57 protein-coding genes, 1 other RNA gene and 1 pseudogene (2 of these 59 running past the window's edge) are annotated in these 57671 nt (G+C 67.1%); 37 read left to right on the top strand and 22 right to left on the bottom strand.

Going from position 1 to position 57671, the window contains the following annotated elements; translation table 11 throughout:
• Both G6N64_RS14705 and G6N64_RS14700 read right to left on the bottom strand, forming a co-directional pair.
• Positions 1 to 476, bottom strand: the 5' portion of a protein-coding gene (locus tag G6N64_RS14705; protein ID WP_163797725.1) for a recombinase family protein. 103 nt of this gene lie to the left of the window's left edge; 476 of the gene's 579 nt are visible here — the first part of the coding sequence; its start codon is at positions 474 to 476; the stop codon falls past the left edge of the window.
• A 153-nt stretch (positions 477 to 629) separates the two neighbouring features.
• The gene (locus G6N64_RS14700; RefSeq protein WP_163797724.1) at positions 630 to 3029 is read right to left on the bottom strand and encodes a hypothetical protein; all 2400 of its coding nucleotides are present in this window, start codon (positions 3027 to 3029) and stop codon (positions 630 to 632) included.
• A gap of 191 nt (positions 3030 to 3220) precedes the next feature.
• Between G6N64_RS14700 and G6N64_RS14695 the strand changes: the two genes are divergently transcribed.
• On the top strand, positions 3221 to 4975 hold the full coding sequence (locus G6N64_RS14695) for a hypothetical protein (protein ID WP_163797723.1): 1755 nt from the start codon (positions 3221 to 3223) through the stop codon (positions 4973 to 4975).
• An 80-nt stretch (positions 4976 to 5055) separates the two neighbouring features.
• Here the strand turns inward: G6N64_RS14695 and G6N64_RS14690 are convergent, their stop codons facing one another.
• Entirely contained in the window at positions 5056 to 5226 is a 171-nt protein-coding gene (locus G6N64_RS14690; RefSeq protein ID WP_163797722.1) for a hypothetical protein, read from the bottom strand.
• Between the two features lie 248 nt (positions 5227 to 5474).
• Here G6N64_RS14690 and istA point away from each other — a divergent pair.
• Positions 5475 to 6993 (top strand): annotated as a pseudogene (gene istA, locus G6N64_RS14685) (IS21 family transposase).
• Positions 6990 to 7802 carry an IS21-like element helper ATPase IstB gene (gene istB / locus G6N64_RS14680; RefSeq protein WP_163797721.1) on the top strand — a complete coding sequence of 271 codons (813 nt, stop codon included), beginning with the start codon at positions 6990 to 6992 and terminating at the stop codon, positions 7800 to 7802. The pseudogene istA and the gene istB overlap by 4 nt, the downstream one beginning before the upstream one ends.
• A 684-nt stretch (positions 7803 to 8486) precedes the next feature.
• Here the strand turns inward: istB and G6N64_RS14675 are convergent.
• The 13 genes from G6N64_RS14675 to prfB form a co-directional block, all read right to left on the bottom strand.
• Positions 8487 to 10685: a DUF3631 domain-containing protein gene (locus G6N64_RS14675; protein WP_163797720.1), complete on the bottom strand. Its 2199-nt coding sequence runs from the start codon at positions 10683 to 10685 to the stop codon at positions 8487 to 8489.
• Positions 10682 to 10834, bottom strand: a complete 153-nt coding sequence (locus tag G6N64_RS14670; protein ID WP_163797719.1) for a hypothetical protein — start codon at positions 10832 to 10834, stop codon at positions 10682 to 10684. Before G6N64_RS14670 ends, G6N64_RS14675 begins: the two co-directional genes overlap by 4 nt.
• Positions 10831 to 11091: a helix-turn-helix domain-containing protein gene (locus G6N64_RS14665; RefSeq protein WP_197748356.1), complete on the bottom strand. Its 261-nt coding sequence runs from the start codon at positions 11089 to 11091 to the stop codon at positions 10831 to 10833. Before G6N64_RS14665 ends, G6N64_RS14670 begins: the two co-directional genes overlap by 4 nt.
• A gap of 177 nt (positions 11092 to 11268) precedes the next feature.
• Positions 11269 to 12390: a tyrosine-type recombinase/integrase gene (locus G6N64_RS14660; RefSeq protein ID WP_163797718.1), complete on the bottom strand. Its 1122-nt coding sequence runs from the start codon at positions 12388 to 12390 to the stop codon at positions 11269 to 11271.
• 86 nt (positions 12391 to 12476) lie between these two features.
• Positions 12477 to 12845: a transfer-messenger RNA gene (gene ssrA, locus G6N64_RS14655) on the bottom strand.
• A gap of 77 nt (positions 12846 to 12922) precedes the next feature.
• Positions 12923 to 13759, bottom strand: a complete 837-nt coding sequence (locus tag G6N64_RS14650; protein ID WP_246231164.1) for a maleylpyruvate isomerase family mycothiol-dependent enzyme — start codon at positions 13757 to 13759, stop codon at positions 12923 to 12925.
• Between the two features lie 33 nt (positions 13760 to 13792).
• Positions 13793 to 14638, bottom strand: a complete 846-nt coding sequence (locus tag G6N64_RS14645; protein ID WP_163801795.1) for a DMT family transporter — start codon at positions 14636 to 14638, stop codon at positions 13793 to 13795.
• A complete protein-coding gene (gene smpB, locus G6N64_RS14640; protein ID WP_163797717.1) occupies positions 14635 to 15135 on the bottom strand; it encodes an SsrA-binding protein SmpB in 501 nt (166 codons plus the stop codon). Before smpB ends, G6N64_RS14645 begins: the two co-directional genes overlap by 4 nt.
• A 1-nt stretch (position 15136) precedes the next feature.
• Positions 15137 to 16030, bottom strand: a complete 894-nt coding sequence (gene ftsX, locus G6N64_RS14635) for a permease-like cell division protein FtsX (RefSeq protein ID WP_163797716.1) — start codon at positions 16028 to 16030, stop codon at positions 15137 to 15139.
• A complete protein-coding gene (ftsE, locus tag G6N64_RS14630; RefSeq protein ID WP_163801793.1) occupies positions 16031 to 16720 on the bottom strand; it encodes a cell division ATP-binding protein FtsE in 690 nt (229 codons plus the stop codon).
• A gap of 41 nt (positions 16721 to 16761) precedes the next feature.
• Positions 16762 to 17289 carry an Rv3103c family proline-rich protein gene (locus G6N64_RS14625; protein ID WP_174266957.1) on the bottom strand — a complete coding sequence of 176 codons (528 nt, stop codon included), beginning with the start codon at positions 17287 to 17289 and terminating at the stop codon, positions 16762 to 16764.
• Between the two features lie 5 nt (positions 17290 to 17294).
• Positions 17295 to 18269: a mechanosensitive ion channel family protein gene (locus G6N64_RS14620; protein ID WP_163797715.1), complete on the bottom strand. Its 975-nt coding sequence runs from the start codon at positions 18267 to 18269 to the stop codon at positions 17295 to 17297.
• Positions 18259 to 19374 carry a peptide chain release factor 2 gene (gene prfB / locus G6N64_RS14615; protein ID WP_163797714.1) on the bottom strand — a complete coding sequence of 372 codons (1116 nt, stop codon included), beginning with the start codon at positions 19372 to 19374 and terminating at the stop codon, positions 18259 to 18261. Before prfB ends, G6N64_RS14620 begins: the two co-directional genes overlap by 11 nt.
• A gap of 154 nt (positions 19375 to 19528) precedes the next feature.
• On the opposite strand from prfB, the gene G6N64_RS14610 reads away from it, so the two are divergent.
• Positions 19529 to 20911: an FAD-dependent oxidoreductase gene (locus G6N64_RS14610; protein WP_163797713.1), complete on the top strand. Its 1383-nt coding sequence runs from the start codon at positions 19529 to 19531 to the stop codon at positions 20909 to 20911.
• A gap of 12 nt (positions 20912 to 20923) precedes the next feature.
• Here G6N64_RS14610 and G6N64_RS14605 read toward each other — a convergent pair whose 3' ends face one another.
• Complete coding sequence (locus G6N64_RS14605) at positions 20924 to 21331, bottom strand: PPOX class F420-dependent oxidoreductase (protein ID WP_163797712.1); 408 nt, start codon at positions 21329 to 21331, stop codon at positions 20924 to 20926.
• Between the two features lie 48 nt (positions 21332 to 21379).
• Between G6N64_RS14605 and G6N64_RS14600 the strand changes: the two genes are divergently transcribed.
• A complete protein-coding gene (locus G6N64_RS14600) occupies positions 21380 to 22651 on the top strand; it encodes an HNH endonuclease (protein WP_163797711.1) in 1272 nt (423 codons plus the stop codon).
• Here the strand turns inward: G6N64_RS14600 and G6N64_RS14595 are convergent.
• Positions 22648 to 23058, bottom strand: coding sequence for a hypothetical protein (locus G6N64_RS14595; protein ID WP_163797710.1), 411 nt, complete (start codon positions 23056 to 23058; stop codon positions 22648 to 22650). The genes G6N64_RS14600 and G6N64_RS14595 overlap by 4 nt on opposite strands.
• Before the next feature lie 24 nt (positions 23059 to 23082).
• On the opposite strand from G6N64_RS14595, the gene hisN reads away from it, so the two are divergent.
• From hisN to G6N64_RS14575, 4 genes are all read left to right on the top strand, one after another.
• Positions 23083 to 23886, top strand: a complete 804-nt coding sequence (hisN, locus tag G6N64_RS14590) for a histidinol-phosphatase (protein ID WP_163797709.1) — start codon at positions 23083 to 23085, stop codon at positions 23884 to 23886.
• Positions 23887 to 23978: 92 nt separating this feature from the next.
• Positions 23979 to 25391, top strand: coding sequence for an acyl-CoA dehydrogenase family protein (locus G6N64_RS14585; protein ID WP_163797708.1), 1413 nt, complete (start codon positions 23979 to 23981; stop codon positions 25389 to 25391).
• 47 nt (positions 25392 to 25438) lie between these two features.
• A complete protein-coding gene (locus G6N64_RS14580) occupies positions 25439 to 26647 on the top strand; it encodes an acyl-CoA dehydrogenase family protein (protein ID WP_163797707.1) in 1209 nt (402 codons plus the stop codon).
• Between the two features lie 35 nt (positions 26648 to 26682).
• On the top strand, positions 26683 to 27681 hold the full coding sequence (locus G6N64_RS14575) for an oxidoreductase (protein ID WP_163797706.1): 999 nt from the start codon (positions 26683 to 26685) through the stop codon (positions 27679 to 27681).
• Positions 27682 to 27712: 31 nt separating this feature from the next.
• Here the strand turns inward: G6N64_RS14575 and G6N64_RS14570 are convergent, their stop codons facing one another.
• Positions 27713 to 28690: an esterase family protein gene (locus G6N64_RS14570; protein WP_276017454.1), complete on the bottom strand. Its 978-nt coding sequence runs from the start codon at positions 28688 to 28690 to the stop codon at positions 27713 to 27715.
• A 257-nt stretch (positions 28691 to 28947) separates the two neighbouring features.
• Here G6N64_RS14570 and G6N64_RS14565 point away from each other — a divergent pair, with 257 nt between their 5' ends.
• The 11 genes from G6N64_RS14565 (at position 28948) to G6N64_RS14515 (ending at position 38843) form a co-directional block, all read left to right on the top strand.
• On the top strand, positions 28948 to 29526 hold the full coding sequence (locus tag G6N64_RS14565) for a TetR/AcrR family transcriptional regulator (protein WP_163797704.1): 579 nt from the start codon (positions 28948 to 28950) through the stop codon (positions 29524 to 29526).
• A gap of 43 nt (positions 29527 to 29569) precedes the next feature.
• On the top strand, positions 29570 to 30718 hold the full coding sequence (locus tag G6N64_RS14560; protein ID WP_163797703.1) for an acyl-CoA dehydrogenase family protein: 1149 nt from the start codon (positions 29570 to 29572) through the stop codon (positions 30716 to 30718).
• A gap of 83 nt (positions 30719 to 30801) precedes the next feature.
• On the top strand, positions 30802 to 31911 hold the full coding sequence (locus tag G6N64_RS14555; RefSeq protein ID WP_163797702.1) for a homogentisate 1,2-dioxygenase: 1110 nt from the start codon (positions 30802 to 30804) through the stop codon (positions 31909 to 31911).
• Positions 31908 to 33086 carry an alpha/beta fold hydrolase gene (locus tag G6N64_RS14550; RefSeq protein ID WP_163797701.1) on the top strand — a complete coding sequence of 393 codons (1179 nt, stop codon included), beginning with the start codon at positions 31908 to 31910 and terminating at the stop codon, positions 33084 to 33086. The genes G6N64_RS14555 and G6N64_RS14550 overlap by 4 nt, the downstream gene beginning before the upstream one ends.
• A gap of 77 nt (positions 33087 to 33163) precedes the next feature.
• Positions 33164 to 34342, top strand: coding sequence for a CaiB/BaiF CoA transferase family protein (locus G6N64_RS14545; RefSeq protein ID WP_163801788.1), 1179 nt, complete (start codon positions 33164 to 33166; stop codon positions 34340 to 34342).
• Complete coding sequence (locus G6N64_RS14540) at positions 34339 to 35244, top strand: hydroxymethylglutaryl-CoA lyase (protein ID WP_163797700.1); 906 nt, start codon at positions 34339 to 34341, stop codon at positions 35242 to 35244. The genes G6N64_RS14545 and G6N64_RS14540 overlap by 4 nt, the downstream gene beginning before the upstream one ends.
• Positions 35245 to 35287: 43 nt before the next feature.
• A complete protein-coding gene (locus G6N64_RS14535) occupies positions 35288 to 35902 on the top strand; it encodes a TetR/AcrR family transcriptional regulator (RefSeq protein ID WP_163797699.1) in 615 nt (204 codons plus the stop codon).
• A 13-nt stretch (positions 35903 to 35915) separates the two neighbouring features.
• Positions 35916 to 37160, top strand: a complete 1245-nt coding sequence (locus tag G6N64_RS14530; RefSeq protein ID WP_163797698.1) for an acyl-CoA dehydrogenase family protein — start codon at positions 35916 to 35918, stop codon at positions 37158 to 37160.
• Positions 37157 to 38134, top strand: coding sequence for a phosphotransferase family protein (locus G6N64_RS14525; RefSeq protein WP_163797697.1), 978 nt, complete (start codon positions 37157 to 37159; stop codon positions 38132 to 38134). Before G6N64_RS14530 ends, G6N64_RS14525 begins: the two co-directional genes overlap by 4 nt.
• Entirely contained in the window at positions 38131 to 38466 is a 336-nt protein-coding gene (locus tag G6N64_RS14520; protein WP_163797696.1) for a DUF6285 domain-containing protein, read from the top strand. The genes G6N64_RS14525 and G6N64_RS14520 overlap by 4 nt, the downstream gene beginning before the upstream one ends.
• On the top strand, positions 38463 to 38843 hold the full coding sequence (locus tag G6N64_RS14515) for a nuclear transport factor 2 family protein (RefSeq protein ID WP_163797695.1): 381 nt from the start codon (positions 38463 to 38465) through the stop codon (positions 38841 to 38843). The genes G6N64_RS14520 and G6N64_RS14515 overlap by 4 nt, the downstream gene beginning before the upstream one ends.
• Positions 38844 to 38847: 4 nt before the next feature.
• Here G6N64_RS14515 and G6N64_RS14510 read toward each other — a convergent pair whose 3' ends face one another.
• Genes G6N64_RS14510 through G6N64_RS14500 form a run of 3 tightly spaced genes read right to left on the bottom strand, consistent with a single transcriptional unit; the run spans position 38848 to position 40522 of the window.
• Positions 38848 to 39129 (bottom strand): DUF202 domain-containing protein, encoded by a 282-nt coding sequence (locus G6N64_RS14510; protein ID WP_409370708.1) that lies wholly within the window; start codon positions 39127 to 39129, stop codon positions 38848 to 38850.
• A gap of 11 nt (positions 39130 to 39140) precedes the next feature.
• Positions 39141 to 39497 (bottom strand): YidH family protein, encoded by a 357-nt coding sequence (locus G6N64_RS14505; protein ID WP_163797693.1) that lies wholly within the window; start codon positions 39495 to 39497, stop codon positions 39141 to 39143.
• Positions 39494 to 40522, bottom strand: coding sequence for a molybdopterin-dependent oxidoreductase (locus G6N64_RS14500; RefSeq protein ID WP_163797692.1), 1029 nt, complete (start codon positions 40520 to 40522; stop codon positions 39494 to 39496). Before G6N64_RS14500 ends, G6N64_RS14505 begins: the two co-directional genes overlap by 4 nt.
• Positions 40523 to 40702: 180 nt before the next feature.
• On the opposite strand from G6N64_RS14500, the gene G6N64_RS14495 reads away from it, so the two are divergent.
• The 17 genes from G6N64_RS14495 to nuoN all read left to right on the top strand — a co-directional run.
• Positions 40703 to 41650 carry a LysR family transcriptional regulator gene (locus G6N64_RS14495; RefSeq protein ID WP_163801786.1) on the top strand — a complete coding sequence of 316 codons (948 nt, stop codon included), beginning with the start codon at positions 40703 to 40705 and terminating at the stop codon, positions 41648 to 41650.
• A 5-nt stretch (positions 41651 to 41655) separates the two neighbouring features.
• Entirely contained in the window at positions 41656 to 42336 is a 681-nt protein-coding gene (locus G6N64_RS14490) for a uracil-DNA glycosylase family protein (protein ID WP_163797691.1), read from the top strand.
• Positions 42337 to 42346: 10 nt separating this feature from the next.
• A complete protein-coding gene (locus G6N64_RS14485; RefSeq protein ID WP_409370707.1) occupies positions 42347 to 42739 on the top strand; it encodes an Rv3143 family two-component system response regulator in 393 nt (130 codons plus the stop codon).
• 169 nt (positions 42740 to 42908) lie between these two features.
• A complete protein-coding gene (locus tag G6N64_RS14480; RefSeq protein ID WP_163797690.1) occupies positions 42909 to 43283 on the top strand; it encodes an NADH-quinone oxidoreductase subunit A in 375 nt (124 codons plus the stop codon).
• On the top strand, positions 43274 to 43831 hold the full coding sequence (locus G6N64_RS14475; RefSeq protein ID WP_163797689.1) for a NuoB/complex I 20 kDa subunit family protein: 558 nt from the start codon (positions 43274 to 43276) through the stop codon (positions 43829 to 43831). The genes G6N64_RS14480 and G6N64_RS14475 overlap by 10 nt, the downstream gene beginning before the upstream one ends.
• Positions 43828 to 44511: an NADH-quinone oxidoreductase subunit C gene (locus G6N64_RS14470; protein ID WP_163797688.1), complete on the top strand. Its 684-nt coding sequence runs from the start codon at positions 43828 to 43830 to the stop codon at positions 44509 to 44511. The genes G6N64_RS14475 and G6N64_RS14470 overlap by 4 nt, the downstream gene beginning before the upstream one ends.
• Entirely contained in the window at positions 44511 to 45824 is a 1314-nt protein-coding gene (gene nuoD, locus G6N64_RS14465; RefSeq protein WP_163797687.1) for an NADH dehydrogenase (quinone) subunit D, read from the top strand. Before G6N64_RS14470 ends, nuoD begins: the two co-directional genes overlap by 1 nt.
• On the top strand, positions 45821 to 46666 hold the full coding sequence (nuoE, locus tag G6N64_RS14460; RefSeq protein WP_163797686.1) for an NADH-quinone oxidoreductase subunit NuoE: 846 nt from the start codon (positions 45821 to 45823) through the stop codon (positions 46664 to 46666). The genes nuoD and nuoE overlap by 4 nt, the downstream gene beginning before the upstream one ends.
• On the top strand, positions 46663 to 47976 hold the full coding sequence (gene nuoF, locus G6N64_RS14455; RefSeq protein WP_163797685.1) for an NADH-quinone oxidoreductase subunit NuoF: 1314 nt from the start codon (positions 46663 to 46665) through the stop codon (positions 47974 to 47976). Before nuoE ends, nuoF begins: the two co-directional genes overlap by 4 nt.
• Before the next feature lie 112 nt (positions 47977 to 48088).
• Positions 48089 to 50470, top strand: a complete 2382-nt coding sequence (locus G6N64_RS14450; RefSeq protein WP_163797684.1) for an NADH-quinone oxidoreductase subunit G — start codon at positions 48089 to 48091, stop codon at positions 50468 to 50470.
• Positions 50467 to 51693: an NADH-quinone oxidoreductase subunit NuoH gene (gene nuoH, locus G6N64_RS14445; RefSeq protein ID WP_163797683.1), complete on the top strand. Its 1227-nt coding sequence runs from the start codon at positions 50467 to 50469 to the stop codon at positions 51691 to 51693. Before G6N64_RS14450 ends, nuoH begins: the two co-directional genes overlap by 4 nt.
• Entirely contained in the window at positions 51686 to 52228 is a 543-nt protein-coding gene (nuoI, locus tag G6N64_RS14440) for an NADH-quinone oxidoreductase subunit NuoI (RefSeq protein ID WP_163797682.1), read from the top strand. The genes nuoH and nuoI overlap by 8 nt, the downstream gene beginning before the upstream one ends.
• Positions 52225 to 52968 carry an NADH-quinone oxidoreductase subunit J gene (locus tag G6N64_RS14435; RefSeq protein WP_163797681.1) on the top strand — a complete coding sequence of 248 codons (744 nt, stop codon included), beginning with the start codon at positions 52225 to 52227 and terminating at the stop codon, positions 52966 to 52968. The genes nuoI and G6N64_RS14435 overlap by 4 nt, the downstream gene beginning before the upstream one ends.
• Positions 52965 to 53264 carry an NADH-quinone oxidoreductase subunit NuoK gene (gene nuoK, locus G6N64_RS14430; protein WP_163797680.1) on the top strand — a complete coding sequence of 100 codons (300 nt, stop codon included), beginning with the start codon at positions 52965 to 52967 and terminating at the stop codon, positions 53262 to 53264. The genes G6N64_RS14435 and nuoK overlap by 4 nt, the downstream gene beginning before the upstream one ends.
• A gap of 6 nt (positions 53265 to 53270) precedes the next feature.
• Complete coding sequence (gene nuoL / locus G6N64_RS14425; protein WP_163797679.1) at positions 53271 to 55154, top strand: NADH-quinone oxidoreductase subunit L; 1884 nt, start codon at positions 53271 to 53273, stop codon at positions 55152 to 55154.
• Complete coding sequence (locus G6N64_RS14420; RefSeq protein ID WP_163797678.1) at positions 55148 to 56710, top strand: NADH-quinone oxidoreductase subunit M; 1563 nt, start codon at positions 55148 to 55150, stop codon at positions 56708 to 56710. Before nuoL ends, G6N64_RS14420 begins: the two co-directional genes overlap by 7 nt.
• Positions 56707 to 57671, top strand: the 5' portion of a protein-coding gene (gene nuoN / locus G6N64_RS14415; protein WP_163797677.1) for an NADH-quinone oxidoreductase subunit NuoN. 613 nt of this gene lie beyond the right edge of the window; only the first 965 of its 1578 coding nucleotides appear in the window; it begins with the start codon at positions 56707 to 56709; the stop codon falls past the right edge of the window. The genes G6N64_RS14420 and nuoN overlap by 4 nt, the downstream gene beginning before the upstream one ends.

Here is a 57671-nt window from a genome sequence, read left to right as displayed (position 1 = left end):
GCGGTGGCGATGCGCTCGACGTCGTCGACCTTGCGGGGCCGTCCGAACTTGGTGCCGTTAGTCCGCGAGGCCGCCCGCTTGAGCGCGGTGCGCTCCTTGATCAGCTCGCGCTCGTACTCTGCGAGGGAGCCGAGGACCCCGATCATCATCCGGCCCGCCGGGGTAGCGGAGTCGATGCCGTCGGTGACGGACACCAGGGTGACTCCCCGCTCGGTCAGTGCCTTCACAGTCTGCAGGATGTGCAGCATGTTCCGGCCAAGTCGGTCCAGCTTCCACACCACCACCGTGTCACCCTCACGGACGTAACCCATGAGATCCGTAAGGCCGGGCCGGTCATCGCGGGCACCGGACATCACATCAGAGAACACCTTCGTCGCACCGGCGGCGGCCAGTGCCTCGTTCTGCTGATCGAGGGTCTGAGCGACGGTGGAGACGCGGGTGTATCCGATTCGGGTTCCGGTGGCAGTTTGCGGCACCCATTTAGTGTCTCATAAATATGAGTTTACACACTATTGAGACACAGACATCTGAGACGAACTTCCGAGACACCGCGAACTGGTAGGACGCTAAGACTGGCTGCCGCCCAGGCGGTGTCTCGAATGTGATCGTTTTTGAGACAGCGCACGGCACTAGTCAGCGACGTCCCAGTGCGCACGCGTCCGATGATCGGAGTCAACAGTCCTGGCGAGCAGGTAGTTTTCAAAGCCTTTAGCCATGAATTCTTCCTCGGTCAACTCAGCGTCCGGGAGGAGTGGAAATCTTGTGACACGGTCGCGCCATGAGAAGAAATCGTCATTCCCTAGCGGAGGGAATTGCGCCAAGTCGTACAGGTGGCTGGCGGTTAACCCGAAATGGGGTCGTCCATTATCGTCCATTGTCCTACGCCAAGGTTCCTCGCAAATATGGCCGGCGTCTAGGGTGGCAGCGAATGTCGTTGGAACTCCAACGCGATCTGCAGCGACCCAGAGTTTCCTTAGCTCGCTGTCGGTCAGGCCGCGTTGTCGTGTCTTGCATTCCCCAACCACCCATTTACCAGACGCGAGAATCACGACGGTGTCAAACTCTGCACAAACTAACTTCCCGTTTGGTTCTAGCAGCTCAACCCCTGGATAAGCTCCGAAGATTGCGCCACTTCGCGAACTGTCCAGCATGCCTACGATGTGCCTAATCGCCAATATCGAAGGCAGCGTGTCATGCTCCATCGCCCGTAGGAGCACTTCGCTAGCCCTGTACTGATAGTCGATTTTCTGCGAACCAAATGGGGTATCGATTACAAGTCCGCACCCATGGCAGATCAAGTCGGGTATGGCGTCCTGTAGCGGCCGCCACTGCGCATGTTTGCAATTCTTACATCTCGCCTCAATGCCACGTAGGACTATTCGATGAATGACTGCCCAGTCGAGCCAGGCGGCGGTAGGCTTTACACCTATACCAAGTTCTCTAGCGACGGCGTTAAAATTCAGATAAGCAACCTCGTCGATTTCCGGCGTGCCCAGTGCCTCATCTAGTCGAGACGCTAAAACATCATATTTATCGGAGTCGGCGACAATGTTGCTTCCTTCGAGGAACTGATTTAAGCGACGCTTCACTAGGCTCGAATGTCCGCGACGTGTCAGCTTGTTGAATAGTGTCGTCACACCTGGGTACGCAAACATGGTTAATTCACCGCCAGCCGCTCGCATCAAGTTTTCAGCTGCTTTGCCGGGGGTGCTTACCCGTGCCACCATTGAATGATCAAGGGAGAGGGCTCGAAGCACTTCCATACCCGACGGGTGACGCACAGTGCGGAATTCATCGAGTTTACCTACATGAACGATATCGCCGTGAAGGTATCCAGGATCACCCCACCTGCTACGCCTCATAGTCTTACTAGGCGGCAGGCGTCTCCTAGCGATCGTAGCCGTCAAAGTAAGCCAAGTGGCGTGACTTGTTCCCAAATAGCTCTGTCCGAGCGATTCAATGTCCGTCGGCGAGAAGCAAGCTATCGTGGCCCTGCCGTTCTCGAAATGCACCATTTCGGTGGAGGCAACGCAGCCTCCATATACCTCAGCGAACAATTCCCACGGATCCACAATGTCAACATTGAACCCTTCACATATGCTACGCAGTTCGTCCGCAGGAATAGAAAACGAAGTTACGGCGAAGTTGTCCTCGAATCCGAAGAAGTGTCTCGCCTCAAGAGAGTCACGCAAGAACTTAATATCGTTGCGAGTCGTATCATTCAGTGGAATGCAAAGGGGTAGCTTATTTGGATGAGCAAATCGAGCCCGCAGATTCCACGTCAGTGAGAGGTCGTCAACGCGTTCGGGACGATAGACCACCACTATATTTGGTCCATATTTCGATGCTGCCGACGATTGCCCCCAGTCGAAACGAGATGTCGACTGGAGACCCTTATTATATCCAGCGCCGATAGCGGTCGGTAAGCGGATCTTTGTAAGATTAACAGCGGAGATTCGGTTGTGTATACGCAACCGAGATAGAAGGTCTTGCACCGAAGGTGCGGCGTTCACCGCGTTTATGGTCCCGAAATCTGTAAATGAGAGGTCATCGCGAAGACCGTAAATCCGATTTTTATCGACATCTGGGTTAACTGGGACATCCCCGAATAGAACAAGATAAGCGCCAAACCAGGCGTTAGTTGTAGGGATGTTCCGACACGTCTGAATGATGGGTCTATCTGCTTGAAAACTGAGCTGGTGAATCAGATACTGACTGACATCACCCCACCGATCGCACAAGCTGTCGTTGACTGGTTCGGGTATCAAGCCACGTGGCTCTACGCCATCAATACTGCTGCCGAGCAGTACCTCTGCAAAGCGGCTATCCAGCTCGGCTTCGTCCGGATCGATTGGTATAAGTGGAAAATACGCACCGGCCCACCGCGTACAGAGATTCGTGACGACATCGTGCACATCACCGATTGACCGTGAGTTCACGGCGACCGCCGTCGTATGTGGACGCAACTGACGCTCCACAGAGTGTGTACCCGACAGCAGGTCCTCCGTGAGGAGTGGCCAGAGGTCCATGCGGAGGACTCTCGCACCAGCGTCACCGTAACCTGTGATTCGACACGCGCAGCACCCCCCATCTCCAACATGGCGTCAGCGACTGGGAACGAGACCGAGCCGTCTACGTCGCCCGGATAGCGATTCCGGCTCGGCGCGTCTCAGCTGTGACCGTGTTCATCTTTGGACCGTTTCGCGTAACGTCGCTGGTCATGTTCGACTGGGGAACATTGGGACAGCCCAAGTTCGACCGTGTCGTGGAAGCCATCGTCCGACACCGCCTCGGCGATTCTGTACGAGCCGTGAATGGCGTTGGCGGAGATGAGGGAATCGACATCGAGATAAACCTCGACGGGGGGCGACTGTGGATTTTGCAGCTCAAATACTTCCCGGAGGGATTTTCATCCGTATGGGGTGCGCGCCGGACACAGATCACCCGATCGTTCAAACGGGCAATGAAGCACGAACCAGTTAAGTGGTCGCTAGTTGTGCCCCGAGTCTGTTCGAACTCAGAAGACAACTTTGTTAAAAATCTCAACGGCGGCAAGAGGCCGCCGGTGATCACCGTCATTGACCGCGACGAGTTGGACGTTTGGCTAGCGGAAGCGCCTCACATAGAACGCTGGGCTCTGCGCAACGCTACAAGCGAGCTACGGGAGATGGCGCGAGATTTCGGGCAGGAAACCGCGGCTCTCACCGGTGGACTGCCGGATCTCTCGGCCAGGGTGAAGAGCCTAGGCCAACTCGCCAACTCCGCCGACTTGGACTGGAAGATCGGCTTCGCCAACACCGACGACGCTACCTCCATAACAATCAGCCCACGTCATCCCGACGCGGCGACCCGGAGCCCCATCGAGTTTTCCGTCGAACTCAATCAGCTCGGCGAAGACCACGCCGATTTGCAACAGGAGCTTCTGCGCACGTTCGGTTATGCACCTTCCGGCACCTTGCGCATCCCCGGAGACGTCGTTCGGTCGGTACGGTTCGGTGGCCCGGATTTCATCGCAGGTGACTACCCGCCGGGAGCGGTCCAGTTAGTTTCTCCGCCTACGGGCCCGGCGATTGGCAAACGCCTGGAGGTGCGGGCCTTTCAAGACGAAGAGGTAGTCGCCACCTTTGAGGGGCGGATCACCCATGCAGCGCCCGGCGCCATCGGCGGGTCCATCGAAGCGGCCTTCTGCGGTGGCCATCTAGATGTGCGACTCCGAGTACCTCACGACATCGAAATGACCCCGGACGCAGGGGGCGATTTTCCTGCACCAGGACTCGATCTCAAACTCAACTACGAAAACGTTCGACCATCGGTTGTGGAGGATGTGCTCTCGACCCGGCGCGTTCTCTGCTTTGCCACCCGGTTGGAGTTCGCGATCGGCGGGGACTTGCTCGCTAGAGTTCAAACCGAAGCCCGGAACGCCAGCGACTACGACGGCGATTTGCTCGCCATCGAGCAATTCGCGTACGACCTCGACGTTGTCCAGCGACATACCAACCACTTCTTCGACATCCCCGAAGAAATACGCCCCGGCGACCGAGTAAAGCTGCGCGTAGCGAGACTCCTCATCGAAGGCCACATCGTTGCGTCGCCGCGTGCCCGTGTCTTCACGCTCGGAATGACGGGAGTGGATACACCCGAAGTCCGGGCACCGCTGCTTGGGCCACAATCGATCGTTTGGCCCGCTGGACCATACGCGGTGGAGATAGCGGGACGCGAACTCACCATCGGTGATGTTTACGCACTCCATACACAAGCAACGGCCATCAACGGCGACGAAGCGATCGCGAATCTGGATGCTGGTAACGCCGAAGGATTCGAAGTTCACTTCCGCCCAGGCGATGACCCGTACTTCTTCATCACTCTCGCCAACGATTCGCCCGACAACGTGCTCCGCCGCCATCTTGCGCAATGGACTCTGTGGGGAGTCGACCAGCCGGGCGTATCCGACGACGATTCATACGAACTCGGATGACGACGTAACCGAGGCCTTCTCAAAAGGTCGAACGACGATCCGACACACCCAATTCAGAACAACACTCGCGGACTTACTGGCTAGTCGTCACCGTCGTCCGGGCACACCCGCTCTATCGTGCCCACAAGGAGCGCGTCGATCAGGTACTCATGAGCGTCCCAGCCGCCCACCCACTGTTCCGAGTCCAGCGTCGCGGCCTCCGCGTCAAGTGCCGCGATCAGTTCGTCGTAGGTGTACTCGATCCCGGACATCCGATAGATCGTCCCTTCGTTTGTCACTCGCTCACTATCTCATCTGGCACTGACACTCAGTTCGTCGTCTGCGCTCATATTTCGTGTCCGTGGCCATGAAAAAGTACCCACTGGTGGCCACGTAGAGGTATCCGTTTTTGGCCAGGTAAAAGTATCCACCCCGTGTTCGTCGTGTCGATCAGGAACTGCGGGCCCCGATGGTGACGGTGAAGGCGCCAACCAATCGCCATCACCACCGGGGAGTTCCATTGAAGTCTGCGAAGGACCGCATGGACGTCATTTCTGCCTACCACCAGCTCGGGTCCTACCGAGCCGCCGCCGACGAGTGCGGCACCACCCACCGGACGGTCAAGAAGATCGTCGACAAGTTCGAGGCCGACCAGGCCGGTGTGCCGCCGCCACCGCGAGCCGAACGGGCGCACAACTACGATTCGGTCGCCGACCTGGTGGCCGAACGGGTGGATAAGTCGCATGGCCGGATCTCGGCCAAGCGGCTGCTCCCGAAGGCCCGAGCCGCCGGGTACACGGGTTCTGACCGCAACTTCCGCCGCCTCGTTGCCGAAGCGAAAGCATTGTGGCGCAGCACCAATCATCGCGGACGTCGTCCCGCGGTGTGGGAACCGGGTGAGTACCTCGTGATCGACTGGGCACAAGCCGCACCGGGGTTGTTCCTGTTCTGTGCGGTGCTGGCGTTCTCCCGGTGGCGCTTCGTGCGCTTCGCCACCAATGAGCGGGCTTCGACCACGTTGGCGTTGATCGCCGAGACCATGGCCGCCGCTGGCGGGGTGCCGGCGAGGGTGCTGGCCGATCGGATGGCCTGCCTCAAGGGCGGCGTGGTGGCCAACGTCGTCGTTCCCACCCGGACTACGTCCGGTTGGCCGGCCATTACGGGTTCGCACCGGATTTCTGCCATGCCAGCGATCCGCAGTCAAGGGCGTCGTGGAACGTCTGTGTGGTTACGCCCAGGACGATCTGGCCGTGCCCTTGTTGACCGAGGCCGCGGTCACCGGGAAGCCGATCACTCTGCGCGATGCCAACGCTGCGGCCGAGGCGTGGTGCACCGAAGTGAACGCCGCGAACCATTCGGAGATCTGTGCGATTCCCGATGAGCGGCTGGTAGTCGAACGTGATCTGCTGCAACCACTTCCATCGTTGCGTCTGCAGATCGGGGCGCCGTCGGTGAGACGCAAGGTCGACCGCTTGTCCTGCATCCGGTACGGGTCGGCCCGCTACTCGGTGCCGATGAGGCTGATCGGCACCACGGTGACCGTGGTCGTCGACCACGACGCACTGTGCCTGCTCGAGCCCGCCACCGGAGTCATCGTGGCCGAACACGAACTCGTCGCACCTGGTGGTGTGTCGATACTCGACGAGCATTACGACGGCCCGAGGCCGGCACCCAGCCGCGGGCCGCGCCCGAAGACCACCGTCGAGAAACAGTTCTGCGGCCTCGGTGAGGATGCGCGCGCGTTCCTGATTGGCGCCGCGGCGATCGGCAATACCCGTCTGGGCTCGGAGTTGGAGATCCTGCTGGCTCTCGGCGCTGCCCACGGCACCGACGCCCTCCTCGCCGCACTGCACCGGGCGGTAGCGTTTCGCCGGTTTCGGGCGGCCGACGTGCGTTCGATCCTGGCCGCCGGGACCGGCGCACCGCAGCCACGCCCGGCCGGTGAGGCGTTGATTCTGGATCTTCCGGTCGCCCCGACCCGTTCCCTGGACGCCTACAAGATCACACCAGCCGTAGTCGACGGGGAGGTGATCTCATGACCAAGCCGCCACCGGTGACTGCCACCGAACCCGTTGCACCACCGTCGGTTCCACCACTGGCCGCCGACCTCGATGCCGGGTTACGGCGGTTGAAGCTGGCCGCGGTGCGGCGCACCGCACCGGAGGTGTTGATCACCGCCAGGACTCAACGCTGGACCCCCGAGGAAGTCCTGCGCACCCTCATCGAAACCGAGTTGGCGGCCCGCGACGCCTCCAACGTCGTCAACCGCCTCAAGGCCGCCGCGTTCCCCGTGCCCAAGACGTTGGAGAGCTTCGACGTGGCCGCATCCTCGATCCAGCCAAAGGTATTCGACTACCTGTCGAGCCTGGAATGGATTCGGACACGACAGAACCTGGCGATCATCGGCCCAGCCGGCACCGGCAAGTCCCACACCCTGATCGGCCTAGGAACCGCAGCGATCCACGCCGGGCACAAGGTCCGCTACTTCACCGCCGCCGACCTCATCGAAACCCTCTACCGCGGCACGGCCGACAACACCGTCGGCAAGATCATCGAATCCCTACTACGAGTCGACCTGATCATCCTCGACGAACTCGGCTTCGCCCCGCTCGACGACACCGGCACCCAGCTGCTGTTCCGCCTCGTCGCCGGCGCCTACGAACGCCGATCCCTGGCCATCGGCTCGCACTGGCCCTTCGAACAATGGGGCCGCTTCCTGCCCGAGCAGACCACCGCCGTCAGCATCCTCGACCGACTCCTGCACCACGCCACCGTCGTCATCACCGACGGCGACTCCTACCGCATGAAAGACGCCAAACACCGGAAGGAGCAACCCACACCAACCTAAGAATCACCGCACGGGGTGGATACTTTCATCTGGCCACCAGCGGATACTTCAACTTGGCCATTGACATTTCGTACACGCCGTGACAGGCGATAGTCGGGATGGCGTTGGATTAATGCTGCGCCGAATTGAACGTTTCGACACCAGTTCTCGGCATGCTTCCGACAAGGTGCCAGTTCAGCGGCATACGTTGGTTCAGCGGACCTCGCTGTGTACCACCCGGAAAATTGGCAATTGTTGGGGAGTACTTACGTTCTCTTTCTTCCCGCTAAATGGTTTGCAGACCGTCTGCAGCGCAACGCCTTTCGGAGCCGCGTGCGCGCTACGCGGCTCCAAAGCGTCGGGCCTGCCTCGCAACGTCCGAGCGCCTGCCGTTGACCATGTAGAAGATTCGTTGCCGCTGAACTTCCGTGACCTAATACCGGTGCTTGAGACCCGCTACCGGCGCATCAGACCACCCGCGTGTAGATCCGCTGGCGTGGAGTGAACGGACCCCAGCGTACCGGCATTCAGCCTGGTGCCCATGTCGCAGGAGAGGCAAGCTGAATCCGCCTGCGGCTCATAATCAAGAAGCTTTACGTTCCGGTGGTACTAAGTCCCCGCGGGGGCGTCCGAAGGCGTCCAGGCCGTCCGAAACTGTTCTGAACAGGAGACACGACCGGACGGTTCAGGCATGCCCGGACATCTCTAGGTGTCCGGGTGTTTCGGGCCGTCCGCTCGTCTGTCCTGTTCTTGATGCGTTTCGGACGGGCTGGACGGGTCCGGACGCAGGTAGCGACAGAAGGCGTCATGGAAGTGCTCTTGCCGATACCCACGCTTGGTCTTCTCGGTGTTGTGACCTGACCTCACCCCGTACGCCGCGAGGCGGTGAGCCAGTTTGTTGGTTGTGTAATCAAATTCCCTCCATGGTGAATCGGGAAACTTTCGCAACGCATCCACTAGGTCGACAGAGGGCAGAAACGACGCCGCCTTGTCGAGGAAGATCTGCCGAATGTCGCTGAGCAGCCTGACGTCCAACGAACGAGCCTGGTCGGCGTCGTCGGCACCCTCGACCATGGCCAGGCAGGCCGCACGCGCCTTGGTGGGCCAGTTGCCTCCGGCGATGTCGGCAACGGCCACCAGTGGCTCCCAGGTGTCGGCGGCGCGATCCTCAACTGGCATGTCGGGCACGGCGTCGGTGAGTTCGTCGATGTGGGCATGTGTCCAGACAGCCAGTCGGTCCCGCAACCGATGCAGTACCGGTTCATCCCGGCGACACCGGAACTGCGCTACGCGCTCGTCACTGGTGCGGCGACGCATCGTGATGTTGATGGCACGGTCGGTGATGGTGTCAGGCATGGCACCGATGCCTGCCAACGCCACCATGGCGAACGTGGGGAACTCCGTAGGAACCAACTGCGGCCCGACACAGCGCAGTGCTGGCCGGTTGCGCTGATGGCCGGCGTTGAGCAGGCCACGCAGATCCTCGTTGTTCTCCGCGCTCCTCCTGTTGCCGAAGATCGTGTCCGCCTCGTCGATGATGAGCGTGGGCGGGCGGTCGCTGTTGAGTGAGCGGAAGACCGCCGATACCGAGGCGTTGACGGTGATGAGCGGGGCGTGGCACATGCCGCTGACGACATCGAGCGCACGGGACTTTCCGCACCGCTTCTGCGGACTATTCAGCACTAGTCGGGGTGCGGCGTTCCACGCCTCGATGGCATGGGTCGCGGCTACCCACAAAGCCACGGCCACTGCGCAGTTGTCGTCGGGGAACCGCACATAGCGCCGCAATGTGTCGAGCAACTCGGTCAGCAGAACGTCACCGTCGACCAGCGGCGTGCCGATCGGCGGCGTTGTGGACTCCGAGACGGCACGTTCGCGGTTGGTACCGAACGGCTCTCGCGGGTCTGTGCCGTCACGCTCGGGCACCGCACGCGGGTTGTCTAGGCCTGCGGTCATGCCGCTGGTGACAGTGGTCTCCGCTTCGTCGCGGGGCAGGCCGCACCGCTCGGCCGCCTCCAGTAGCGCGGTTTCGGCGCGTCCGCAGTCCAGGCCCGCACCCGTCACGTACTGACCGAGCGTGAACGCGGCCCGATTCAGGGTGTCGTTCCGGCAACCCTCGGCGGCTTCGGCCACCTCCTTGGTGGAGTTGGTCAGCACGGCTTTGAGGTAGGCGCGCTGGCGGGCGTCGGGAGGTGTCCCGTCCCACGGCTGGCCATCTAGGGCGGGCACGGCCTTCGGCAGGTGTTCGTCGAGCCAAGCGGCCAGTGCGGCTGCGCCTGCCTCGTCTCCCTCGATGCGCATGCTCGCCAAATCGTTGAACACGACCTCGTAGCCCTTGCCGTCGTACTTAGGGCGTCGAGTACCGGGAAGAAACACGTTGGCACCCTTGGCTTGCAGGTCCACCCCCGGCAAGCCGGGAAGCTTGCCGTGCACGGTGTGGATGTCCTCGCGCCAAGCCCCGTCGATGTAGAAGTGTCGGCCACCCGACGGCGTGATGACGTCCGCGAAGATCCTCGCGTTGAGACCGCCGAGCCACTGGCGCACCGCGTCGATGTCGCCACCGTTGCGCGGGTCCACGTCCACCACGATCACGCGCCCGCCGGTATTAGCGCACAGGCAGTCACCCATGCTGAATGACCCGTACCTGGCGGAGTTCCAGAGATCGTCGGCGGCTTGCCATCCGCGGGGCCGGTAGAACTCGGCCTTGTCGTCATTGTGGGGTCCGCTGGTCCAGACCGCGCACCGAAGCGGGCCGAGGTCTGTAACAAACTGGCGTTCGTCGTCGTCGAGCAGAGTCAGGCCATACCGAAGGGGGGTATCCTGGCTTTCAGCTCCGTTGGTCGCGTGAGTGTCTCGGGCCGGTCCGATGTCTTTCGCATCGGACCGGTTCTCCGTTTCGGTCATTGCGCCAGCACCTCGATCTCGCTGAGGGCGTGAGGCCCGCCGCCTATGCGGTGGTCGTACTCGCCCAGGTTGTCCTCAAGCAGATCCCGGTCCACCTGCTCACGGCAGGGCATGCAGCACGACACGGCCCGACGCGTATCGACGGTCACAGGCCCATCACCCGCTTGCGTGACGTTTGTGTCAGGCCCGACGGCGAAGGCATCGCCTCCGCCGGAATGCGACGTACTTCGTTGGAGCAGGCTGTGAGGGCATCAGCGATATCCTCTGCCGTCATCCGCCAGTGCCGCCCAACCTTGCGGCCTGGGAAAACACCGGAACGCAGCTTCTCGATCAGCCACCGTTCGGATGGTGCGCCCATCTTGTCGGCAGCGTCGGCGCTGGAGTAGGTGAGATTGGTCGTGGACACGAAGGACCCCTCTGATCGGACTGATCAGACCCTTGGGGTCTCCTTCGGCACATCCTGCAGAACAGGCTTCGAAACAACGATAACAGACACGAAAAAGCTTGAGAGAACACATAAGCGGCGCTCCGCAGGGCCAAATGTACTGCGGGACTTCGATATTGTATAGCCAGCTAGAATTGATTATGCGCCAAGAGCAGCACCGATGGCATCGGCGGCTGCCGACATGGACCGGCGGTCGATGTGGGCGTACAGACCGATGGTGGTGTTGATCGACTCGTGACCGAGGTGCTGCTGGACCACCGGCAGCGGGACCCCGGCCAGCACCAGCCAGGAGGCACAGGTGTGCCGGAGGTCGTGAATCCGGGGCCGGAGGATCGGGATCGACTTGTCGGTGATCGGCTTGCCGTCCGCGTCGGTCGACGGCCAGGTCTTGGCCACCGCCGGGGACCAGATCCGGTCGTGGAACCCGTTTGACTTCACGAAGGTTCCGGCCTTGTTCAGGAAGACCCACTCACCTCGGAGGTCGAGCTTGGCCAGGGTGGCTGCCGGGACGTTGATGGTGCGCACCGACTTCTTGGTCTTCGGTGGTCCCAGCTCGTAACCGCCTCGGTCGTAGGTCCGCTTCCAGGCCCTGACGATTCTCACCGTGTTGGTGGCCAGGTCGATGTCCGAGGGCTTGAGGGCGGCTGCCTCGCCCCACCGGGCACCGGAGGCGACGAGGAATTCCACCATCGGCTGCCAGTATCCGCTGACGTTCTCCAGCAACCGGGCGAAGTCTTCGTGGCTGAGGCAGATCATTTCTGCTCGCTCGGTCGTCGGCAGGCGCTGGCCCAGCGCCGGGTTGCTCGGGATGCGACCGTCTTTGACGGCGGCGTTGAGAGCCGAGGACAAGAAGCCGTGCTTGTTGCTGATGGTCTTGCCGGAGGCTCCGGCGGCGGCGAGATCCTGGGTCCACTTGGCCACGTGCTCACGGGTCAGCGCGGTCAGCGGAAGGTCACCCAGTGCCGGTCCGATGTCCTTATTCAAATACGACCGGTAGTCCCAGAGCGTCGACTTCCGCAGACCGGTCAGGTGGTCGATGTGGTGTTCGATCCACTCCGCCACCGTCGTGGTCGAGCCTTCCGAGTCGGCGACGAGAGCCGCCAGCGCCTGCTCGGGTCCGAACTTCTCGACGAGGCCCTTGAACTTCGTGGCGGTCACGAGGTCCTCGAAGGAGGTCGAGGTCTGCTTGCCGTCGAGTCGATAGAGGACCTGGATGTAGGTGGTCCCGCTCTTGCGGGTGCCTGGTCTCAGTGATGCCATGGCGGCGACTATAGACCGCGATGTTGATGAGATGTTGATGGAAAAAAAACTGGCCAGAGCTTTAGTGCTCTGACCAGCTTCTTCTCTTGTGGAGCTGCCGGGAATCGAACCCGGGTCCTACGGCATTCCCTCGAGGCTTCTCCGTGCGCAGTTCGCTATGTCTCTACTTGGATCTCTCGTTCACGCGAACAAGACGAGATGACGATCCCAGTCGCTGTTTGGTGTCCCCATGGATTCCGCGACCGAACCCGTGGGTTTGTCCCTCTAGCTGATGCCAGGGTCCGGGCCGAGGGCGCTCCCGGTCTGACAGACACACCGTCGCTTAGGCAGCGAGGGCGTAGTCGCGCTGATTTGAATCGGCGCTTAATTGGTTGCAACGACGCTTACGGTGGTCGATTGCCTGCACCGGCACGCTTCCCTCGAATCGATGCGCGAAGTCGAAACCGTTCAGCCCCTCGCACCCCGCCGACGTTCGGCGAGAAGTTCATTGTAGCGATCAGTACGACAACAACCAGCGATTAAGTATTCCCAGCTAGATCACGTAGTTGAGATTGGCCACGACGCGCCGACCCAGCTCGACGTCGCCGCCGTACTCGACGTCCACCGGCCCGCGTGGCCGCCCGCCACAGAGCCTGGTGAACTGCAGCCCGTCCAGGGTGATCGTCGCGGTCGGCTCCGCACCACCGAAGTCGTCGACCACCGCGGCGCGGCCGTCGACGGCCACCCGGATGGTGCGCTCGAGCGGACCGGTCAACTCCAGAGCGACCCGCGATCCGTCCGGCGCCCCGGCGCGCTTGCCCACCACGAAGCCCATGCTGCCGGCCACCTCGTCGAGCGCGAACCGGCTCGTGGTCCCCGCGAGTTCCGCGGCGGACGCGGGCATGGACAGCGCGTCGCGGACGTCGTGCTCGTGCATCCAACAGTCGAAGATCCGAATCCGCATGAACCGGCCATAGGTGTCCGGGCCGGCGGGCGTGGCCGTCGGCGCGTCCCAGTCGTCGCGGCTCATCGCCTCGAGCGCCTCACGACGGCGGGCCGTCACGTCGCGGAACCGGGTCAGCACGTCCGCGCCCGTGTCCGCGGCAAGGTGCCGGACCCAGCACTCGTTCAGTTCGCCGATCGGGTTTCGGACGTGGTCCAACCCGGACACGTCGACGTCTGGCGTGGGGAGGCCGAGCAGCATGCACTCGGTCCCGACGACGTGAGCCACGACGTCCCGGACGCACCACCCCGGCAGCGCCGTCGCGGTCAGCCAACCCGCCTCCGGGACGTCGGCCATGAAGGCGTCGATGCCACCCCAGACGTCGCCGAGGCTCATGGTGACCTCGTCCTTGTCGAGCAGGGTCAGCGGGCGCGATGGGCTGTTCACGTCAAGCACCGTAACGCCGCCGTCCGCCGGAGATCAGCCGACCGCGATCATCGCGACGGCAGCGAGCGCGAGCACCATCCCGCCCGCCTGCCAGCGAGTGACCCGCTCCTTGAGCACGACCATGGCCAACGCGACCGTCGCCGCCGGATACAGGGAGATGAGCACGCCGGTCAGCGACAGCAGCGACGCCTGCAGCGCGAGGAGCATCGCGACGTTGGCGATGGTGTCGAGCACGCCGGCGGCCAGCGCCAGCTTCAGGGGGATGCCGCGGGGCACGACGAGGTTGGCGCTCGCCAGCGCGATCCCGATGACCAGCAGACTCGCCGCCACCCGCGCGAAGACCAGCGGCCACAGCCTCGCCTCGACCGGCGCCTGGTCGATCAGCACGAAGTTCAGGCCGAATGCCAGGCCCGCGCCGACCGTCAGCCACGCGACCTTCTTCGTGAAGCGGTGTGGGCGATCCTCGTCTCCCTTGGCCTCGCGGCTGACCAGCGCCACGGCGATCAGCGCGACGCCGATCCCCGCGTACGCCACGCCGCTGGGCCGCTCCCCCAGTGCCAGGCCGACGCCGACGGGCACCCCGGCGACGAGGATCGCGGTCAGCGGGGAGACCACCGAGATCGGGCCGGATCCGAGGGCGGCATAGAACCACCAGACGCCGAACGCCTGGCTGACCCCGCACAGAGCGCCCCACACCACCGCGGGCGTCGTCACCGTGCCGCCGAAACCGAGCGCGAGGAAGATCAGCAGCACCATCGCCACCGGGTAGGACACGATGACGACGCGCAGGGCTGCCACGCGGCGGGAGGCGATCCCGCCCACGAAGTCGCTCACCCCGTAGCCGGCGGCCGACAGCAGGGCGAACAGGATTCCGGTCAGCGCATGCCCTTGACGCGTCGGCCCAACTCGCGGGTGACCTCGCGTTCGGCGTCGCGCCTGGCCATGTCCTGCCGCTTGTCGTGGGCCTGCTTGCCGCGCGCCAGGGCCAGTTCGACCTTGACCTTGCCGTCGGTGAAGTACAGCGACAGCGGCACCAGCGTGAGGTTGCCGTCGCGGATCTTGCCGATCAGGTTGTCGATCTCACCGCGGTGCAGCAGCAACTTCCGGTTCCGCCGCGGCGCGTGGTTGGTCCAGCTGCCGTGGTGATACTCCGGGATGTGCAGGTTGCGCAGCCAGATCTCGCCGTCGTCGACGGTGGCGAACGCGTCCGCAAGGGACGCGGTGCCGTCACGCAGGGCCTTCACCTCGGTGCCGACGAGCGCGACACCCGCCTCGAAGGTCTCGAGGATCGCGTAGTTGTGCCGCGCCTTTCGGTTGGTCGCCACGACCTGGTTGTTGCGCCGGGTCTGCTCGTCGACCTTCTTCTTGTTGACCACGTCAACGCCGTACGTACAGGCGCAGGGTGGCGTAGCCGGTCACGCCGGCCATGGCGACGCCGACGAACAGCAGGATCGGCGAGATGTAGAGGATGTCGGCGTAGTCGATCCTGGCGATGAGGTTCGCTTGGTAGAACTGGTCGAGCGCCTTCTCCAGGAACAGTGCCCGGACGACGATCAACCCCGCGATCGCGATGACGACGCCCAGGAACGCTGCGAGCATCGCCTCGACGAGGAACGGCAGCTGCGTGTACCAGCGACTGGCACCGACGAGTCGCATGATGCCCACCTCGGTTCTTCGGGTGTACGCGGCGACTTGCACCATGTTCGCGATCAACAGGACCGCGCCGACCGCCTGCACCAGTGCCACCGCGAACGCCGCGCTGCTCAGACCGTCCAGCACCGCGAACAGCCTGTCGATGAGTTCCTTCTGGTTGAGCACGTTCAGGACGCCGGGCTGCCCGACGAGCGCCTCGTCGAAACCCTGATGCTGTTCCGGATCGTCGAGCTTCACGATGAACGACGCGGGAAAGGCGTCCTTGCCCGCGACGTCCTTGTACTGCGGGAACTTCTTGATCGCGTCGTCGTAGGCCTCGTCGCGGTTCAGGAAGCGCACGGACTTGACGTCGTCGCGCTCCTCGATCTGCTTGCGCAGCGCGAGGCAGGGGTCGGAGTCACAGGTCGGGTCGTTCGCCGACACGTCGTTGGTGAGGAAGACCTGGCTCTCGACCCGGTCGAGGTAGATGGTGCGGGAACTGTCCGCGAGGCGGACGACGAGCAATCCACCTCCGAACAGTCCGATCGAGATGGCGGTCGTCAAGATCATGGCGACCGTCATCGTGACGTTGCGACGAAGTCCGGTGAAGACCTCGTTCAGGAGAAAGCCGAAGCGCACTTAGCGATCCATTCCGTAGACACCGCGTTGTTCGTCGCGGATCAGGCGTCCCAGTTCGAGTTCGATGACTCGCTGGCGCATCGAGTCGACGATGTGATGGTCGTGTGTCGCCATCAGCACCGTCGTTCCCGTGCGGTTGATCCGTTCGAGCAGATCCATGATGTCCTTGCTGGTCTCGGGGTCCAGGTTTCCCGTCGGCTCGTCGGCCAGCAGCACGAGCGGACGGTTGACGAACGCGCGGGCGATCGCCACGCGCTGCTGCTCACCGCCGGAGAGTTCGGTGGGAAGGCGGTTCGCCTTCCCCGACAGGCCCACCATCTCGAGTACGTCGGGCACGACGCGATTGATCACGTCGGACCGCTTGCCGATCACCTCCAGCGCGAAGGCGACGTTCTCGAACACCGTCTTCTGCTGCAAGAGCCGGAAGTCCTGGAACACGCATCCCAGGACCTGACGCAGGCTCGGGATGTGCCGGTTCGCCAGCTTGTTCACGTGGAACTTCGAGACGCGGATGTCGCCCTGGCTCGGATGGTCCTCCGCGAGCAGCAGACGCATGAACGTCGACTTGCCAGACCCGGACGGACCGATCAGGAACACGAACTCACCCTTGTCGATCTTGAGCGAGACGTTGTCGAGAGCCGGACGGGCCGAGGACTTGTACTGCTTGCTCACGTGGTCGAGGGTGATCATCACGGCACGCCAGTGTAGCCGGACGCCACGAGAGCCCCCGCCTACCGAGGGGGTTGTGGGGTCGGCAGCGTGATGCCGGGCAACGGGAACGGCAGGCCCGGCGCGTTGGGTGCCACGGTGGTCGACGGCCCGATGGTGGTCGGCGGCAAAGGTCCAGCACCATCGGGATCGACGACCGTCGTCGGCGCGCCGTTCGACGGCGACGTCGGAGTGGTGGGCGACGTCGGGGTCCCCGACGTCGTGTCGTCGGGACTGGTCTCGGTCGTCGTCGGCGGCGTCGTGGTCGGTGTCTCGGTCGTGGTGGTCGGCGTTCGCGTGGTGGTACGCGGCCGCTCCTCCACATTCGTTCGGGGCACCCAGGTGTACTCGGGGTCCGGGACGAAGCCGGGCGGCACGACCGCCGTCTCCGGTACCGCAGGCGGCTGCGCGGCCGGTTGATAGGTGCTGTGCAGCCAGGAGATGCCGAAGAACGCGAAGATCAACACGGCCGTCGACGTGCGGATCCGGCCGTTGATGATGTAGCCCGGCCAGCCGCGGTCGGGACGCTTGCGCGTCAGCCAGTTCCACAGCCGCTTCACGACCGGCCCTCCGATCCCTGCGACTCCCGGGACGTACCGACGTTGGCCGGACTGGGGATCGTGTTGACCACCGGAGCCGCCTCCGCCGAGGTGACGATGCCGGCGCGGATCAGCGCCGCGATCACGAGCAGGCGCAGACGGCGACCGACCTCGAACTGCTTGCCGGGCAGCGTGCGCGCGACCATGCGCAGGTTGACCGTGTCGACCTCGATGCTCTCCACGCCCATCACCTGGGGAGCGTCGAGCAGCAGCTTGCTCATGCTCTCGTCCTTCATGGCCTTCTCGCTGACGCCGTGCAGCAACTCGTCGACCTTGGTGAGGTCCGCGCTGGTGGGCACGGGGATGTCGATGACCGCGCGGGCCCAGTCCTTCGAGAGGTTCATCGTCTTCACGATCTGACCGTTGGGGATGGTGAAGACCTCGCCCTCCGTCGACCGGAGCTTGGTGACGCGCAGGGTGACGTCCTCGACCGTGCCCTCCGCCGGGGCGGCGATGCCGGCGACGGTCAACGCGACGAGGTCACCGAAGCCGTACTGCTTCTCGGTGATGATGAAGAACCCCGACAGCAGGTCCTGCACGACGCGCTGGGCGCCGAAGCCGAGTGCCGCGCCGAGCACGGCCGCGGGGGCGACCAGAGATCCGACCGGGACGGCCAGGACGTCGGTGACCTCGACCGCGACGACCACGAAGAGCACCGCGATCGACACCCACGAGATGACCGACGCGACGGCTTGGCGGTGTTTGGCGCTCTCGGTGCGGACCAGCTGATCGGTCTCCTGGAAGTCCGCGTCGATGCGACGCGTGATCTTCTGCGCCGCCCAGCTGATGAACCGGGCGGCCAGCACCGCGAATATGACCAGCATCGCGATCTTGAGCCCACGCGTGATGATCCACTCGCCGATGCCGCTGCGCCAGAAGTCGTGCCAGCGCTGCGCGAACGAGAACGCGAGGTACGTCGTGTTATTCGTCATCTTTCCTATTACGCCAACGGATTCCAGCTTCGATGAAACCGTCGATGTCGCCGTCGAGCACCGCGGACGGGTTGCCGACTTCGTAGTCGGTACGGAGGTCCTTCACCATCTGATAGGGCTGCAGGACGTAGGAGCGCATCTGGTTGCCCCAGGAACTGCCGCCGTCGCCCTTGAGCGCGTCCATCTCGGCGCGTTCTTCGAGACGCTTGCGCTCCAACAGCTTCGCCTGCAGAACTCGCATCGCCGAGACCTTGTTCTGCAACTGCGACTTCTCGTTCTGACAGGTCACGACGATACCCGTGGGCACGTGGGTCAAACGGACCGCGGAGTCGGTCGTGTTGACCGACTGCCCGCCCGGCCCGCTGGACCGGTAGACGTCCACCCGCAGGTCGCCCTCGGGGATTTCGATGTGATCGGTCGTCTCGACGACGGGCAGCACCTCGACGTCGGCGAACGACGTCTGCCGTCGACTCTGGTTGTCGAACGGGCTGATGCGCACCAGCCGGTGGGTGCCCTGCTCGACCGACAGCGTGCCGTAGGCGAAGGGCGCGTGCACCGCGAACGTCGCGCTCTTGATGCCCGCTTCCTCGGCGTAGGACGTGTCGAAGACCTCGACGCCGTAGTCGTGCTTCTCCGCCCACCGGATGTACATCCGCATGAGCATCTCGGCCCAGTCGGCTGCGTCGACGCCACCGGCTCCCGAGCGGATGGTGACGACGGCCTCGCGCTCGTCGTACTCCCCCGACAGCAGCGTGCGCACCTCGAGCGCTTCGATCTCCTCGCGCAGCTGCCGCAGTTCCTCGTCGGCCTCGGCGAACGCCTCGGGGCCGCCCGCACCCTCCTCCTCCGATGCCATCTCGTAGAGCACCGGGAGGTCCTCGAGGCGCTGCCGCAGAGCCTCCACGCGCCGCAGTTCACTCTGCGCGTGGGACAGCTCGCTGGTCACCTTCTGCGCGCGGGATTGGTCGTCCCAGAGCTTCGGATCGGACGCTTCCTGCTCGAGCTTGTCGATGCGGCCGCGGAGAGCGTCGACGTCGAGCACCCGCTCCACCGTGGTGAGCGTGGTGTCGAGAGCGGCGATGTCTGTCTGGCGGTCGGGATCCACGGTGGTTCAGCGTACCGACCGTGGTGTCGAAACCCCCCGCTCCTGTCCCCCGGACCGAGGATCCGGGGATAGAGTCGGCGATGCAACCTGCCTGGCGACGACGCGACAGCCCCCTTGCGCGCCGCCTGGCGTCGGGGCTACAGAAAGCTGATCAATGCGTCCGTTTCACGTGGCAATCGTCGGCTCGGGACCTTCGGGTTACTTCGCGGCGGCCTCGTTGCTGAAGTACGCGGACTCTCCGTCGGACTCCGAGGGACCGGCGCGACGCGACGTCCGCGTCGACATGCTGGAGATGCTGCCCACGCCGTGGGGCCTGGTCCGCTCCGGAGTTGCGCCGGACCATCCGAAGATCAAGACGATCAGCAAGCAGTTCGAGAAGATCTCGGCCGATCCGCGATTCCGGTTCTTCGGCAACGTCCAGATCGGCAGGCACGTGACGGCCGACGAACTTGCCGACCGCTACGACGCGGTGGTCTACGCGATCGGCGCGCAGGCCGACCGCGCGCTCGGGATCCCGGGCGAGGAGCTGACCGGCAGTGTTGCGGCCGTCGACTTCGTGGGCTGGTACAACGCGCATCCGCACTTCGGGGAGATGCTGCCCGACGTGTCGTCGGGCCGCGCGGTGGTGATCGGCAACGGCAACGTCGCGCTCGACGTCGCTCGCATCCTGGTCAGCGATCCCGACCTGCTGGCCGCGACCGACATCGCCGATCACGCGCTGGACTCGCTGCACTCGAAGGGCATCGAGGAGGTCGTGGTCGTCGGTCGGCGCGGGCCGCTGGAGGCGCCGTTCACGACGCTGGAGCTACGCGAGCTCGGCGACCTCGAGGCGATGGCCGACGTGGACGTCGTCGTCGACCCGGCGGACTTCGCCGACATCACCGACGAGCAGGTCGAGGCCGCGGGCAAGACCGTCCGGCAGAACGTGAAGGTGCTGCGCGGCTATGCCGAGCGTGGACCACGAGGCGCTGCGCGACGGATCGTGTTCCGCTTCCGGACGTCGCCGATCGAGATCAAGGGCGACGGGCGGGTCGAAGCGATCGTGCTCGGCCGCAACGAACTCGTCGACGACGGCGGGCGCGTCGTGGCCAAGGACAGTGGGGAACGCGAGGAACTACCGGCCCAGCTGGTGGTCCGCGCAGTGGGTTATCGCGGTGTCGCGACGCCCGGGATGCCGTTCGACGAGCGGTCGGGAACCATCCCGCACACCGATGGCCGCGTCGAGGGCACCCGCAACGCCTACGTGGTGGGCTGGATCAAGCGCGGCCCGTCGGGAGTCATCGGTAGCAACAAGCGCGACTCGCAGGACACCGTCGACACGCTGATCGGCGACCTCGAGTCGCGGGAACTGGCCGACCTCGGACCGGACCATGACCAGAAGATCGCCGAGTGGCTGGTCGAGCGCCAGCCACATGTCGTCACCGGCGATCACTGGAAGCTGATCGACGACCACGAGCGGATTGCGGGCGAGAAGCTCGGCCGGCCGCGGGTCAAGCTGACCAAGTTGGCCGACCTGCTGCGGATCGGGCACGGCTGACGCTCGTCGGCGCTAGCCACGCATCGGTGGCGTCACCTTATCGGCCTCGATCGTGACGATGATGCGGGTCTCGTCGGGATTGCCGCTGAAGTTCGGGTAGGGCGTGCCGAGGTACTTCAGTGAGATCTCGTCGATGTTCTCCCTGCCGCCCTCGGAGGTCATCGAAACGACCCGTCCGCGCACGGCATAGAAGCGGTACACGTTCTCGGGGTCGACGACGTTGACGGCGACGCGCGGATCGCGTTCGAAGTTCTTCTGCTTCTGCATGCCGCCGACGATGTTGAGGACGACGTTCTCGCCGTCCGTGGTCACCCACGTCTCTGTGAGCTGGGGCGAGCCGTCGGGCATCAGGGTGGCGACGAAGCACGGGCTGGGCTTGCGAAGGAGGTCGATCAGGTCGGCGGGGAGGGGCTGTGGCATGTCACCGTCATACCCGTTTTGTCTGACGTCCGATGTAGAATCGAACACATGTTCGACATGCTGGACTTCGACCCCGCCACAGTGGACGAGGCCGGCCTGATCGAGCGCATCGAAGCCCTGGAAAAGTTCAAGTGCACCGCCGCCGCCGCGCAGGCCCGCATGACCGCCGCCCTCGACGGGATGCGGCGTTCCGCCGAAGCCGACCGCGGGGTCCCCGCCCACAAACGCGGCAAGGGGTTGGCCTCGGAGATCGCGTTGGCCCGGCACGACTCCCCCACCACGGGCGGCCGCCACCTCGGGTTCGCCCGCGCCCTGATCCACGAAATGCCCTGCACCCTCGCCGCCCTGGAGCAGGGCGTGCTCTCCGAGTGGCGGTGCACCCTGATCGTCCGCGAATCCGCGTGCCTCGACGTCGAAGACCGTCGTGTGCTGGACGCCGAGATGTGCGGCGACCTCACGACGTTGGCGGGCAAGGGCGACACGCGGATCGCCGCCGAGGCCAAGAAGATCGCCTACCGCCTCGACCCGCACGCCGTCGTCGACCGCGCGAAGAAGGCACCCGGCGAGCGCGGATTCTGGATCCGGCCCGCCGCCGACGGCATGGTCTGGGCCACCGCCCTGCTCCCCCTCACCCAGGGCGTGTCGGTCTACGCCGCGCTAAAGCGGGAGGCCGATCTCTGCGGTGACGGCCGGGGACGCGGCCAGGTCATGGCCGACACCCTCGTCGAACGCATCACCGGGCGCCCCGCCGACGTTCCCGTCCCGGTCACCGTCGACCTCGTCATCACCGACGAGACCCTGCTCGGCGGCGACACCGAACCCGCGTGGATTCCCGGTCACGGACCCGTCCCCGCCGCCGTCGCCCGACACCTCATCAAAGATGCCATCGACGACCGCCGCTCCACCGCCGCGCTACGGCGGCTCTACCGCCACCCCAGCACCGGCGCGCTGGTTGCGATGGAGTCCCGCGCCAGGACGTTTCCCACCGCACTCGGGAAGTTCATCGACCTGCGCGACGACACCTGCCGCACCCCCTACTGCAACGCCCCCATCCGCCACCACGACCACATCACCCCCGCCGCCCGCGGCGGACCCACCACCGCCACCAACGGCCAAGGCCTCTGCGAGGCCTGCAACTACGCCAAGGAAGCACCCGGCTGGCGAACCACCACGACGACTGACGACGAGAACGGCCAGCACACAACCGAACTCACCACACCCACCGGCGCCACCCACCACTCACACGCACCACCACTACCGGGACGCATCACCACCAACCTCCTGCACCTGGACGTCGTGAGGTTCCGCGTCGCCGCCTAGTACGAACTGGGCGGCGGCGGCTCGATCGGCCCGGGCTGTTGAGGCTGCTCGGGCTGCTCGGGGGGCGCGAAGTTCCACTTGTCCGGATTCTTCGGCGAGTAGACGACCGGGATGAGCTGACCCATCGTCGGCCAGTTGTTCACGTCGACGGCCATGCGTTGATAGACGACGTGCTCGTTGACCGTCGGTCCGTTGATGACCCCGGTGATGGTGACGAAGTGCTCGCCGACGTCCTCGTTGGGGCGTGGGCTCAGTCCGGTGACCAGCAGGGTGCCGTGCACGCCACCGCCTCCTCGGCCTCCACCACCGCCGCCTGCGGCGCCGCCGGGCCCGCGATTGCGCAGTCGAGGCACGATGATCATGGCGAGCACGCCGAGGATCACCACTATCGCGAGGAATTCCAGCACACAGCCATGGTAGGACTGCTTGCCATGAGCACGGTTGCGGGCGACGCCCCGGATGACGCCTCCGATGATCTGGCCTTCGCGCTACGCCTCGCCGATGCGGCCGACGCGCTGACGCTGGACCGCTTCGGCGCGCTGGACCTGCGGATCGAGACCAAGCCGGACCTGACGCCGGTCACCGACGCCGATCGTGGGGCGGAAGAGGCGCTGCGCGAGCTGATCGCCGAACACCGTCCCGGCGATGCGCTGCTGGGCGAAGAATACGGCGGCACACCGGTTTTCGAGGGCCGGCAATGGGTGCTCGACCCGATCGACGGAACCAAGAACTTCGTCCGCGGTGTGCCCGTGTGGTCGACGCTCATCGCTTTGCTCCAGGACGGCGTCCCGGTGGTCGGCGTCGTCAGCGCACCCGCACTCGCCCGGCGCTGGTGGGCGGCCGACGGCTCGGGGGCGTTCTCCTCGTTCCGGGGCGAGACGCGGCCCATCTCGGTGTCGGCGGTCGGCGACGTCGAGTCCGCCAGCCTGTCCTACTCGGACCTCATCGGGTGGGAGGAGCGGCGGTCGCGATTCCTCGACCTGGCCGACGAGGTGTGGCGGGTCCGCGGCTACGGCGACTTCTGGTCCTACTGCCTGCTCGCCGAGGGTGCGGTGGACGTCGTCGCCGAACCGGAGGTCAAGCTCTGGGACCTGGCGGCGATCGACGTCCTGGTGCGGGAGGCCGGCGGGCGGTTCACCAACCTCGAGGGCGCACCGGGACCGCACGGCGGAAGTGCCGTCGCCACCAACGGACTGCTGCACGACGCGGTCCTGACGAGGTTGCGCGAACACTGACGTCCTCGTGACGGGGTTCACACGTCCGATCTATCTTACTCGGGAGTAAGATACGGTCAGATTGCACTGCCCCAACGACGCGAGGCTGCGACATGACCAAATCTTCTCCGTCCACACCGTCTTCTCCAGCGGCTGGAACCAAGCAACGTCCCAAGCGCTCCGGCCACGAGAGCGCCATCGGCCTGCAGAGGCCGAAGCGCACCGCGACGTCGGTCGGGCTCGCGCTCGTCACGCCGCTGGTGGGCCAGGAATTCCTGGACCGTCACGGCCTACGGGGCCCGCTCAACAACGGCCTGCGCTATGGCGTCAAGACGGCGTTCTCGGCGCTGGGTGCGTCGACCCGTCAGTTCAAGCGAATCCAGTCCGGCGGCAAGGCGCCCACGCGTCTCAAGCCGAGCGGTGCCGACTACTTCGACCTCACCCCCGACGACGACCAGAAGATGATCGTCCAGACCGTCGAGGAGTTCGCCGAGGAGATCCTGCGGCCTGCGGCGCACGACGCCGACGCGGCCGTCGCCTACCCGCCCGACCTGGTCGCCAAGGCCACGGAACTCGGAATCACCGCGATCCACGTCCCCGAGGACTTCGACGGCATCGCCGAGAACCGCAGCACGATCACCAACGCGCTGGTGGCCGAGGCGCTGGCGTACGGCGACATGGGTCTCGCGCTGCCGATCCTCGCCCCCGCAGGCGTGGCCTCGGCGCTGACGCACTGGGGCAGCGCCGACCAGCAGGCCACCTACCTCCCCTCGTTCGCGGGCGAGAACGTGCCCCAGGCCTGCGTCGTCATCACCGAACCTCACGCTCTGTTCGACCCCACCGCACTCAGGACGACCGCGGTACGGACCCCGGGCGGCTACCGTCTCACCGGCGTCAAGTCGCTGGTGCCGGCCGCCGCCGACGCGGAACTCTTCGTCGTCGCGGCGCAACTCAACGGCAAGCCCGCGCTGTTCATCGTCGAGTCCGGCTCCGAGGGCCTGACCGTCACCCCCGACCCGAGCATGGGCATCCGCGCCGCGGCGCTGGGCCGCGTCGAACTCAAGGACGTCGCGGTGCCGCTGCACAACCGGCTCGGCGAGGACGAGGCGACGGAGTCCGACTACTCCGAGGCCATCGCGCTGTCCCGATTGGGTTGGGCCGCATTGGCAGTCGGCACGTCACACGCCGTCCTCGACTACGTGGTGCCGTACGTGAAGGAGCGCGAGGCCTTCGGCGAGCCCATCGCACGCAGGCAGGCCGTCGCGTTCATGTGCGCCAACATCGCCATCGAACTCGACGGCCTCCGCCTGGTCACCTGGCGTGGCGCCTCGCGCGCCGAGCAGGGTCTGTCGTTCGCCCGGGAAGCGGCGCTCGCCAAGCGAATCGCCACCGACAAGGGCATGCAGATCGGCCTGGACGGGGTTCAGCTCCTCGGCGGGCACGGCTTCACCAAGGAGCACCCGGTGGAGCGCTGGTACCGCGACCTCCGTGCCCTCGGCGTCGCCGAAGGCGTCGTCGTCCTCTAAGTCCTCCCCCCGGCCGCATCACAGACCCCACGAACGGAAACCCAGTCATGGCAATCAATCTCGAAATGCCGAAGAAGCTCCAGGCCGTCATCGACATGGCCCACGAGGGAGCGGCGGAGATGCTCCGGCCGATCTCACGCAAGTACGACCAGTCCGAGCATGCCTATCCCATCGAGCTGGACACGCTCGCCGAACTCTTCCAGGGCATGACCGATGCCAACACCATCTCGTTCGCCGGCGCCGACGCGTTCCGCGGCGTGGACGGCCCGAAGGAGAACGTCAACGGCGCCAACATGTCTGCGCTGGTGAACGCACTGGAGATCAGCTGGGGTGATGTCGCCCTGCTGCTGTCCGTGCCGTTCCAGGGCCTGGGCAACGCCGCGATCTCGGGCGTGGCCACCGACGAGCAGCTCGCCCGGCTCGGCAAGGTGTGGGCCGCCATGGCGATCACCGAGCCGGACTTCGGCTCGGACTCCGCAGCCGTGTCGACGACCGCCAAGCTCGATGGCGACGAGTACGTCATCAACGGCGAGAAGATCTATGTCACGGCCGGCTCGCGCGCCACGCACATCGTGGTCTGGGCGACGCTCGACAAGACGGTCGGCCGCGCCGCGATCAAGTCGTTCATCGTTCCCCGCGACCACCCGGGAGTGACGGTCGAGCGGCTCGAGCACAAGCTCGGCATCAAGGCGTCCGACACCGCCGCCATTCGCTTCGACAACGCGCGCATCCCCAGGGAGAACCTGCTGGGAAGCCCGGAAGTCAACGTGGACAAGGGTTTCGGCGGCGTCATGGAGACGTTCGACAACACCCGTCCGATCGTTGCGGCGATGGCCGTCGGCGTCGCCCGCGCCGCGCTGGAGGAGCTCCGCAAGATCCTCACCGACGCCGGTGTCGAGATCTCCTACGACAAGCCGACGCACGCCCAGAGCGCTGCCGCCGCGGAGTTCATCCGCATGGAGTCCGAGTGGGAGTCCGGCTACCTGCTGACCCTGCGCTCCGCGTGGCAGGCCGACAACAAGATCCCCAACTCCAAGGAAGCGTCGATGGGCAAGGCCAAGGCCGCCCGCGTCGCCAGCGACGTCACGCTGAAGACCGTCGAACTCGCGGGCACCGCCGGGTACTCCGAGGAGGCGCTGCTGGAGAAGTGGGCCCGTGACTCGAAGATCCTCGACATCTTCGAGGGCACCCAGCAGATCCAGCAGCTCGTCGTCGCACGCCGCCTGCTGGGGATGTCGTCGGCTGAACTGAAGTAACGCAGGCCCATCCACCGGCGCGCTAGCGTCGGTACATGGACTCCTTCAACGCTCTCGTCGCCCGACAGGACGGCGATCGGATCATAAGCTCCGTCGAGACCCTCTCCCCGTCGGACCTCCCACCCGGTGACGTCACGATCAGGGTGGCGTTCTCGAGCGTCAACTACAAGGACGCCCTGGCCGTGACGCCGAATTGCGGAGTCGTCCGCGACTACCCGATCGTGCCGGGCATCGACCTGGCCGGCGAGGTGGTGGAGTCTCGGTCGGCCGACTTCGCCGTCGGCGACCAGGTGCTGGCCCATGGCTACGACATCGGCACCGGAAAGCACGGCGGTTACGCCGAATTCGCGCGCCTGCTGGCAGACCAGCTGGTTCCGCTGGGCGATCTGAGCGCCGAGCACGCCATGGCGATCGGCACGGCGGGCTTCACGGCGGCGCTGAGCGTCCAGGCACTCATCGACAGGGGCATCACCCCGGACGACGGCCAGATCGTCGTCACGGGCGCCACGGGCGGCGTCGGATCGGTGTCGGTGGACCTGCTCGCCGCCGCCGGCTACTCCGTCGTCGCATCGACGGGCAAGGCCGAGGCCGCCGATCATCTGCGCGCGCTCGGCGCCTCCGACGTGATCGGCCGCCTCCCCGAGGACCCGGACGCCAAGCCGCGTCCGCTGGGCAAGACCAGGTGGGCCGGAGCGGTGGACTGCGTCGGCGGCGCGACGCTGGCCGACGTCCTGAGCACGATCGCGTACGGCGGTGCCGTGGCGGCCAGCGGACTCACCGGTGGCGTCGCCCTCAACACGACGGTGATGCCGTTCATCCTGCGCCACGTCGCCCTGCTGGGGATCGACTCGGTGCTGCTGCCGATCGCCGCGCGTCGGGAGATGTGGCGGCGTCTCGGAGACGAATTACGGCCCCGACACCTGAAAAACGTCACGCACCTCGTCGATGTCAAGGACGTGGTGTCCGTGATCGACGAGGTGCGTGACGGTAGGTATTCAGGTCGAGCAGTGGTGAAGGTGGCGGGCGGCTTCTGAGCCGCCCGGTCACCTCACCGCTGAGACTCGATCAGGCAAGCAGGACGCGCTGCAGGTCGGGCTTCATCTGCTGCAGCTGCTGGCCCCAGTAGGACCATGCGTGCGTGCCGGCGTCCGGGAAGTTGAACACGCCGTTCTTGCCGCCTGCGGCGATGTACTGCTCCTGGAACGTCCGGTTGGTGCGGATGGTCAGGCCCTCGAGGAACTTCGCGGGGACGTCGCCGCCACCGAGCTCGTTGGGCTGGCCGTTGCCGCAGTAGATCCAGATGCGGGTTCCGTTGGCGACGATCTGGTTGATGTTCACCATCGGGTCGTTGCGCTTCCACGCGGGATCGCTGGACGGTCCCCACATGTCCTCGGCCTTGAAGCCACCCGCGTCACCCATCGAGACACCGATGAGGAAGGGCCACCAGCCCTCGGAGGGGTTCAGGAAGCCCGACATCGAGCTGGCGTAGATGAACTGCTGCGGGTGGTAGATCGACAGCGTCAGCGATGCCGAACCGGCCATCGACAGACCGATCGCGGCGCCACCGGTGGACTTCACGCCGTTGTTGGCGGCCAGGTAGGCGGGCAGCTCCTGGGTCAGGAACGTCTCCCACTTGTAGGTGACCGGCGGGCCGGCCTTGTTGCGCGCGGGTGCGTACCAGTCGGCGTAGAAGCTCGACTGTCCGCCGACGGGCATGACCATCGACAGGCCCGAGTCGTAGTACCACTCGAAGGCCTGGGTCTCGATGTCCCAGCCGTTGAAGTCATCGCGGGCACGGAGGCCGTCCAGCATGTAGACGGCGGGCGAGTTGGGTCCACCGCTCTGGAACTGGACCTTGATGTCGCGGCCCATTCCGGCCGACGGCACCATCAGATACTCGACAGGCAGACCGGGACGTGAGAACGCCCCCGCGGTCGCGCTGCTACCCGTCAGGCCGACCATCGCAGGCAGCACCATCGCCGCCATGGCCGACACAAACAAGCGGCGAGCCCAACGGCCGCCGATTCTGTCAACGAACATCAAATAATTTCCATTCAGTTCCTGGTTACGACGTAACCGTTTACTCTGCGATCCGTTGACCGCACCAGCACCACGGCGGCACCTGACCCCGCGATATGCCCACCCGACGAACCCCCGGGGCGTCGAGCAGACCTCTTGCATGCAGTTGTGTCTCAGTGAGTAAAACATGTGTCGCGCACTACTAGAAAGTCCAACGCGGGTTACGGAGACGTCAGAATGGCATCGTTTCGGCGACTTCCGACGACCGTAGGCTGCCGTTCATGGCCACTTCGCGCAGCGGTACCGACGACGGCCACGCGACCCGCCTCGGCGTGGACGACTGGGTTCGCGCCGGCTTCGCCGTCCTCGCTGAGCAGGGCATCAAGGCCCTCAAGGTCGACGTTCTCTGCTCGCACCTCGGGGTTACCAAGGGCAGCTTCTACTGGCACTTCGACGGCATGCCCGCCTACCGCGCGGCGCTCATCGACGCCTGGGGCACGCTGCGCGACGGGGACAGGCGTGACTTCGACGACATGACCGGCGTGGCGCCCCGTGAGCAACTGTCCCGCATGATGACGTCGCTCGTCAGTCCCCGGCACTGGATGCTGGAACGTGCGATGCGGGAGTGGGCCCGATCCGACGACGCGGTGGCGGCCAGCGTGCGCGACGCGGACCGCCGGGTGCTCCGCGCGGTGCGGCGCGCCTTCGTCGCGTACGGCTTCGACGCCGACGAGGCCGGTCTGCGCGCCGACGCGACGTTCGCCGCGGGAATCGGGTTCCTCCACCTGTCCGGTCCGGTGCCCCCCGCTCAGGACGCCGCGCGCATCGACCGCTTCCTCGAGCTGATGCTGGCGCGCTGACCCGTGCCGGGTCCATACCAAAAGGTATGGTAGCTTCCTGGGCATGGACAGCGTCATCACCGATGAGTTCATCACCCGCCTCGCCGAACGCGGCCGCGACGCCGAGGACCTCCGGCACCTGCCCGACGCCACCGTCGACGAGCTGACCGCGACCGGGTTCACCGAGCTGCTGGTGCCCAAGCGCTTCGGCGGCGAGGAGGCGGCGTTTCCCGAACTGCTCGATCCCGTCCGCCGGATGGCGCACGGCTGCACCTCGAGCGCGTGGGCCATCGGCTTCTACGCCCTGCACAACTGGATGCTGGCGCTGTTTGGCGAGCAGGCCCAGGAGGAGGCCTTCGCCACCCGGCCGTTCCTCGCCCCGGCACCGCTGGCGCCCACGGGCCGTGGCCTGCCCGCGGACGGCGGCGTCCGCCTCACGGGCCGGTGGTCGTGGGCGACCGGCGTGACGCACGGCAACTGGCTCATCGTCGGCGCGCTGTGCGGACCCGACGACGCCCCATGGCCGGCCCTGGCTCTCCTGCCCGCGTCCGAGGCCACGATCGACGACGTCTGGCACACCGACGGCATGCGCGCCACGGGATCCCACGACGTGTCCGTCACCGATGCCTTCGTCCCCGAGCACAGGCTGGTGAAGGTCGCCGACATCTACGGCGGCACCGCACCCGGCGCCGGACTACACGACTCCCCCACCTACCGCTGGCCGATGGTGCCCGCACTGGCCCTGCTCGCGGCCATGCCCGCCCTCGGCAGCGCCGAACGCGTGGCCGATCTGTACGCCGAACGCGTGGGCCAGCGCGTGCTCGCCTACGAAGGAAAGATGCAGCGAGACAAGCCGATTGCGCAGGCCCGACTCGCCGAGGCACGGGTGCGGCTGCGGGCACTGCACGGATTGCTCGACGCCACCGTCGGCGAGATCGAGGCGATCGTGACCACCGGCGACGCGGTGCCCCGCACGGTTCGCGGAGATGCGCGTCTCGCGGCGGCACACGTCGTGCACGAGTCCCGCGCGGTGATCGCCATGCTCTTCGAGGCGTCGGGCGCCAGCGTGCACTTCCTGGACAGCCCGCTGCAGCGCTTCAAGCGCGACGTCGACGTGCTGTCCGGACACGTGGTGTTCGACTACGACACCAGCCGGGAGTTGGCAGGCGCGCTCGCCCTCGGCATGACGATCCCGCGGACGGCGATGGTGTGAACCGAGTTCCGCGGCCGAACCGTTGACACGCGTCAAGAAGTGAAACTAATGTCACTTTCAGTTCTGATCCGAAGGAGATGGTGATGGAGTCGTTCGTCCACCTGCGCAAGGGCGTCACGCCCAAGCGGTTGCACGCCGATCTCGACGGGCTCAAGGACGACGAGCTGGGCCGGTCGGGCTTCGTCGGACGCACCGCCAACATGTACCGGCGCAACGACCCCACCGCCTACCGCTCGGCGGGTCCGCTGCGGCCCGTCGACGTGCTGTCCTCCGAACTGAAGCCCAGCGACGGCACCGACGCCCACGGTGGGCCACTGCTGATGTTCTCCAACCTCGACTGCCAGGTCCTCCTGTCGCGGCGCAGCGAGCCCATGCCGTTCTTCGTCCGCTACGTCGACGGCGACCTACTGTCGTTCGTGCACAGCGGATCCGGGACTCTGGAGACCGAGTTCGGACCGCTGCGCTACCGCGAAGGCGACTGGGTGTACGTCCCGAAGGCGTGCACCTGGCGCCAGATCCCCGACGACGGCGCGTCCACGTGGCTGATGGTGCAGGCCACCGACGAGTTCCGCGTTCCGCCGGCGGGCACGCTCGGCCGGCACTTCCCCTTCGACCCGTCTCAGGTCGAGGTCCCCGAGCCGCAGCCCATCGACGACGGCGACGGACCCGTGGTCGACGGCGAGTACGAGGTGCGCCTGATCCACGACGGGGGCCCGACATCGCTGTACTACCAACACCATCCGCTCGACGTCGAGGGCTGGCGCGGTGACAACTTCCCATTCACGTTCAACATCGCCGACTACAACGTCGTCACCTCCGACAGCGTGCACCTGCCCCCCACGGTGCACCTCTTCATGCAGGCGACCGGCGTCTACATCATGAACTTCCTGCCCAAGCGCGCGGAGAGCGTGCCGGGCACCGAGCGCACGCCGTGGTACCACCGCAACGTCGACTTCGACGAAATCGCGTTCTTCCACAGCGGCGCCCTGTACGGCATACCGATGCCACCCGGCCTCGTCTCCCATGCGCCGCAAGGGGTTCACCACGGGGCACCCGAGAAGGCGCGCGAGCGGGCCCGCCGCAAGTTCGACGAGTACGACCGCGTCGACTGGACGGTGATCGCCGTGGACACCCGACGCCGGCTGATCCCGTCGCCGGAGATCTTGGCGAACGACCTGGGCCAGCATTCGTGAGCGCACCGACGAAGCACTCGTACCAGCGCATCCCCTATCTCGTTGCCTTCCAGAACACCTCGGGCGTGCGCGATGTCTACGGCGGCGTCGCCGAACTCGTCGTCCTGGAGAGCTACCTCCTGAAGCCGGACAGGCCGAGCGACACGGTGCTGGTGTTCATGCACCCGATCGGCGGCGGCGCCTACCTGCCGATGATCAACGGGCTCGCCCGCGCGGGACACCACGTCATCTACTGCAACAGCCGGTTCCGGGGCACCGACTCCGCGTTGCTGATGGAGAAGGTCGTCGAGGACCTCGGCGAGTGCATCAGGGACGCCAAGGACCGGCTCGGCTACTCGAAGGTCGTCCTCGCCGGGTGGAGCGGAGGCGGGTCGCTGTCGGTGTTCTATCAGCAGCAGGCGCAGCACCCGACGATCACGTCCAGCCCGTCGGGCGACGGCCCCGACCTCACCACGCTGGGACTCGTTCCCGCCGACGCCATCATGCTGCTCGCCGCGCACGTCAGCAGGCACGGCACCATGACCGAGTGGCTGGACGCCTCCATCCTCGACGAGGCCGACCCGTCCCGTCGCGACCCCGAACTCGACCTCTACGACCCCGCCAACCCCAACCAGCCGCCCTACACGGCGGAGTTCCTCGAGCGCTATCGGGCGGCGCAGATCGCCCGCAACCGGCGGATCACCGCGTGGGTGAAGGACAAGCTGGCAGCCCTGAAGGCTTCGGGTCGCCCCGACGAGGAGTTCGCGTTCGTCGTGCACGGCACGATGGCCGACCCGCGCTGGCTCGATCCGGCGGTCGATCCCAACGAACGCACCCCGGGCACCTGCTATCTGGGCGATCCTGCAGTGGTGAACAACTCGCCCGTCGGGCTGGCCCGGTTCTGCACGCTGCGGAGCTGGCTGTCGCAGTGGAGTTACGACGACGCCCGCGGTGACGCCGTGGACTGCGGACCGGACATCGCGGTGCCCACCCTGGTGATCGGCAACCTCGCCGACGACGCCTGCACGCCCAGCCACACCCGCCGGCTGTTCGAGGCCATCGGGCACCCCGACAAGGAACTGCACGAGATCCCCGGGGCGAACCACTACTACGCCGGCCCCGACCAGCGGGACACGCTGCGCCAGGCCGTCGGGGTGTGCACGGACTGGTTGCACCGGCACGGGCTGTCGACGTGACGGTCACCGGCGGGCCGTCCGCGCAAGCGCGGCTCCAGCGAAGCGACCCGGGAAATGTCACCGGTCCGCTCGACGGGATCCGGGTCATCGAGGTCGGCACGCTCATCTCGGGGCCGTTCGCCGGTCGCCTCCTGGGCGACATGGGCGCCGAGGTCGTCAAGATCGAGCCGCCCGGTGCGCCCGACCCGCTGCGCACCTGGGGCCAGGCCGAACTGGACGGCCACCACTTCTTCTGGACCGTGCACGCGCGCAACAAGAAGGCGGTCACGCTGAACCTGCGCGAGGCCCGCGGCCGGGAGCTGTTCCTCGACCTCGTCGAGCAGTCCGACGTGATCGTCGAGAACTTTCGGCCCGGCACGCTGGAGAAGTGGGATCTCGGCTACGACGTTCTGCGCGAACGCAACCGGGGCATCATCCTGGTCCGGGTGTCCGGATACGGGCAGACCGGTCCCGAGTCGAGCAAGGCCGGCTACGCGTCGGTCGCCGAGGCCGCGAGCGGGCTTCGGCACATGAACGGCTTTCCCGGCGGTCCACCGCCGCGGCTGGCGCTGTCGCTGGGCGACTCCCTGGCAGGCATGTTCGCCGCCCAGGGCGCGCTGGCCGCGCTGTACCGGCGCAGCGTCACCGGCGAGGGGCAGGTCGTCGACGCCGCGCTCACCGAAGCGTGCCTGGCGGTCCAGGAGTCGACCATCCCCGACTACGACGTCGGCGGAGTCGTCCGCGGCCCGTCCGGCACACGGCTCGAGGGCATCGCGCCGTCCAACATCTATCAGACCGCCGACGGCAGCTGGGTGGTCATCGCCGCCAACCAGGACACGGTCTTCCGCCGGCTGTGCGCCGCGATGGATCGCCCCGAGCTGGCCACCGACCCGCGCTTCGTCGACCACGTGAACCGCGGCCGCAACCAGGACGAACTCGACCGGCTCATCGGCGAGTGGGCCGCCGCACGCCGGCCCGACGACGTCATCGCGACGCTGTCCGCCGCAGGCGTCATCAGCGGTCCGATCAACACGGTCGCCGAGGTCGTCGCCGACCCACAGCTGTTGTCGCGGGGCATGATCGCCGACCACTGGGACGAGCGGATCGGGCGAAACGTGAAGGGCCCTGGCGTCATACCCGTGCTGTCCGAGACGCCCGGCACCATCCGGTCCGCCGGGTCGAGCACACCGGGGCAGCACAACGCCGAGGTGTACGGCGAGCTGCTCGGCAGGTCCGCCGACGAGTTGGCCGAGCTGGCAGCGGAGGGAGTGCTGTGATCCCGCACGTCACGATCCGGGAGGTGTCGCTGCGCGACGGCCTGCAGATCGAGGCCCCGATCCCGCTGTCGGCCAAGCTCGACCTGCTCGACGCCGTCCTCGCCACCGGAGTTCGCGAAATCGAGGTCACCGCCTTCGTCTCGCCGTCGAAGGTGCCCGCCCTGGCCGACGCCGCCGAACTCGCCGCCGAGCTACCCCGTCTCCGCGACGCGCACGACGTCGAGTTTTCCGCACTCGTCGCCGGACCCGGGGGTGCCGCGCGCGCCATCGCGGCAGGACTCACCTCGCTCGAATACGTGGTGTCCGCGGCCGACGGTCACAGCCAGGCCAACGTCGGCCGGTCCACGTCGGACTCGACCCACCTCATCGCCGACATCGCACGGATCGCCCACGAGGGCGGCGCCACGATCGAGGTGATCATCGCGACGGCGTGGGACTGCCCGTTCGACGGTCCGACCGATCCCGCCCGCGTCCTCGACATCGCCTCGGCCGCAGTGGAAGTGGGTGCCGACCGGATCGCCATCGCCGACACGATCGGCACCACCACCCCGGGCCGGGTCACCCGGCTCGTCGAGGCGTTGCGACCCATCGTCGCCGACCTGCCGCTCGGCGCGCACTTCCACGACACCCGCGGCGCCGGGCTGGCCAGCGCCTGGGCCGCGGTCACCGCGGGCGTCACCCGGTTGGACGCGTCGGTCGGCGGCCTCGGCGGCTGCCCGTTCGCACCGGGCGCCAGCGGCAACATCGCCACCGAAGACCTCGTCTACCTCCTGCGCGACTCCGACGTCCACACCGACCTCGACCTCGAGGCCGCCATCCACGCCGCGGGTGTCGCGCGGTCCGTCGTGGGGCACGACCTGCCCAGTGCGCTGCTGCGCGCGGGCGACCGGATCCTGGGCTGAGACCGCGGTGACATCCCCCAGGTCGCTACGCTCCCGCCCGCCGGTGCAATCCGCGGACACGCTCACCGCGAAGGGCCGCCAGACCCGTGAGGGAATCGAACGCGCCGCACGGAAGCTCTTCGCCGAACGCGGCTTCCACGGCACGACACTGGCCGACATCACGTCTGCTGCAGGCAAGTCGTCGGCCGCGTTCTACCGCTACTACACCGACAAGGAAGACCTGCTGTACTCGCTGGCCGAGTCGTTCCTGCACGACGTGGTGATGCCGTCGGGGCTCACCGTGCACCTGCCCGAGTCGCCGGAGGACACCGGGTTCTTCACCGCCGTGGTGACCGGCTACTGGAACATGTTCTCCCAGAACATCGGGATCATGATCGCCGTCAATCAGCTCGCCGACACCAGACCCAGGTTCGCGGACGTGCAGAACGAGTTCCGGCGGTTCGGCATCGACATGGTGGCGGCAACGGTCCGCCGGGCGCGCGAGCAGGGCTACGCCGCCGACGTCGATCCCCTGCTCACCGGAGCGGCGATAGCGCTGCTGTTCGAGAACTTCACCGTGGTGTCGCTGCGCCCGTCAGGACTGGGCCTGGACGTCGGCGACGCCGACGCCATCACCACGCTCTCGACCATCTGGCGCAAGACCCTGTACGGCAACTGAGGAGAGAACCACCGTGGACTTCGCTCTGCCCGAACACCTTCCCGGTCTGCTCGCGGAAATGGACGCCTTCATCGAGGCGGAGATCGCGCCGCTCGAGGCCCAGCACGTGCAGTACTTCGACAAGCGCCGCGAGTACGCGCGCACCGACTGGGAGAACGACGGCATCCCGCAGCGCGCGTGGGAGGACCTGCTCGACGAGATGCGCCGACGAGCCGACGCCGCGGGCTGGCTGCGGTACGGCCTGCCCGCCCGGTTCGGCGGCAGGGACGGCACCAACCTCGACATGGCGGTCATCCGGGAGCACCTGGCGCACAGGGGTCTCGGGCTGCACAACGACCTGCAGGACGAGTCGTCCATCGTCGGGAACTTCCCCCAGGTCATCATGATGGACCGCTTCGGCACCGACGCCCAGAAGAAGGAGTGGGGTGAAGCGCTGCTCACCGGCGAACGCTCGATGGCCTTCGGACTGTCGGAGCCCGCGCACGGGTCCGACGCCACGTGGCTCGAGACCACCGCCGCGGCCGACGGCGACGGCTGGGTGATCAACGGCACCAAGCGCTGGAACACCGGGGTCCACCGCGCCACCCACGACCTCGTCTTCGCACGAACCTCCGGCGAGGCGGGGCAGGCCCGCGGCATCACGGCGTTCCTGGTTCCCACCGACAGCCCGGGCTTCACCGTGCCGTTCTACTGGTGGACGTTCAACATGCCCACCGATCACGCCGAGGTCGAACTCACCGACGTCCGGGTGCCCGCCGACGCCGTGCTGGGCGAGGTGGACCACGGGCTGGACGTGGGCCAGACGTTTCTGCACGAGAACAGGATTCGGCAGGCGGCGAGCAGCCTGGGTGCGGCCCAGTACTGCATCGACCGCGCCGCGCACTACGCCAGCGAACGGGTGGTGTTCGGGAAACCACTGTCGGTGAACCAGGCCGTGCAATGGCCGCTGGCCGAACTGCAGACGGAGGCGCAGATGGTGCGGCTGCTGGTGTACTACGCCGCGTGGCACCTAGACCGCAACCATCACATGGAGGTCAGCGACAAGGTGTCGATGGCCAACTACCGCGCCAACCGCCTGGTGTGCGAGGCCGCCGACCGCGCCATGCAGATCCACGGCGGCCTCGGCTACAGCAGGCACGAACCGTTCGAGCACATCTACCGCCACCACCGCCGGTACCGGATCACCGAGGGTGCCGAGGAGATCCAGATCCGCAGGGTCGCACAGCGGATGCTGAAGTTCGGCGGCACCCGGACGTGACCGACGACCTCGCATCCGGGCTCACCGGGGTGCTGGCTCCGCAGCTGGGCGACGTGCGGGTCGAGGAGCTGCGTGTGCTCACCGGCGGGGCGAGCCGGGCGACGTGGGCGTTCGAGGCCGTCACCGAAGGGGGGACGCGACCGCTGATCCTGCGGATCGGTCCGCCAGACGAGATCCACGCGGGCATGGAACTCGAGGCGGCGGCGCTCACCCGGGCCGCGGCGACGGGCGCGCCGGTGCCGCACGTCCTGGTCGCTCGGGATTCGCCTGCGGCGCTGGGCAACCCGTTCCTCGTCTGCGACTTCATCTCGGGCGAGACGATCGTGCGAAGAATTCAGCGCGCCATCGACGACGCCTCCCGGGCCGCCCTGCTCGACGAGTGCGCCCGGGCGATGGCCGCCATCCACCGCGCCGACCCGTCCGGCATCGGCCTGCCGGCATCCGAGCCGCTCGAGGAGTGGCACGCCCAACTCGACGAGATGGGCGACACCACCGCGACGTTCGAGTGGGCCTTCCGGTGGCTCGCGGCGAACCGCCCGCCCGCCGCACCGCACGTGCTGGTGCACGGCGACTTCCGGATGGGCAACCTGATCGTCGACACCGACGCACGGCCCGCCCGCCTCGCGGCGGTCCTGGACTGGGAGCTGACCCACGCCGGCGAGGTGTACGAGGACCTCGCCTGGTTCTGCATCCGAGCGTGGCGCTTCGGGGCGCCCCGGTCACTCGGCGCGGGTGGCCTCGGCAGCGTCGACGAGCTGCTCCGCGCCTACGAGGCGGCGGCGGGCGTCGACCTGGACCCTGCCGCCATGCACTGGTGGCTGGTGCTGTCGACGCTGCGCTGGGGCGTCATCTGCCGCTACCAGGCCGAGCGGCACCTGTCGGGCCAGACCCGGTCGGTGGAGCTCGCCGCGATCGGCCGACGGGTCTGTGAGACCGAGTACGACCTGCTCACCCTGCTGAAGGAGGCACCGTGACGTCCCCGTACGGCAGACCCACCGCCGCCGAACTCATCGCCGCGGTCGCGGAGTTCCTCGACACCGACGTCCGGGAGGCGACGAGCGGGGCGGTCAACTTCCACGCCCGGGTCGCCGTCAATGCGCTACGGACCGTGGAACGCGAACTGCTCGACGCCGCTACGCCGCCGGACCTCTTCGGTTACGCGGACGAGGCGGACCTCGCCGCCGCCATCCGGCGCGGCGACCTCGACGACCGCGGTGCCGACGTCGAACCGGTGCTGCGGAGGCTCGTCACCCGGCGCCTCGCCGTCGCGCACCCGGGATACGACGACTCGGAGGGCGCCTCGTGACCGGACCGCTGGCGGTGGCCGACCGGCTCTTCGCAGCGATCGAGGCGGGCGACTACCCGGCCATCGACGCCATGTGGGCCGACGATGTCGCCGTGTGGCACAGCGGGGACGCCGGCGACAACGATCGGGTCGGTGCGCTGAAGGTGATCCGCTGGTTCCTGAACGTCACCGCGACCCGTCGTTACGTGATCCTCGATCGCCAAGTATTCGACGGCGGGTTCGTGCAGCAGCACGTCCTTCACGCCGACGGCACCGGCGGGGCGTCGATCGCCCTGCGGGTCTGCATCGTGATCAAGGTGGACGGGGACGGTGCGATCACCCGGATCGACGAGTACTTCGACCCGGCCGACATGGCGCCCCTGATGCAGCAGCGTTGACCTCTCACGTCGACCACCACACCAGCACGCACACCGCGCCGGCGAGAGCGACCGTCGCCCATCCCACGCAGAGGACGGCGATGCGCCGCCGGGCGGCCCGGCGCCGTCCGACGACGATCACCGCCAGCGCCAGGGCGAACGCCAGCGCCGCCACGACGAACCGACCCGGCAGTGCCAGTTCGGCGTGCCGGAGCAACACGAGTGCGCCGATCGCGAGGAAGCCCAGCGACGTCCGCTCCCAGGACAGCGCCGTGCGCTCGGGCTGCAGACCGGGCCTGTCCGCCACTCGTCTCATCGTCAGCTGCCGCCGGGGGGCGTCACGACGAGGAGGACGAGGAGCACGACGGTCAGTGCCACGAGCGCGACCCCGATGGCGACGGGCATCCGGTTGGTCGGGAGATCCTCCCCGCGACGCATCGCCTGCTGGACCCGCCGCCAGCGTTGCACCGACGACAGCGCCAACAGTCCTCCGGATGCCACCAGAACGATGCTGAGTCCATGCCGAACCCCGTGAATCCCGAAGCGTGGCAACAGTTGAACGAGGGCGACACCGCCGGCGATCAGTGCGAGCGCGGTCCGGATCCACGCCAGGAAGGTGCGTTCGTTCGCGAGCGAGAACCGGTAGTCCGGCTCGTCGTCGACTGGGTCGGTCACGGGGCCGAGGAGACGTGCACCGGATGCTGGAGCACCGACTCGTGCATGTACCCGAGTTCGTTGAACGACGTGTGTTCTGGTTGAACGTTGTTCGACGAATCTGCCGCACGCACGCTGATGACGTGGTCGCCAGGTTCCGCGTTCCACGCGAACTCCCATCGCGCCCACAAGCCGGGCGTGGCCGCGGACGTGATGTCGGCCGCGTGCCACGGACCGCCGTCGACGCGGTAGTCGACCGCGGCGACTGAGTTCTCGCCTGCGAAGGCACGCCCCCGGATCACCTGCGGTCCGGGGCTCAGCCGCGCGGGCCACGGGAGTTCGATCAGGCTGGACACACCGAGTGCCGTGATGACGGAACCGCGACCCGGCCCGTCCGCCTCGTGGCCGGGGCCGATCAGCACGTAGTCGTCGGTGTTCCACGGTACGAAGATCCGTTCACGCGACACCTCGAGCCGCCCGAGCCACTTGATGCTCGCGGCACCCAGCCAGCCCGAGACCACGAGCCTCGCCGGGAAGCCGTGATCGGGCGGGAGCGTCTCGCCGTTCATCGCCGTCGCGACGATGGTGTCATCGGCCATGGCCTTGGCGATGGGGAGGGGGCGCCGAGCGCCCGCCGAGTCGAGGGACACCGCGAGTACGTCGACCGCATCGGCGGCCACGCCCACACCGGCGAGCAGGTCGCGCAGACGCACGCCGGTCCACTCCGCCGAGCTGATGGCACCACGACCCCACTGCGTACCGTCGAAGGTGGTGCCCAACTCCTCGCCGAACAGCACGCGGCGATTACCCGCGCACTCGAGCGTCCGCTCGATCGAGACCTGTGGGAACCGATGGCACAGTTCGTCGTAGCCAACGGACGCGGGCTTGCCCGCCGCGTCGCCCCCAATGTGCAGTGCCCACCCGGCGACGTCGATGCTCGGTGTCGGCGAGTGACTCCGAACGAAGAATCGATCGACTGGAGTGAGCATTCCCGGCATCCGGTCGGGCCGGGTGCCGTAGTCCAGGCCCGTACCGGCGTCTTCCATCAGATCGGATGAGACCGGTTTCACCACACCTGATTCGGTTGCACCCATGGCAGCCACCTTCCGTCGAGTTTCGCGTCCTTCGCCAATCGTCTACCGCCCCTGTCCCGCAAACAAGCGCTATTGCCACAACCAAATGTTGTGGCGCGTTAGGATCTGGTTGTGGAGCGACTCAGTACGCGCATGCTCGACCTGGTCTCGCTGGAGGTCCTGCTGGCCATTGCCCGGACCGGAAGCCTCAGCGCCGCCGGGCGTGAACTGGGCCTGTCGCAGCAAGCCGTATCCGCACGCGTCGTCGCCATGGAGAATCAGACCGGCGTCCGGTTGGTGCGCCGCAGCCGGACCGGGTCGGGGCTGACCCCAGCCGGCGTGGTCACCGCCCAGTGGGCCGATCGCCTACTCGGTGTGGCCCGTGAGGTAGACGCCGGACTTGCGACTCTGCGAGCAGACAGCAAGAACAATGTCCGAGTCCATGCGAGTCTCACCATCGCCGAACTCCTCATGCCGCGATGGCTGGTCACCTTGCGAACTGCCAAGGTCCGGCGTGCCGCGAACTCGCCCGAGGTGATCCTGACCGCCCAGAACAGCGAACACGTCATTGCTGCGGTGCGCGAGGGCGCCGCCGACGTGGGCTTCGTCGAGAGCCCGGGTTCACCACGGGGCCTGCGTGGTCGCATCGTCGCCCACGACGAACTCGTCCTCGTCGTACCGCGTGACCACCCTTGGGCACGCAGGACACGACCAATCGGGCCCGACGAGTTGTGCCGGGCAGCCCTGGTGACCCGCGAACCCGGCTCGGGCACGAGGGACTTCCTCACCGCGGCAATCGTGGGGGCCGGCTGCGACGGCATGACCGAACCGCCCGTACTGGAGTTGTCGACGGCTGCCGCGGTGCGCGCGGCCGTACTCGCGGGCGCCGGGCCGGCCGTGATGAGCCGACTCTCCGTGGCCGACGACCTCGCGCTCGGCAGGCTGCATGCGGTACCGGTGAGCGCGATCGACCTGCACCGCCCGTTACGCGCGATCTGGACCGGGGCCCGCACTCCACCGGCGGGCGCAGTGCGCGACCTGCTGGCTCACATCGCCTCCGTCACCAAGTCCACCCATTCGAGTCAACGATCCGATCACTGACGCCCGTGGACGAATCCCTCGTCAGCGACAAGCGTCGCCGCCTCGACACGCCGAACGTCGCCCCGCTCAACGACTTGGTGCGTAGCTGGCGATCGAGGGGTGCCGATCGATCCATTCCGTGGTTCGACCCGGATGACGGCGGCACGGGAGCCAAGGTACTGATCTTGATGGAGTCGCCGGCACCCCGCACCGTCGGTCCGTCAGGCTCCAACTTCTGCTCTCTGGACAATTCAGACTCCAGCAACCGTCTACTCGGCAACCTGATCGAGGAGGCCGGGATTCGTCGCGCGGATTGCCTGAAGTGGAACGTAGTCCCTGCGGCGCTCCGCGACGAACTGGGCGCGCCGCGCGCCGCGCGGCGCGCAGACGTCGAGGACGGGGCACACCGGCTGCGCGAGGTCCTCGCCCTCACCCATCGTCTTCAGATCGTGCTCACCCTCGGCTCCGCCGCGCTGTCGGGCTTCATGCTCGCCATCACAGGGGAGCCGCCAGGAAGGCTGTACAAGGTGCTCGCTGCGCCGCATCCGTCCCAGCGGAACACCAGCAGCCGCGCTCAGTCGTTACGCCGCATCGAGAATGCTCTGCGCGCGATCGCCGCCGACCTCGAACTCGACGACGACCGCGCGTGGGGTCAGCAGACCGTGCAGCAGCGCCGAACCGCCGCGGCACGGGTGCCGCAGTCGTAGCATCGGCGAGGTGCCCCCCAGCATCCGGATCCTCGTCTACAGCGACAACGCCCTCGTGCGTGATCAGGTGCGGTCGGCGCTCGGCACACGTGTCCACCCGGACCTGCCCGAGCTGACCTATCTCGACGTCGCAACCGCGCCGGTGGTGGTCAGCACCATCGACGGCGGGGGCATCGACATCGCGATCCTCGACGGCGAGGCGAGCCCCGCGGGTGGGATGGGGCTGGCCAAGCAGCTCAAGGACGAGGTGGCGGTGTGTCCGCCGATACTGGTGCTCACGGGCAGGCCGGACGATGCCTGGCTGGCCAACTGGTCCCGGGCGGAGGCGGCTGTGCCGCACCCCATCGACCCGATCCGGCTGTGCGAGGCGGTCGCCGGGCTGGTACGCACCCTGGTGACGTGACCTGCACGAATTGATCTGCGCGCGTGGCAACTTCGCGTGTGAGGCGACGTAGGCCGACCCGTCGACACGCAAATCTGATCCTATCCAAAACGCGTCGGGCACTCCGTTAACCTGACTAAGCTGTGTCGTAGCTCACATCGACAGCCCAACGAGGGAGCGACGCGGCGGTATGAACGCATACGTACCCATTCTGGTGATCGGGGCGATCGCTGCCCTCTTCGCGGTCGGCTCGGTCGGCATCGCGGTCCTGATCGGTCCGCGGCGCTACAACCGCGCCAAACTCGAGGCGTACGAGTGCGGCATCGAGCCGATGGAACCCGGCGGGGTGAACAGCGAGGCGACCGGTCAGCGCTTCCCGGTGAAGTACTACCTGACGGCCATGCTGTTCATCGTCTTCGACATCGAGATCGTGTTCCTCTACCCGTGGGCCGTGTCGTTCGACTCGCTCGGGCTGTTTGCCGTGATCGAGATGTTGCTGTTCATGCTCACGGTATTCGTCGCCTACGCCTACGTGTGGCGACGTGGAGGGTTGTCATGGGACTAGAGGAGAAACTGCCCGGCGGCATCTTGCTGTCGACCGTGGAGAAGGTTGCGGGCTACGTCCGCAAGGGCTCGCTGTGGCCGGCCACCTTCGGCCTGGCCTGCTGTGCGATCGAGATGATGGCGACTGCGGGACCGCGGTTCGACATCGCCCGCTTCGGCATGGAGCGCTTCTCGGCGACGCCGCGGCAGGCCGACCTGATGATCGTCGCCGGCCGGGTGAGCCAGAAGATGGCACCGGTTCTGCGGCAGGTCTACGACCAGATGGCCGAACCCAAATGGGTTCTGGCGATGGGAGTCTGTGCGTCGTCGGGCGGCATGTTCAACAACTACGCCGTCGTACAGGGCGTCGACCACGTGGTGCCGGTCGACATCTATCTGCCCGGCTGTCCGCCGAGGCCGGAGATGCTGCTCAACGCGATCTTGATGCTGCACGCCAAGATTCAGGAGATGCCGCTGGGCGTCAACCGCGCCGAGGCCATCGCCGCCACGGAGGCAGCGGCGCTCGCCTCGCGGCCGACCATCGAGTTCACCGGACTGCTGCGCCCATGACCGACGTCGCAGGCGACCCCAACGGGCACGAGGTGATCGGAACGCGCCGTGGCATGTTCGGCGTGACCGGCACCGGCGACACCTCCGGCTACGGACGCCTGGTCCGCGAGGTCACTCTCCCGGGGAGCACGCCGCGGCCCTACGGCGGCTACTTCGACGACGTGGTGGACCTGTTGGCCTCGGCCCTCGGCGACGACGTCTTCGCGACCGCCGTCGAACGGGTGGTGGTGTTCCGCGACGAACTGACCCTTGACGTCCGCCGCGAGCACCTCGTCACCGTCGCCCGCGTGCTGCGCGACGACCCCGCGCTGCGCTTCGAGCTGTGCCTCGGCGTGTCCGGGGTGCACTATCCCGCCGACGTCGGTCGCGAACTCCACGCCGTCTACGCGCTGAACTCCATCACCCACAACCGCCGGGTGCGGCTCGAGGTCGTCGCACCGGACGCGGATCCGCATGTGCCGTCGCTGTATTCGGTCTACCCGACCACCGATTGGCACGAACGCGAGACGTACGACTTCTTCGGCATCCTGTTCGACGGGCACCCGGCGCTGACCAGGATCGAGATGCCCGACGACTGGGTGGGCCACCCGCAGCGGAAGGACTACCCGCTGGGCGGCATCCCGGTCGAGTACCACGGCGCCTCGATTCCCCCACCCGACCAGCGGAGGTCGTACAACTGATGACCGATTACGACGTGGACCGCGACGTCCTGGTCACCGTCGGTGGCCAGGACTGGGACGAGGTGGTCGCCGCCGCTCGCGACGCCTCGGTGGCCGGCGAGCGCATCGTCGTCAACATGGGTCCGCAGCACCCGTCGACGCACGGCGTGCTCCGGCTGATCCTCGAGATCGAGGGCGAGACCATCACCGAGGCCCGCTGTGGCATCGGCTATCTGCACACAGGCATCGAGAAGAACCTCGAGTACCGCACGTGGACGCAGGGGGTCACGTTCGTGACCCGGATGGACTACCTGTCGCCGTTCTTCAACGAGACGGTCTACTGCCTCGGCGTCGAGAAGCTGCTCGGCGTCACCGACGACGTCCCCGAACGGGCCAGCGTCATCCGCGTGATGATGATGGAACTCAATCGGATCTCCAGCCACCTCGTGGCGCTGGCCACCGGCGGCATGGAACTCGGTTCGATGTCGGCGATGTTCTTCGGCTTCCGGGAACGTGAACTGATCCTGTCGGTCTTCGAGACCATCACCGGCCTGCGCATGAACCACGCCTACATCCGGCCCGGTGGGCTAGCGGCCGACCTGCCCGAGGAGGCACTTCCCCAGCTGCGCGAGCTGCTCGACCTGCTGCCGATCCGGTTGCGCGACATGGAGAACCTGCTCAACGAGAACTACATCTGGAAGGCACGGACCGTCGGGGTCGGCTACCTGGACCTCACCGGCTGCATGGCGCTCGGCATCACCGGCCCGGTCCTGCGCTCCACCGGACTCCCCCACGACCTGCGCCGCGCGCAGCCCTACTGCGGATACGAGGACTACGAGTTCGACGTCATCACCACCGATGAGTGCGACGCCTACGGCCGCTACATGATCCGCGTCCGGGAGATGCGCGAGTCGATCAGGATCGTCGAACAGTGCCTCGACAAGCTCCGGCCCGGCCCGGTGATGATCACCGACAAGAAATTGGCCTGGCCCGCCGATCTGAAGATCGGGCCCGACGGCCTCGGCAACTCACCCGAGCACATCGCCAAGATCATGGGCGGGTCCATGGAGGCCCTCATCCACCACTTCAAGCTGGTGACCGAGGGCATCCGCGTGCCCGCCGGTCAGGTGTACACCGCCGTCGAGTCGCCCCGCGGCGAACTCGGCGTGCACATGGTGAGCGACGGCGGGACCCGCCCCTTCCGGGTGCACTACCGCGACCCGTCGTTCACGAATCTGCAAGCCGTGGCGGCGATGTGCGAGGGCGGAATGGTGGCCGATGCGATCGCGGCGGTCGCGTCGATCGATCCGGTGATGGGCGGTGTGGACAGATGACACTCGTCGAACTGCGGTTGGGACAGCGACCCGACGAACCGGGTCCCCCGATCGCCCGGGGCGACCACGCCTATCCGCCCGACGTGGCGACCCGGCTGGCCGAGGACGCCGCCGTCGTCGTCGCCAAGTACCCGCAGTCGCGTTCGGCGCTGCTGCCGCTGCTGCACCTGGTCCAGTCCCAGGACGGCTACCTGACTCCGGCCGGGATCGCCTTCTGCGCAGAGCAACTGGATCTGAGCCCGGCAGAGGTCACCGCGGTCGCGACGTTCTACTCGATGTACCGGCGCACGCCCACCGGGGACTACCTGGTGGGGGTCTGCACGAACACGCTGTGCGCGATCATGGGCGGGGACGTGATCCTCGAGACCCTGGAAGACCACCTCGGCGTGCACGCGGGCGAGACCACGGCCGACGGAAAGGTCACCCTCGAGCATCTCGAGTGCAACGCCGCCTGCGACTACGCGCCCGTCCTGATGGTCAACTGGGAGTTCTTCGACCAGCAGACCCCCGGCTCGGCAAGGACTCTCGTCGACGAGCTGCGGGCCGGTGAGCCCGTCACCCCCACCCGCGGTGCGACGCTGTGCACGTTCCGCGAGACCGCCCGCATCCTCGCCGGCTTCTCCGACGAGCGTCCCGGCGCCAACGACGGCGCACCCGGCGACGCCACCCTCGCGGGTCTGATGGTGGCGCGCGAGCGCGGGATGAGCGCCCCCACGCCCGGCCAGACCGGACCCACTGCGGACGGTCCCGACGACGAACGGATGACCCAGGAGGCGCTGCGCGACGAACCCGCCCCCGCACCGTCCGCCGACGTCCCGCCGACGAACGGGGCGGCCCGATGACCCTCGCCCCCGTGCTCAGCAGTTACTGGGACCAGCCGTCGTCGTGGACGCTGGAGTCCTACCGCGGGCACGACGGGTATCAGGCGCTCGAGAAGGCCCTGGCCATGGCGCCCGACGACCTAATCGCCCTGGTCAAGGAGTCCGGGCTACGCGGCCGCGGTGGCGCCGGCTTCCCCACCGGACAGAAGTGGTCGTTCATCCCGCAGGGCAGCGACGGGCCGGGCGCCAAGCCCAAGTACCTGGTGATCAACGCCGACGAGTCGGAACCCGGCACGTGCAAGGACATGCCGCTGATGATGGCGACGCCGCACGTGCTCGTGGAGGGCGCAATCATCGCCGCGTACGCGATCCGCGCGCGGCACGCGTTCATCTACGTCCGCGGCGAGGTGGTGCCCGTGCTGCGGCGCCTGCAGGCCGCCGTCTCCGAGGCCTACGACGCCGGCTATCTCGGCGCCGACGTCCTCGGGTCCGGCTTCGACCTCGACCTGGTGGTGCACGCCGGGGCGGGCGCCTACATCTGCGGCGAGGAGACCGCGCTGCTCGACTCACTCGAGGGCCGCCGCGGGCAACCCCGGTTGCGGCCGCCCTTCCCCGCCGTCGCCGGCCTGTACGCGTGTCCCACGGTGGTCAACAACGTCGAGTCGATCGCGAGCGTCCCCGCCGTGATCCGCGGCGGCGTCGACTGGTTCAAGTCGATGGGCACCGAGAAGTCGCCCGGCTTCACGCTCTACTCGCTGTCCGGCCACGTCACCCGGCCCGGCCAGTACGAGGCCCCGCTGGGCGTCACGCTGCGCGAGCTGCTCGACTACGCCGGCGGCGTCCGGGCCGGCCACGAACTGAAGTTCTGGACCCCGGGCGGCTCGTCGACGCCGCTGCTCACGGCCGAACACCTCGACGTGCCACTCGACTACGAGGGCGTCGGCAAGGCCGGCTCCATGCTCGGCACCAAGGCGCTGCAGATCTTCGACGAGACCACCTGCGTGGTGCGAGCGGTCCGGCGCTGGACGCAGTTCTACGCCCACGAGTCCTGCGGCAAGTGCACCCCGTGTCGCGAGGGCACGTACTGGCTGACGCAGATCTACGCCCGCATCGAGGCCGGGGACGCCGACGAGGCCGACATCGACAAGCTGCTCGACGTGTCCGATGCGATTCTCGGCAAGTCGTTCTGCGCGCTGGGGGACGGCGCCGCGAGCCCAATCATTTCGTCCATCAAGTACTTCCGCGACGAGTACCTCGCACACCTCGACGGCGGCTGCCCGTTCGACCCGTACGCGTCGATGCTCGCCACGCCGGAAGGGGCCCTGTCATGAGCGCGCTGATCTCCCCGGCGACACCTCCCCCGGCGAGCAGACACAAATGTGCGCGACACGCCGACGAAAGACGCACGTTTACGTCTGCTCGCGGGAAAGGGGTGAGGGGCTCATGACGACCGCCGAGGACAAGGCCCGCGCCGCGCAGCCGCCGGCCACCGACGTCGAGATGGTGTCGCTGGTCATCGACGACCATCAGATCAGCGTGCCGAAGGGCACCCTGGTGATCCGCGCCGCCGAGCTGATGGGCATCCAGATTCCCCGCTTCTGCGACCACCCGCTGCTCGAGCCGGTGGGCGCGTGCCGGCAGTGCCTCGTCGACGTGGAGGGTCAGCGCAAGCCACTGGCGTCGTGCACCACGACCGTCACCCCCGACATGGTGGTGCGCACGCAACTCACCTCCGAGGTAGCCGACAAGGCCCAGCACGGCGTGATGGAACTGCTGCTCATCAACCACCCACTGGACTGCCCGGTGTGCGACAAGGGCGGCGAGTGCCCGCTGCAGAACCAGGCGATGTCCAACGGCCGCGCCGATACCCGCTTCACCGACGTGAAGCGCACCTTTCCCAAACCGATCAACCTGTCAACGCAGGTGCTGCTCGACCGCGAGAGGTGCGTCCTGTGCGCCCGGTGCACCCGGTTCTCCAACCAGATCGCCGGCGACCCGTTCATCGAGCTGCTGGAACGCGGTGCGCTGCAACAGGTCGGCATCGCCACCGACACACCATTCGACTCGTACTTCTCCGGCAACACCGTGCAGATCTGCCCAGTCGGCGCGCTCACCGGCACGGCGTACCGCTTCCGCGCCCGGCCGTTCGACCTGGTGTCGTCGCCGAGCGTGTGCGAGCACTGCGCGTCGGGTTGCGCCCAGCGCACCGATCATCGGCGCGGAAAGGTGTTGCGCCGCCTCGCCGGTGACGACCCCGAAGTCAACGAGGAGTGGAACTGCGACAAGGGCCGGTGGGCGTTCACCTATGCCCGCCAGGGCGACCGCATCGCCACGCCGCTGGTGCGCGACGCCGACGGCCGTCAGCGACCGGCGTCGTGGTCGGAAGCGGTCGCGATCGCGGTCCGCGGGCTCACCGCCGCCGGCGCCCGGACCGGCGTGCTGGTCGGTGGGCGCAGCACGTTGGAGGACGCCTACGCGTACGCCAAGTTCGCCCGGATCGTGCTCGGCACCAACGACGTCGACTTCCGCAGCCGCGCACACTCCGACGAGGAGGCGGCCTTCCTCGCCGCCGCGGTCGCCGGCCGGACCATGTCGGTCACCTACACCGATCTGGAATCCGCTGCTGCCGTGCTGCTCGTCGGCCTCGAGCCCGAGGAGGAGTCGCCGATCGTCTTCCTGCGGCTGCGCAAGGCCGCTCGCAAGCGCGGGCTGAGGGTCACCTCCATCGCGCCGTTCGCGACCCGCGGTCTGGAGAAGATGGGTGGGACGCTCATCGCCACGCCGCCCGGCGGTGAGGCCGCCGCACTCGACGCCGCGGCCGCCGACGTGGTGCCCGGAACGGTGATCCTGGTCGGCGAGCGGCTCGCCACCTCCCCCGGCGCGTACTCGGCCGTCCTGCGACTCGCGAACGCCACGGGCGCACGGGTCGGCTGGATCCCCCGCCGCGCAGGCGATCGCGGCGCGGTGGAGGCCGGCGCGATGCCCAACCTGCTGCCCGGCGGCAGGCCGGTCGACGATGCCGCGGCGCGCGCCGAGGTGGCGGCCGGCTGGCACGTCGACGACCTGCCCGCGACCCCGGGGCGCGACACCGCGGGCATCGTCGCGGGCGCGGCCGACGGCACCCTCGCCGCGCTGCTGATCGGCGGCGTCGACCTGGCCGACCTGCCCGACCCGGCGGCCGCACTCGCGGCCGTGGACGCCGCGCCGTTCGTGGTGAGTCTCGAGATCCGGCAGAGCGCGGTGACCGACCGAGCCGACGTCGTGTTCCCCGTCGCACCGGTGGCCGAGAAGGCCGGCTCGTTCCTGACGTGGGAGGGGCGGCTGCGGCCGTTCGAGCCCGCGTTGCCGCCGGAGGCCACCGCCGACATGCGCGTCCTCGCCGCGCTGGCCGACGAGGTGGGCATCGACCTCGCCCTGTCCGACGCCGCGACCGCACGCGCCGAGATCACCGGCCTCGGCGCCTGGGAGGGCGCTCCGGTCGCGGTCCCCGACGTACCGTCCGCCGGCCTGCACGAGCCCGAGTCCGGGACCGCCGTGCTGACCGGCTGGCGCATGCTGCTCAACCAGGGATCGCTTCAGGGCAGGCTGCAGGACGGCGAGCCGCACCTCGCGGGCACGGCGCGACCCGTCGTCGCCCGGCTGTCCCCGGCGACGGCGGCGGGAATCGGCGCCGCCGACGGCGATCTCGTCACCGTCGGCACCGCGGTCGCGCTGCCGCTGGCGATCACCGACATGCCCGACGGCGTCGTGTGGGCGCCGCTCGGCGCCGTACCCGCGGAGGTCGGCTCGGTCGTCGCGATCGCACGGGCGGGTGAGCAGCCGTGATCTATCCCGACCTCTCGTCGTTCGGTCACGACCCGTGGTGGCTGGTGCTCGGCAAGTCGCTGGGCGTCTTCGTGTTCTGCCTGCTGACGGTACTGGTCGCGATCCTGGTCGAGCGAAAGATCCTGGGCCGCATGCAAATGCGGTACGGCCCCAACCGCGTCGGACCGTTCGGCCTGCTGCAGAGTCTCGCCGACGGCGTGAAGCTGGCGCTCAAGGAGGGTCTGATCCCCGCCGGGGTGGACAAGCCGATCTACCTGCTGGCGCCCGTCATCTCGGTGGTTCCGGCGGTCATGGCGTTCGCGGTCATACCCCTGGGCGGCATGGTCAGCGTCTTCGGCCATCAGACTCCGCTGCAACTGACCGACCTGCCGGTCGCCGTGCTCTACGTGCTGGCCGTCACGTCGATCGGCGTGTACGGAATCGTGTTGGCCGGGTGGGCATCCGGATCGACCTACCCACTGCTGGGTGGGCTCCGGTCCAGCGCCCAGGTCGTGTCCTACGAGATCGCGATGGCGCTGTCCTTCGCCGCGGTCTTCCTGTACTCGGGCACCATGTCGACCTCGGAGATCGTCGCCAAGCAGCAGCACCTCTGGTACGTCTTCCTGCTCCTGCCGTCGTTCCTCATCTACGTCACCTCGATGGTCGGCGAGACCAACCGGGCACCGTTCGACCTCCCCGAGGCCGAGGGCGAACTGGTCGGCGGGTTCCACACCGAGTACTCGTCACTCAAGTTCGCGATGTTCATGCTCGCGGAGTACGTGAACATGACGACCGTCTCCGCACTGGCCACCACGCTGTTCCTCGGTGGCTGGCAAGCACCCTGGCCGATCAGCATGATCGACGGCGCCAACAGCGGGTGGTGGCCGCTGCTGTGGTTCATCGCCAAGGTGTGGGCGTTCCTCTTCCTGTTCATGTGGCTGCGTGCCACGTTGCCGCGGATGCGCTACGACCAGTTCATGGGGCTCGGCTGGAAAGTCCTGATCCCCATCTCGCTGGCGTGGATCATGACCGTCGCCATCGTCCGGACGCTGCGCACCGAGGGGTACGGCGCGATGGCGGTCGTGCTGGTGATCGCCAGCGCGGTCGTGGGCGTCGGCCTGCTCGTCTACCTGTCGAGATCGCTGCGCCGCAGGCGAATCCGGCTCGATCCGGGGCCCGCACCCGACTCGGGTGCGTTCCCGACTCCCCCGATGCCCGTGAAGGAGGCCGCTCGCAATGCCTAAGTTCATCGATGCGATCGCAGGATTCGGCGTCACGTTCAAGGCGATGTTCAAGAAGCCCATCACGGAGCAGTACCCGGAGGAGCCCGGACCGACGGCACAGCGCTATCACGGCCGCCACCAGCTCAACCGCTACGAGGACGGCCTGGAGAAGTGCATCGGCTGCGAGCTGTGCGCCTGGGCCTGCCCCGCCGATGCGATCTTCGTCGAGGGCGCCAGCAACACCGAGGCCGAGAGGTTCTCCCCCGGTGAGCGCTACGGCCGGGTGTACCAGATCAACTATCTGCGCTGCATCGGGTGCGGGCTGTGCCTCGAGGCGTGCCCGACCCGGGCGCTGACGATGACCAACGACTACGAGATGGCCGACGACAACCGCTCCGACCTGATCTACGGCAAGGACAAGCTGCTCGCCCCGCTGACCCCGGACATGACGGCGCCACCGCACGCCATGCTCGAGGGCAGCACCGACGAGGACTACTACCGCGGCAACGTCGGCGCATTTCGCCTGACGATCCAGCCCAAGGAATCCCTGCTGTGACGCCGGAACTCGCGGTACTCGCCGCCGACGCGGCGTTCCGCACCTCGACCGGCGAGGCCGTGCTGTTCTGGACGCTCGGCACCCTTGCGGTCGTCGCCGCGGTCGGCGTGGTCGCCGCCCCCAAGGCGGTCTACTCCGCGATCTTCCTGGCCTGCACCATGATCATCCTCGCCGTGCTCTACATCGCCCAGGATGCGGTGTTCCTGGGGGTCGTGCAGATCGTCGTCTATACGGGCGCGGTCATGATGCTCTTCCTGTTCGTGCTGATGCTCATCGGCGTGGACTCGTCGGACTCGCTGGTGGAAACCATTCGCGGACAGCGCTTCGCGGCGATCGCGGCGGGCAGCGCCTTCGGCCTGCTGTTGATCGCGGGCGTCGGCAACGTCTCCGCGGCGGGCTTCACCGGTCTCGAGCAGGCCAACGCGGGCGGCAACGTCGAGGGTCTCGCCGCACTGATCTTCGTCCGCTACGTCTGGGCGTTCGAACTCACCAGCGCCCTGCTCATCACGGCCGCGCTCGGGGCGATGGTGCTCGCGCACCGCGAGCGCATAGACCGCCGGAAGACCCAACGGGAACTCGCCATCGAGCGCTTCGCCGAGGGAGGCCACCCGACGCCGATGCCCAACCCGGGTGTCTTCGCGCGGCACAACGCGGTCGACGTACCCGCGCGGCTCCCCGACGGGTCGGACTCGGAGCTGTCGATCAGCGCGATCCTGGCACCACGCCGAGGTGACCGGTGAACCCCGACAACTACCTGTACCTGTCCGCGCTGCTGTTCACGATCGGTGCCGCCGGAGTCCTGCTGCGGCGCAACGCGATCGTCATGTTCATGTGCGTCGAGCTGATGCTCAACGCAGCGAACCTCGCATTCGTGACCTTCTCGCGGATGCACGGCCACCTCGACGGACAGGTCGTCGCGTTCTTCACCATGGTGGTCGCCGCCTGCGAGGTCGTGGTCGGGCTCGCGATCATCATGACCATCTTCCGTGCCCGGCGGTCGGCCTCGGTCGACGGCGCGAATCTGCTGAGGCACTAGGCGGCCATGATACTTCCGGTGTGGCTCCTGATCGCGCTGCCCCTGGCGGGTGCGGCGGTCCTCCTCCTGGGCGGTCGCGCGACCAACGCCTGGGGTCACCTGCTCGGCACGGCGACGGCCCTCGCGTCCTTCGCAGTCGGCGTCGTGCTGTGGCTCGACCTGCTCGGCCGCAGCGCCGAGGACCGCGTCATCGGCGAGACGCTGTTCTCCTGGGTGCCGGTGGCGTCGCTGCGGGTGGACTTCGGCCTGCAACTCGACCAGCTGTCGGTGTGCTTCGTCCTGCTGATCACCGGCGTGGGATCGCTGATCCACGTGTACTCGATCGGGTACATGGCACACGACCCCGAGCGCAGACGCTTCTTCGCCTACCTCAACCTCTTCGTCGCCGCGATGCTGCTCCTGGTACTCGCCGACAACTACCTGGGCCTGTATGTCGGGTGGGAGGGCGTCGGCCTCGCGTCCTACCTGCTGATCGGCTTCTGGTCCTACAAGCCGTCCGCGGCGGCCGCGGCCAAGAAGGCGTTCGTCGTCAACAGGGTCGGCGACATCGGCCTCGCGCTCGCGCTGATGGTGATGTTCGCCCAGACCGGAACCGTCTCCTACGCAGCAGTCTTCGACGCCGCCGGGCAGATGTCCTCCGGCGCGCTCAACGCCCTCGGTCTGCTCCTGCTGCTCGCGGCGTGCGGCAAGTCCGCGCAGGTGCCGCTGCAGTCGTGGCTCGGCGACGCGATGGAGGGCCCCACGCCGGTGTCGGCGCTGATCCACGCCGCCACCATGGTGACCGCCGGGGTGTACCTGATCGTCCGGTCCGGACCCGTCTACGACCTCGCCCCCGAGGCACGGACCGGGGTCGTGGTGGTCGGCGCGGTCACCCTGCTCTTCGGCGCCGTGATCGGCTGCGCGAAGGACGACATCAAGAAGGCCCTCGCGGCGTCGACGATGTCGCAGATCGGCTACATGGTGCTCGCGGCGGGACTGGGACCCGCCGGCTACGCCATCGCGATCATGCACCTGCTGACGCACGGCTTCTTCAAGGCGGGACTCTTCCTCGGCGCCGGGTCGGTGATGCACGGCATGGACGACGAGACCGACATGCGGCGCTACGGCGGGCTGCGAAAGTACATGCCGCTCACGTTCGTCACGTTCGGCCTGGGCTACCTCGCGATCATCGGCGTGCCACCGCTGTCGGGGTTCTTCTCCAAGGACCCGATCATCGAAACCGCCTTCGCCGCGGGCGGTGTCAGGGGAATCCTGCTCGGCGGGGCGGCACTCCTCGGCGCCGGCATCACGGCGTTCTACATGACCCGGGTGATGATCATGACGTTCTTCGGGGAGAAGCGATGGGCGCCAGACAGTCATCCGCACGAGTCGCCTGCCGTCATGACCGGGCCGATGATCGTGCTGGCCGTCGGATCAGTCGGTGCGGGAGCGCTGCTCGCGATCGGCGGCACGCTCGAGCACTGGCTAGAACCGGTCGTCGGCGGTTACGAGGCCCATCACGTCGTCCCTGCCTGGGTCATGACCACGATCACGATGGCCGTGATCGCCGTCGGCGTCGCAATCGCGTACCGGATGTACGCCACCAGGGCGGTCCCGGAGACCGCGCCGCTGGACGTCTCGGCCCTGACCGTCGCCGCCCGACGCGACCTCTACGGTGACGCCGCCAACGAGGAGTTCCTGATGCGGCCGGGACAGCGGATCACGGCCGGGCTGATCGAGATCGACGACGACGGCATCGACGGCGTCTCCCGCGGTCTCGGAACCCTCGTCGGGGGCACGTCGGAACGCCTGCGACAGTTCCAGACCGGCTTCGCCCGCAGTTACGCGCTGTCGATGCTCGGCGGCGCCGCGCTCGTCATCGCCGCGATCCTGGCGGTGCGGGTGTGGTGACTCCCTGGCTGACCATCCTGTGGGCCGTCCCGATGCTCGGTGCGGTCGTCGTGATCCTCCTGCCCTCGGCTGCAGCGCATCTCGCGAAGTACGCGGCGCTCGCGGTCTCGCTGGCCGTCCTCGCGGTGGCGGTGCTGCTGGCCGTCCGGTTCGAGCCCGGCGGCGCCCAGTACCAGTTCGTCGAGGACCACGAATGGATCCCCTCGTTCGGGACGGGCTACATCCTCGGCGTCGACGGCATCGCGCTGGCGCTGGTCGTCCTGACGGCAGTGCTCGTGCCGCTGCTGATCGTCGCCGGCTGGAACGACGCCGGCGATCGGTCGCGGTCCGCGCACACGTACGTGGCTCTGACGCTCGCCGTCGAGGGCATGGTGCTGATCTCCCTGACCGCGCTGGACGTGCTGCTGTTCTACGTCTTCTTCGAGGCAATGCTCATCCCGATGTACTTCCTCATCGGTGGGTTCGGCGGCGGCACCGCGCAGGGCCGGTCGCGAGCAGCCGTGAAGTTCCTGCTGTACAACCTCTTCGGCGGACTGATCATGCTCGCGGCGGTCATCGGCCTCTACGTCGCCACGGCGAGCGGCGACGCGTTCCCGGCGGGCACCTTCGACTTCCGTGCGATCGTCGCCGCGGTCGCCGACGGCTCGCTGAACATCAGCCCGGCCGTGCTCAACGCCCTCTTCCTCGGCTTCATGTTCGCGTTCGCCGTCAAGGCGCCGCTCTGGCCGTTCCACCGCTGGCTGCCCGACGCCGCCGTCGAGTCGACGCCCGCCACCGCGGTGCTGATGATGGCGGTGGTCGACAAGGTGGGCACGTTCGGCATGCTGCGGTACTGCCTGCAGCTGTTCCCCGACGCGTCGATGACGTTCCGGCCGTTGGTCATCACCCTCGCCGTGATCGGCATCGTCTACGGGGCGGTCGTCGCGATCGGCCAGACCGACGTCATGCGGCTGATCGCCTACACGTCGATCTCGCACTTCGGGTTCATCATCCTCGGCATCTTCGTGATGACCAGCCAGGGCCAGTCCGGATCCACGCTGTACATGGTCAACCACGGCATATCGACCGCTGCGCTGTTCCTGATCGCCGGGTTCCTGGTGTCGCGCAGGGGCTCCCGCGCGATAGCCGCCTACGGCGGCGTGCAGAAGGTGGCGCCGGTCCTCGCCGGCACGTTCCTGGTCGCCGGTCTGGCCACCCTGTCGCTGCCCGGGCTGGCCCCGTTCGTCAGCGAGTTCCTGGTCCTGATCGGGACGTTCACCGTCTACCCCGTGTTCGCGGTCTTCGCCGCGCTGGCGCTCGTGCTGTCGGCCATCTACATCCTGTGGGCCTACCAGAGGATGATGACCGGACCGGTGACCGACGGCAACGAGAAGCTGCATGACCTGGTGCCCCGGGAACTCGTCGTGGTCACTCCGCTGATCGCACTGCTGCTGGTGCTGGGCGTGTATCCGAAGCCGGTCCTGGACCTCATCGACCCCGCGGTCGGGCACACCCTGACGACCATCGGCCAGCAGGATCCCGCACCCCGCGTGGCGCAGGAAGGACCCGCCCGATGAACCTGGCCCCGCCGACCGTCGAGTACGGCCTGCTCTCCCCGATGCTGATCGTGCTCGGCGCGGCGATCGTCGGCGTGCTGGTCGAGGCGTTCCTCCCCCGACGCAGGCGGTACGCCGTCCAACTGACGGTCGCACTCGGCGCCCAGGTCGCCGCACTGGTGACCGTCGGCAAGGAATGGCTCGACCTCGGCGAGTCAGCCGGCCGGACCGCGGTGATGGGATCCGTCGCGATCGACAAGCCCGCACTGTTCCTGCAGGGCACGATCCTGGTGATCGGCGTCCTCGGCACCCTCCTGATGGCAGAACGTCGCATCGCCTCGGAGGTCGGCGCGGAGCAGGGCGCCAGCGGACTGGACGCGTTCACCCCCCAGGCGTCGGCCGTACCGGGCAGCGTCGCCGAGAAACTCGCCACCAAGGCAGGCATCGCACAGACCGAGGTCTTCCCGCTCACGATGTTCGCCGTCGCCGGGATGATGCTCTTCGGCGCGTCCGAGGACCTGCTGACGATGTTCATCGCGCTCGAGGTGTTCTCGCTGCCGCTATACCTGATGTGCGGTCTGGCTCGGCACCGGCGACTGATGTCGCAGGAGGCCGCGCTCAAGTACTTCCTGCTGGGCGCATTCTCGTCGGCGTTCTTCCTCTACGGCATCGCGCTGCTGTACGGCTACTCGGGCGGTCTCAGCCTCGGCGGCATCGACGATGCGGTCGCCAGAGGCGCGGGCAACACCACGATGGCACTCGTCGGCGTCGCGCTGCTCTCGGTGGGCGTCCTGTTCAAGGTCGGTGCGGTGCCGTTCCACTCGTGGATACCGGACGTCTACCAGGGCGCGCCCACCCCGGTGACGGCGTTCATGGCCGCCGCCACCAAGATCGCCGCGTTCGGGGCCACCCTGCGGATCTTCTACGTCGCCCTGCCGGGCCTCGAGGACGACTGGCGGCCGCTGATGTGGGCCATCGCGAT

The organism is Mycolicibacterium sediminis, assembly GCF_010731735.1.
GTDB lineage: Bacteria > Actinomycetota > Actinomycetes > Mycobacteriales > Mycobacteriaceae > Mycobacterium > Mycobacterium sediminis.
Note: the sequence above shows the minus strand (reverse complement) of the source record. Positions and strands in the feature narration are given on the sequence as shown.

What these genes read in the sequence shown, in the direction of transcription:
- nuoF (WP_163797685.1), top strand. Translation starts at nt 46,663, where the DNA reads ATGACCCTCGCCCCCGTGCTCAGCAGTTACTGGGACCAGCCGTCGTCG.
- G6N64_RS14565 (WP_163797704.1), top strand. Translation starts at nt 28,948, where the DNA reads ATGGCCACTTCGCGCAGCGGTACCGACGACGGCCACGCGACCCGCCTC.
- G6N64_RS14660 (WP_163797718.1), bottom strand. Translation starts at nt 12,390, where the DNA reads ATGGCATCACTGAGACCAGGCACCCGCAAGAGCGGGACCACCTACATC.
- nuoE (WP_163797686.1), top strand. Translation starts at nt 45,821, where the DNA reads ATGACACTCGTCGAACTGCGGTTGGGACAGCGACCCGACGAACCGGGT.
- G6N64_RS14575 (WP_163797706.1), top strand. Translation starts at nt 26,683, where the DNA reads ATGGACTCCTTCAACGCTCTCGTCGCCCGACAGGACGGCGATCGGATC.
- nuoD (WP_163797687.1), top strand. Translation starts at nt 44,511, where the DNA reads ATGACCGATTACGACGTGGACCGCGACGTCCTGGTCACCGTCGGTGGC.
- nuoI (WP_163797682.1), top strand. Translation starts at nt 51,686, where the DNA reads ATGCCTAAGTTCATCGATGCGATCGCAGGATTCGGCGTCACGTTCAAG.
- G6N64_RS14470 (WP_163797688.1), top strand. Translation starts at nt 43,828, where the DNA reads ATGACCGACGTCGCAGGCGACCCCAACGGGCACGAGGTGATCGGAACG.
- G6N64_RS14585 (WP_163797708.1), top strand. Translation starts at nt 23,979, where the DNA reads ATGACCAAATCTTCTCCGTCCACACCGTCTTCTCCAGCGGCTGGAACC.
- istB (WP_163797721.1), top strand. Translation starts at nt 6,990, where the DNA reads ATGACCAAGCCGCCACCGGTGACTGCCACCGAACCCGTTGCACCACCG.
- G6N64_RS14480 (WP_163797690.1), top strand. Translation starts at nt 42,909, where the DNA reads ATGAACGCATACGTACCCATTCTGGTGATCGGGGCGATCGCTGCCCTC.
- G6N64_RS14620 (WP_163797715.1), bottom strand. Translation starts at nt 18,269, where the DNA reads ATGACGAATAACACGACGTACCTCGCGTTCTCGTTCGCGCAGCGCTGG.
- G6N64_RS14600 (WP_163797711.1), top strand. Translation starts at nt 21,380, where the DNA reads ATGTTCGACATGCTGGACTTCGACCCCGCCACAGTGGACGAGGCCGGC.
- G6N64_RS14690 (WP_163797722.1), bottom strand. Translation starts at nt 5,226, where the DNA reads ATGTCCGGGATCGAGTACACCTACGACGAACTGATCGCGGCACTTGAC.
- G6N64_RS14700 (WP_163797724.1), bottom strand. Translation starts at nt 3,029, where the DNA reads ATGGACCTCTGGCCACTCCTCACGGAGGACCTGCTGTCGGGTACACAC.
- G6N64_RS14475 (WP_163797689.1), top strand. Translation starts at nt 43,274, where the DNA reads ATGGGACTAGAGGAGAAACTGCCCGGCGGCATCTTGCTGTCGACCGTG.
- ftsE (WP_163801793.1), bottom strand. Translation starts at nt 16,720, where the DNA reads ATGATCACCCTCGACCACGTGAGCAAGCAGTACAAGTCCTCGGCCCGT.
- G6N64_RS14450 (WP_163797684.1), top strand. Translation starts at nt 48,089, where the DNA reads ATGACGACCGCCGAGGACAAGGCCCGCGCCGCGCAGCCGCCGGCCACC.
- G6N64_RS14560 (WP_163797703.1), top strand. Translation starts at nt 29,570, where the DNA reads ATGGACAGCGTCATCACCGATGAGTTCATCACCCGCCTCGCCGAACGC.
- nuoL (WP_163797679.1), top strand. Translation starts at nt 53,271, where the DNA reads ATGATACTTCCGGTGTGGCTCCTGATCGCGCTGCCCCTGGCGGGTGCG.
- G6N64_RS14610 (WP_163797713.1), top strand. Translation starts at nt 19,529, where the DNA reads ATGCGTCCGTTTCACGTGGCAATCGTCGGCTCGGGACCTTCGGGTTAC.
- G6N64_RS14605 (WP_163797712.1), bottom strand. Translation starts at nt 21,331, where the DNA reads ATGCCACAGCCCCTCCCCGCCGACCTGATCGACCTCCTTCGCAAGCCC.
- G6N64_RS14675 (WP_163797720.1), bottom strand. Translation starts at nt 10,685, where the DNA reads ATGACCGAAACGGAGAACCGGTCCGATGCGAAAGACATCGGACCGGCC.
- G6N64_RS14500 (WP_163797692.1), bottom strand. Translation starts at nt 40,522, where the DNA reads ATGGAAGACGCCGGTACGGGCCTGGACTACGGCACCCGGCCCGACCGG.
- G6N64_RS14580 (WP_163797707.1), top strand. Translation starts at nt 25,439, where the DNA reads ATGGCAATCAATCTCGAAATGCCGAAGAAGCTCCAGGCCGTCATCGAC.
- hisN (WP_163797709.1), top strand. Translation starts at nt 23,083, where the DNA reads ATGAGCACGGTTGCGGGCGACGCCCCGGATGACGCCTCCGATGATCTG.
- G6N64_RS14695 (WP_163797723.1), top strand. Translation starts at nt 3,221, where the DNA reads ATGTTCGACTGGGGAACATTGGGACAGCCCAAGTTCGACCGTGTCGTG.
- G6N64_RS14495 (WP_163801786.1), top strand. Translation starts at nt 40,703, where the DNA reads ATGCTCGACCTGGTCTCGCTGGAGGTCCTGCTGGCCATTGCCCGGACC.
- G6N64_RS14555 (WP_163797702.1), top strand. Translation starts at nt 30,802, where the DNA reads ATGGAGTCGTTCGTCCACCTGCGCAAGGGCGTCACGCCCAAGCGGTTG.